The sequence below is a fragment of the Eubacterium sp. AF16-48 genome (assembly GCF_003479405.1).
Lineage (GTDB): Bacteria > Bacillota > Clostridia > Lachnospirales > Lachnospiraceae > Eubacterium_G > Eubacterium_G segne.
The window spans coordinates 1-57,671 of record NZ_QUHB01000011.1 but is presented as its reverse complement, the minus strand read 5'-3'; the positions used below and the strand labels follow the sequence as shown (position 1 = coordinate 57,671).

57 protein-coding genes, 1 tRNA gene and 1 riboswitch are annotated in these 57,671 nt (G+C 34.7%); of the genes, 16 read left to right on the top strand and 42 right to left on the bottom strand.

What is annotated here, in order from left to right; translation table 11 throughout:
• Positions 1-152: 152 nt before the first annotated feature.
• Positions 153-350: a helix-turn-helix transcriptional regulator gene (locus tag DWW68_RS11330; RefSeq protein ID WP_243053109.1), complete on the bottom strand. Its 198-nt coding sequence runs from the start codon at positions 348-350 to the stop codon at positions 153-155.
• 245 nt (positions 351-595) lie between these two features.
• Between DWW68_RS11330 and DWW68_RS11325 the strand changes: the two genes are divergently transcribed.
• From DWW68_RS11325 to DWW68_RS11295, 7 genes are all read left to right on the top strand, one after another.
• A complete protein-coding gene (locus DWW68_RS11325) occupies positions 596-1,261 on the top strand; it encodes a response regulator transcription factor (RefSeq protein ID WP_118589850.1) in 666 nt (221 codons plus the stop codon).
• Complete coding sequence (locus DWW68_RS11320) at positions 1,258-2,640, top strand: HAMP domain-containing sensor histidine kinase (protein WP_118589849.1); 1,383 nt, start codon at positions 1,258-1,260, stop codon at positions 2,638-2,640. Before DWW68_RS11325 ends, DWW68_RS11320 begins: the two co-directional genes overlap by 4 nt.
• Positions 2,633-3,343, top strand: a complete 711-nt coding sequence (locus tag DWW68_RS11315; protein WP_118589848.1) for a hypothetical protein — start codon at positions 2,633-2,635, stop codon at positions 3,341-3,343. The genes DWW68_RS11320 and DWW68_RS11315 overlap by 8 nt, the downstream gene beginning before the upstream one ends.
• 92 nt (positions 3,344-3,435) lie before the next feature.
• A complete protein-coding gene (locus DWW68_RS11310) occupies positions 3,436-4,734 on the top strand; it encodes a hypothetical protein (RefSeq protein ID WP_118589847.1) in 1,299 nt (432 codons plus the stop codon).
• 7 nt (positions 4,735-4,741) lie between these two features.
• Positions 4,742-5,500 (top strand): hypothetical protein, encoded by a 759-nt coding sequence (locus tag DWW68_RS11305; RefSeq protein WP_118589846.1) that lies wholly within the window; start codon positions 4,742-4,744, stop codon positions 5,498-5,500.
• Positions 5,487-6,332, top strand: a complete 846-nt coding sequence (locus tag DWW68_RS11300) for a hypothetical protein (protein WP_118589845.1) — start codon at positions 5,487-5,489, stop codon at positions 6,330-6,332. The genes DWW68_RS11305 and DWW68_RS11300 overlap by 14 nt, the downstream gene beginning before the upstream one ends.
• A 16-nt stretch (positions 6,333-6,348) precedes the next feature.
• On the top strand, positions 6,349-7,002 hold the full coding sequence (locus DWW68_RS11295; protein WP_118589844.1) for an ATP-binding cassette domain-containing protein: 654 nt from the start codon (positions 6,349-6,351) through the stop codon (positions 7,000-7,002).
• 698 nt (positions 7,003-7,700) lie between these two features.
• On the opposite strand, the gene DWW68_RS11285 is transcribed toward DWW68_RS11295, so the two are convergent.
• The 9 genes from DWW68_RS11285 to manA all read right to left on the bottom strand — a co-directional run bounded on the left by DWW68_RS11285 (position 7,701) and on the right by manA (position 16,870).
• Positions 7,701-8,465 carry a DeoR/GlpR family DNA-binding transcription regulator gene (locus DWW68_RS11285; protein WP_118589842.1) on the bottom strand — a complete coding sequence of 255 codons (765 nt, stop codon included), beginning with the start codon at positions 8,463-8,465 and terminating at the stop codon, positions 7,701-7,703.
• A gap of 69 nt (positions 8,466-8,534) precedes the next feature.
• A complete protein-coding gene (locus DWW68_RS11280) occupies positions 8,535-9,371 on the bottom strand; it encodes an HAD family hydrolase (RefSeq protein WP_118589841.1) in 837 nt (278 codons plus the stop codon).
• Between the two features lie 54 nt (positions 9,372-9,425).
• Positions 9,426-11,117, bottom strand: coding sequence for a phosphoenolpyruvate--protein phosphotransferase (ptsP, locus tag DWW68_RS11275; protein ID WP_118589840.1), 1,692 nt, complete (start codon positions 11,115-11,117; stop codon positions 9,426-9,428).
• Between the two features lie 17 nt (positions 11,118-11,134).
• A complete protein-coding gene (locus DWW68_RS11270) occupies positions 11,135-11,398 on the bottom strand; it encodes an HPr family phosphocarrier protein (RefSeq protein ID WP_021953528.1) in 264 nt (87 codons plus the stop codon).
• A 184-nt stretch (positions 11,399-11,582) separates the two neighbouring features.
• Entirely contained in the window at positions 11,583-11,891 is a 309-nt protein-coding gene (locus DWW68_RS11265; protein WP_021953529.1) for a fructose PTS transporter subunit IIB, read from the bottom strand.
• 122 nt (positions 11,892-12,013) lie between these two features.
• A complete protein-coding gene (locus DWW68_RS11260; protein ID WP_118589839.1) occupies positions 12,014-13,249 on the bottom strand; it encodes a fructose-specific PTS transporter subunit EIIC in 1,236 nt (411 codons plus the stop codon).
• A gap of 44 nt (positions 13,250-13,293) precedes the next feature.
• On the bottom strand, positions 13,294-13,737 hold the full coding sequence (locus DWW68_RS11255; RefSeq protein WP_021953531.1) for a PTS sugar transporter subunit IIA: 444 nt from the start codon (positions 13,735-13,737) through the stop codon (positions 13,294-13,296).
• 194 nt (positions 13,738-13,931) lie between these two features.
• Positions 13,932-15,896, bottom strand: a complete 1,965-nt coding sequence (locus tag DWW68_RS11250) for a PTS sugar transporter subunit IIA (RefSeq protein ID WP_118589838.1) — start codon at positions 15,894-15,896, stop codon at positions 13,932-13,934.
• A gap of 26 nt (positions 15,897-15,922) precedes the next feature.
• Positions 15,923-16,870 carry a mannose-6-phosphate isomerase, class I gene (manA, locus tag DWW68_RS11245; protein ID WP_021953533.1) on the bottom strand — a complete coding sequence of 316 codons (948 nt, stop codon included), beginning with the start codon at positions 16,868-16,870 and terminating at the stop codon, positions 15,923-15,925.
• 152 nt (positions 16,871-17,022) lie between these two features.
• On the opposite strand from manA, the gene DWW68_RS11240 reads away from it, so the two are divergent.
• A complete protein-coding gene (locus DWW68_RS11240; protein ID WP_118589837.1) occupies positions 17,023-18,849 on the top strand; it encodes a DUF885 domain-containing protein in 1,827 nt (608 codons plus the stop codon).
• Between the two features lie 258 nt (positions 18,850-19,107).
• On the opposite strand, the gene DWW68_RS11235 is transcribed toward DWW68_RS11240, so the two are convergent.
• Positions 19,108-19,704 carry a LytTR family transcriptional regulator DNA-binding domain-containing protein gene (locus DWW68_RS11235; RefSeq protein ID WP_158576890.1) on the bottom strand — a complete coding sequence of 199 codons (597 nt, stop codon included), beginning with the start codon at positions 19,702-19,704 and terminating at the stop codon, positions 19,108-19,110.
• 113 nt (positions 19,705-19,817) lie between these two features.
• On the bottom strand, positions 19,818-20,144 hold the full coding sequence (locus tag DWW68_RS11230; protein ID WP_021953536.1) for a helix-turn-helix transcriptional regulator: 327 nt from the start codon (positions 20,142-20,144) through the stop codon (positions 19,818-19,820).
• A gap of 334 nt (positions 20,145-20,478) precedes the next feature.
• Between DWW68_RS11230 and DWW68_RS11225 the strand changes: the two genes are divergently transcribed.
• Positions 20,479-21,201: a helix-turn-helix transcriptional regulator gene (locus DWW68_RS11225; RefSeq protein ID WP_118589835.1), complete on the top strand. Its 723-nt coding sequence runs from the start codon at positions 20,479-20,481 to the stop codon at positions 21,199-21,201.
• A gap of 49 nt (positions 21,202-21,250) precedes the next feature.
• On the opposite strand, the gene pfkB is transcribed toward DWW68_RS11225, so the two are convergent.
• From pfkB to DWW68_RS11175, 10 genes are all read right to left on the bottom strand, one after another.
• Positions 21,251-22,159, bottom strand: coding sequence for a 1-phosphofructokinase (gene pfkB / locus DWW68_RS11220; RefSeq protein WP_021953538.1), 909 nt, complete (start codon positions 22,157-22,159; stop codon positions 21,251-21,253).
• A 45-nt stretch (positions 22,160-22,204) separates the two neighbouring features.
• The gene (locus DWW68_RS11215) at positions 22,205-22,729 is read right to left on the bottom strand and encodes a nucleoside recognition domain-containing protein (protein ID WP_021953539.1); all 525 of its coding nucleotides are present in this window, start codon (positions 22,727-22,729) and stop codon (positions 22,205-22,207) included.
• A gap of 93 nt (positions 22,730-22,822) precedes the next feature.
• Complete coding sequence (locus tag DWW68_RS11210) at positions 22,823-24,166, bottom strand: cation:proton antiporter (protein WP_021953540.1); 1,344 nt, start codon at positions 24,164-24,166, stop codon at positions 22,823-22,825.
• Positions 24,167-24,278: 112 nt separating this feature from the next.
• Entirely contained in the window at positions 24,279-24,953 is a 675-nt protein-coding gene (locus DWW68_RS11205) for an ECF transporter S component (protein ID WP_243053107.1), read from the bottom strand.
• A complete protein-coding gene (locus DWW68_RS11200; RefSeq protein ID WP_118589834.1) occupies positions 24,932-26,572 on the bottom strand; it encodes an ABC transporter ATP-binding protein in 1,641 nt (546 codons plus the stop codon). Before DWW68_RS11200 ends, DWW68_RS11205 begins: the two co-directional genes overlap by 22 nt.
• Entirely contained in the window at positions 26,545-27,414 is an 870-nt protein-coding gene (locus DWW68_RS11195; RefSeq protein WP_118589833.1) for an energy-coupling factor transporter transmembrane component T, read from the bottom strand. The genes DWW68_RS11200 and DWW68_RS11195 overlap by 28 nt, the downstream gene beginning before the upstream one ends.
• Positions 27,411-27,899: a DUF4430 domain-containing protein gene (locus DWW68_RS11190; RefSeq protein ID WP_118589832.1), complete on the bottom strand. Its 489-nt coding sequence runs from the start codon at positions 27,897-27,899 to the stop codon at positions 27,411-27,413. The genes DWW68_RS11195 and DWW68_RS11190 overlap by 4 nt, the downstream gene beginning before the upstream one ends.
• 117 nt (positions 27,900-28,016) lie before the next feature.
• Positions 28,017-29,114 carry a DUF4430 domain-containing protein gene (locus tag DWW68_RS11185; protein ID WP_118589831.1) on the bottom strand — a complete coding sequence of 366 codons (1,098 nt, stop codon included), beginning with the start codon at positions 29,112-29,114 and terminating at the stop codon, positions 28,017-28,019.
• Positions 29,115-29,143: 29 nt separating this feature from the next.
• A riboswitch (cobalamin riboswitch) is annotated at positions 29,144-29,329 on the bottom strand.
• Positions 29,330-29,388: 59 nt separating this feature from the next.
• Positions 29,389-30,003: a nucleoside recognition domain-containing protein gene (locus tag DWW68_RS11180; protein WP_021953546.1), complete on the bottom strand. Its 615-nt coding sequence runs from the start codon at positions 30,001-30,003 to the stop codon at positions 29,389-29,391.
• 128 nt (positions 30,004-30,131) lie between these two features.
• A complete protein-coding gene (locus DWW68_RS11175; protein ID WP_118589830.1) occupies positions 30,132-31,511 on the bottom strand; it encodes an exopolysaccharide biosynthesis polyprenyl glycosylphosphotransferase in 1,380 nt (459 codons plus the stop codon).
• Between the two features lie 298 nt (positions 31,512-31,809).
• On the opposite strand from DWW68_RS11175, the gene DWW68_RS11170 reads away from it, so the two are divergent.
• Both DWW68_RS11170 and DWW68_RS11165 read left to right on the top strand, forming a co-directional pair.
• A complete protein-coding gene (locus DWW68_RS11170) occupies positions 31,810-33,162 on the top strand; it encodes an LCP family protein (protein WP_118589829.1) in 1,353 nt (450 codons plus the stop codon).
• 20 nt (positions 33,163-33,182) lie between these two features.
• A complete protein-coding gene (locus DWW68_RS11165; protein ID WP_021953549.1) occupies positions 33,183-34,247 on the top strand; it encodes an undecaprenyldiphospho-muramoylpentapeptide beta-N-acetylglucosaminyltransferase in 1,065 nt (354 codons plus the stop codon).
• Positions 34,248-34,382: 135 nt separating this feature from the next.
• Here DWW68_RS11165 and DWW68_RS11160 read toward each other — a convergent pair whose 3' ends face one another.
• The 4 genes from DWW68_RS11160 to DWW68_RS11145 all read right to left on the bottom strand — a co-directional run bounded on the left by DWW68_RS11160 (position 34,383) and on the right by DWW68_RS11145 (position 36,742).
• On the bottom strand, positions 34,383-34,835 hold the full coding sequence (locus DWW68_RS11160) for a hypothetical protein (RefSeq protein WP_021953550.1): 453 nt from the start codon (positions 34,833-34,835) through the stop codon (positions 34,383-34,385).
• A gap of 94 nt (positions 34,836-34,929) precedes the next feature.
• The gene (locus tag DWW68_RS11155; RefSeq protein WP_021953551.1) at positions 34,930-35,658 is read right to left on the bottom strand and encodes a DUF4367 domain-containing protein; all 729 of its coding nucleotides are present in this window, start codon (positions 35,656-35,658) and stop codon (positions 34,930-34,932) included.
• A gap of 33 nt (positions 35,659-35,691) precedes the next feature.
• Positions 35,692-36,108, bottom strand: a complete 417-nt coding sequence (locus DWW68_RS11150) for an HIT family protein (protein ID WP_118589827.1) — start codon at positions 36,106-36,108, stop codon at positions 35,692-35,694.
• Entirely contained in the window at positions 36,101-36,742 is a 642-nt protein-coding gene (locus DWW68_RS11145; protein ID WP_118589826.1) for a rhomboid family intramembrane serine protease, read from the bottom strand. The genes DWW68_RS11150 and DWW68_RS11145 overlap by 8 nt, the downstream gene beginning before the upstream one ends.
• A gap of 307 nt (positions 36,743-37,049) precedes the next feature.
• On the opposite strand from DWW68_RS11145, the gene DWW68_RS11140 reads away from it, so the two are divergent.
• Entirely contained in the window at positions 37,050-37,511 is a 462-nt protein-coding gene (locus DWW68_RS11140) for a GtrA family protein (protein ID WP_118589825.1), read from the top strand.
• 28 nt (positions 37,512-37,539) lie between these two features.
• Here the strand turns inward: DWW68_RS11140 and DWW68_RS11135 are convergent, their stop codons facing one another.
• Genes DWW68_RS11135 through DWW68_RS11125 form a run of 3 tightly spaced genes read right to left on the bottom strand, consistent with a single transcriptional unit; the run spans position 37,540 to position 39,805 of the window.
• Entirely contained in the window at positions 37,540-38,100 is a 561-nt protein-coding gene (locus DWW68_RS11135) for a DUF5662 family protein (RefSeq protein ID WP_118589824.1), read from the bottom strand.
• 21 nt (positions 38,101-38,121) lie between these two features.
• Positions 38,122-38,916 (bottom strand): ATP-grasp domain-containing protein, encoded by a 795-nt coding sequence (locus tag DWW68_RS11130; protein ID WP_118589823.1) that lies wholly within the window; start codon positions 38,914-38,916, stop codon positions 38,122-38,124.
• Positions 38,917-38,926: 10 nt separating this feature from the next.
• Positions 38,927-39,805, bottom strand: coding sequence for a RimK family alpha-L-glutamate ligase (locus DWW68_RS11125; protein ID WP_118589854.1), 879 nt, complete (start codon positions 39,803-39,805; stop codon positions 38,927-38,929).
• 305 nt (positions 39,806-40,110) lie between these two features.
• Here DWW68_RS11125 and DWW68_RS11120 point away from each other — a divergent pair, with 305 nt between their 5' ends.
• The 3 genes from DWW68_RS11120 to DWW68_RS11110 are packed head-to-tail and all read left to right on the top strand — an operon-like array spanning position 40,111 to position 43,369.
• Positions 40,111-40,788, top strand: a complete 678-nt coding sequence (locus DWW68_RS11120) for a hypothetical protein (protein ID WP_118589822.1) — start codon at positions 40,111-40,113, stop codon at positions 40,786-40,788.
• Positions 40,789-40,837: 49 nt separating this feature from the next.
• Positions 40,838-42,739 (top strand): BMP family ABC transporter substrate-binding protein, encoded by a 1,902-nt coding sequence (locus DWW68_RS11115; protein WP_118589821.1) that lies wholly within the window; start codon positions 40,838-40,840, stop codon positions 42,737-42,739.
• Positions 42,740-42,766: 27 nt separating this feature from the next.
• Positions 42,767-43,369, top strand: a complete 603-nt coding sequence (locus tag DWW68_RS11110; protein ID WP_118589820.1) for a metallophosphoesterase — start codon at positions 42,767-42,769, stop codon at positions 43,367-43,369.
• 184 nt (positions 43,370-43,553) lie between these two features.
• Here DWW68_RS11110 and DWW68_RS11105 read toward each other — a convergent pair whose 3' ends face one another.
• From DWW68_RS11105 to DWW68_RS11045, 13 genes are all read right to left on the bottom strand, one after another.
• Positions 43,554-43,799: a hypothetical protein gene (locus tag DWW68_RS11105; protein WP_118589819.1), complete on the bottom strand. Its 246-nt coding sequence runs from the start codon at positions 43,797-43,799 to the stop codon at positions 43,554-43,556.
• Between the two features lie 364 nt (positions 43,800-44,163).
• A complete protein-coding gene (locus tag DWW68_RS11100; protein WP_118589818.1) occupies positions 44,164-45,999 on the bottom strand; it encodes an ABC transporter ATP-binding protein in 1,836 nt (611 codons plus the stop codon).
• A 1-nt stretch (position 46,000) separates the two neighbouring features.
• Positions 46,001-47,896 carry an ABC transporter ATP-binding protein gene (locus DWW68_RS11095; RefSeq protein WP_118589817.1) on the bottom strand — a complete coding sequence of 632 codons (1,896 nt, stop codon included), beginning with the start codon at positions 47,894-47,896 and terminating at the stop codon, positions 46,001-46,003.
• Between the two features lie 160 nt (positions 47,897-48,056).
• Positions 48,057-48,389 (bottom strand): DUF2007 domain-containing protein, encoded by a 333-nt coding sequence (locus DWW68_RS11090; protein ID WP_118589816.1) that lies wholly within the window; start codon positions 48,387-48,389, stop codon positions 48,057-48,059.
• Between the two features lie 135 nt (positions 48,390-48,524).
• Positions 48,525-49,277 carry a hypothetical protein gene (locus tag DWW68_RS11085; protein ID WP_118589815.1) on the bottom strand — a complete coding sequence of 251 codons (753 nt, stop codon included), beginning with the start codon at positions 49,275-49,277 and terminating at the stop codon, positions 48,525-48,527.
• The gene (locus tag DWW68_RS11080) at positions 49,264-49,995 is read right to left on the bottom strand and encodes a DUF6273 domain-containing protein (protein WP_118589814.1); all 732 of its coding nucleotides are present in this window, start codon (positions 49,993-49,995) and stop codon (positions 49,264-49,266) included. The genes DWW68_RS11085 and DWW68_RS11080 overlap by 14 nt, the downstream gene beginning before the upstream one ends.
• Positions 49,996-50,354: 359 nt before the next feature.
• Positions 50,355-50,750, bottom strand: a complete 396-nt coding sequence (locus DWW68_RS11075) for a hypothetical protein (RefSeq protein ID WP_118589813.1) — start codon at positions 50,748-50,750, stop codon at positions 50,355-50,357.
• A 112-nt stretch (positions 50,751-50,862) separates the two neighbouring features.
• Positions 50,863-52,439, bottom strand: a protein-coding gene (locus DWW68_RS11070) for an IS3 family transposase (protein ID WP_243053105.1) whose coding sequence is annotated in 2 segments (ribosomal slippage) — positions 50,863-51,980 and positions 51,980-52,439 — 1,578 coding nt in all. Because the reading frame shifts where the segments join, the coding sequence is not laid out codon by codon here.
• 85 nt (positions 52,440-52,524) lie between these two features.
• Positions 52,525-53,214, bottom strand: a complete 690-nt coding sequence (locus DWW68_RS11065) for a hypothetical protein (protein WP_118589812.1) — start codon at positions 53,212-53,214, stop codon at positions 52,525-52,527.
• Between the two features lie 32 nt (positions 53,215-53,246).
• Positions 53,247-54,068 (bottom strand): hypothetical protein, encoded by an 822-nt coding sequence (locus tag DWW68_RS11060; RefSeq protein ID WP_118589811.1) that lies wholly within the window; start codon positions 54,066-54,068, stop codon positions 53,247-53,249.
• A 300-nt stretch (positions 54,069-54,368) separates the two neighbouring features.
• A tRNA-Lys gene (locus DWW68_RS11055) sits at positions 54,369-54,441 on the bottom strand.
• A gap of 174 nt (positions 54,442-54,615) precedes the next feature.
• A complete protein-coding gene (locus DWW68_RS11050; protein WP_118589810.1) occupies positions 54,616-55,326 on the bottom strand; it encodes an SHOCT domain-containing protein in 711 nt (236 codons plus the stop codon).
• A 13-nt stretch (positions 55,327-55,339) separates the two neighbouring features.
• The gene (locus tag DWW68_RS11045) at positions 55,340-55,774 is read right to left on the bottom strand and encodes a zinc ribbon domain-containing protein (RefSeq protein WP_118589809.1); all 435 of its coding nucleotides are present in this window, start codon (positions 55,772-55,774) and stop codon (positions 55,340-55,342) included.
• 224 nt (positions 55,775-55,998) lie between these two features.
• Here DWW68_RS11045 and DWW68_RS11040 point away from each other — a divergent pair, with 224 nt between their 5' ends.
• Positions 55,999-57,276: an AI-2E family transporter gene (locus DWW68_RS11040; protein WP_118589808.1), complete on the top strand. Its 1,278-nt coding sequence runs from the start codon at positions 55,999-56,001 to the stop codon at positions 57,274-57,276.
• The last annotated feature ends 395 nt before the right edge of the window (positions 57,277-57,671 follow it).

The window sequence follows — 57,671 nt, the reverse complement described above, 5'->3', positions numbered from 1 at the left end:
TTTTTTTAGTTCATTAAATACCTTCGTACGCATTCTTGTACTGACAGGTATTTTCGACTTCCTCCCCATCTGCAAATTGTTCATACCGTACATTTTGTATGTTATAATTTTTTCTACATAGTTTTTCAATTTTATCTCTCATCTGCTCTTCATCAGATGGTTACAAGTTGAATGAACAATTCTAAACTTGGATATTGACCCTCGTTTTCAATAGCTTGTAGATGTCTTGGGTCGTAATCAACGATACGAGAAAGTTGTTCTCTTGTCATCCCCTGTGCAGTTCCTGCTCTCTTAATCGCTTGTCCTATAGGCATAAAATCGAAGTCGAAATCGTTGTTTCTATCGTCCATAAGCTCACCACCTTGCATTGATATAATAAATCTATTATATTTTACAGAAACGAGAACTCTTATTGAACGATTTGAAATCTCTTATAATAGGGTATTTCATATCTACATAGAAGCGATAAGAATTCAGGTTGTGAAAAATAAAATTGAAATCGTCTAATGTTAAACCAACCTTGAATCCTATTATAGAGGGCAAGATACAAAAAAAGATACAATTATATGTTATAATAAAATCAGAGGTGAACGAAGTGAATAAAATTTTAATTGTTGAAGATGCGCAGTCCATAGCCGAAATGGTTAAACTGTGTCTTTGTAAAAACGGATATATGTGTGAAATAGTGAATGATGGAATGGCTGCGACCCAAAAAATTGAAGAAAAAAGATATGATTTAATATTACTTGATATTATGTTGCCTGATATTGACGGATACGATCTAATAGAATATATCAAACAGTTTGATATACCTGTTATTTTTGTTACTGCCAAAACTTCCGTGCCTGATAGAGTAAAAGGGTTAAAACTTGGTGCTGAGGATTATATTTCAAAGCCGTTTGATTTAGAAGAATTATTGGCACGTGTAGCTACTGTACTCAGAAGATTTCATAAGACTGATAATATCCTTGAAGTTGGTAAAATCAAAATTGACACTCTGGAACGCACCGTTCTGCTAGACGGAGAACTTGTAGTTTTACCTGCCAAAGAATATGATTTATTATTGTACTTGGTACGGAATAAAAACATTGCATTATACAGAGAAACCATTTTTGAACAAGTGTGGCAAGAACCTTATCTTGGAAATACTCGTACAATAGATCTCCACATTCAAAGGTTGAAGAAAAAACTTGATTTAGGCGATGCCATTGAAACAATATATAAGGTTGGATACAAATTTAGAGCGGAGAAATTAAAATGAAATTATCATATAATTTTTTTTGCATAGCATATATCATCGTTCTCCTTGCGACGGGTGTTGGCGGGATACTTGTTATCAATAATGTAAACAATACTCTTTGGAATACGCAAGTAGAACGTGTAAAGGCCACCGTAAACTATGTAGCAGACAGTTTTTTGGCTTTCGCAGATGTTTCTTACAGCGAAATACCCGGAACGCATAAAAACAATATAGTCCGTCAAATAAAGGATTCTTTAGATAATTCCGTGGTGGAGATTGAAATACATACATCACAAAATGCAACAAGTGAATATACGGAGATTGATGACAACAAGTGTGTATCTCAGTTTATTAAAAAAGATGACCTAATCCTTATGGAATCAGTATGCAAAATTGGCACCGAAGCAGATGTTTATTATCTCGTTGTTTACTCAGATTTCACGGAAATACAAAAACAATGTGGTTTGTTTTGGAACAGTTATGGCATTGTCGTTTTCATCATATCTGTTATAAGCGGATTGTTGATACTTGCCTCAGCGAAAAAAATAACAAAACCTTTGAGTTTACTTACCAAAGTTTCGGATGAGGTCGCATTGGGCAACTATGGAAAAAAAGTTGATGTTAAAAGCTCTGATTACGAAATCACTGCTTTATCCGAAAGTTTTAATTCTATGTCATTAGCTATTGAACAAAAAATTAAAGAGATCAGAGAAGAATCGGAAAAACGTAATATCTTTGTGGCTGATTTTACTCACGAAATGAAAACTCCAATGACGGCTATCATAGGATACGCTCAAATGTTACGTTCTTACGACCTGAATACAACGGAGAAAGACCAAGCAGCGGAAGCAATATATAATGAAGCAAAGCGTCTTGAAAAACTATCATTACAATTACTGGATTTATACGTGTTTCAAAATGAGCAGATAGAAATGGAAAAACTAAATCTTTTAACCATTGGAGAACAGTTAAAAGCCACTCTAAAACACTTATCCGAAAAGTACGATGTTTTATTTTCCATTGATTTTGATGATGAAACAATATGTGCAAATGGCGTGCTTTTGCTTTCACTTCTTTATAATTTAGTTGACAATGCTTTTAAGGCATCAGAACCTCAAACTACTGTTAAAATTTATAGCAAATCATCAAATGATATTGTTCGAGTTTTTGTTGAGGACAAAGGCAGAGGTATTGCAAAGGAAAATATTAAACTTTTAACCGAACCATTTTACCGTGAGGATAAATCTCGTTCAAGAAAATTTGGTGGTGCAGGTCTTGGATTATCCTTGTGCAAAGAGATTGCAACACTCCACGGTACGGAGCTTTCTTTTGAAAGTGAAAAAGGTAATGGCACTACCGTTTCCTTTACCTTAAAAAAAGGCGGTGAAGAAGATGAATAAAGTAAAGAAAATAAGTGTGTTTTTATTATTGTTAATTATGACTGTTTGTATTGTATTCTTACCGCAGCTTATGAATGAGCAAAATGAAGAAAGATTACTGAATAAAAAAATTTACTGGGATTACAATATGCGAAACACCACGAAAATAACAAGTAATCAGGTCGCTGAACTTTATTATAATCGTGAGATAGGTATTGGTGCATATAATGATATATCTTTAGATAGAGACAATTATGAACCATCCTATATGCAAAAAAAATCATTTGAGTTATTTGAAACTTTTTTTGAAAGCGATGAATCTATTTGCGAACACATAAAAATGATAATTTCAGATGGAATAGCGAATTATTCTCAAAACAGCACTTTAGTCAAGATAGATAATCAACCTACGGCACTAAATTTTATAAATGTGGTTATAACATTGGGCGATTTCGTGCTTGAATTCAATTATGAGGAAAAAACAAAAACATTAATATCCCTTTCTTGCCCTTCTTCATCTTACTACCTAAATTATGGACAGGAAGATCCATCATTTATAAATTCATTAGAGTTAGCGGTAAAAAACTATTATGAGAATCAATTAGGACTTGACATAAATGAGTATTATTATTTAGAGGAATGGGCATGTAAGAAAGATGATATAAAAGAATATTATACAGAGTTTGGAATTTTACAGTGTCCAATCGATGTAAAAGAAAAATAAAGATGATTACAGAATATACAATTTAGATACAGATTGATACAATTTACGATACAAGCCTCCCGTATGATTTAGTTATAGATCATACGGGAGGCTTGATTTATGGAAAAATTACGATTCTATATCAAAATATAAGATTAAACCTCAAGATATTAATTGTAAAAAGAAAGGTAAGGTATGTTATGAGAATTTATATTAAAAAAATAATTAGCGTATGTATGTTGGTTATATTGGTGTCTGCTATGATGACAGGATGTTTTCCTACAACAGAAAATAAGCAAAACTCTAATTCTTCCTTATCGGGAGATAACTCATCAGGAGCAAATAATGAAAATGATGTAAGCGAATTTCCAACTTACATTGAGGATAGGGATGTTGAGAAGCTTACAATTAAAGCCAATGTAAATATTCCGGCTGATTTTGACATGAATCAAAAAGTGTCAATAGCTTCTGCAAAACCAGTGACTTGGGACAAAGAAAGCATTGTTTCCGGTATTTCAGATGGACGTCAAATTGTGGATGAATTTTCAGACGAAATGACTGGACCGGATGACCTCTTTTATTCCTATATTTTTGATGACGAATCTGATTTAACATTTTCTTTAGGGACTGTATCTTATCGCACAAAAATGGAGATTGAATACAATTACACATATTATTTCGATAATTATAAAAACTTCAAGGAAAAAGATACGCTTAAGAAAATTTTCAATAATAAAAACATAGATGGAATTGAAAAAAGCAATGCTTTAGACAATGCTAATCAAGTTATATCCTTGCTTGATATTGATGACATTCTTGGAGAAGCACAAGTCTATTCAATGGATGCTGCTACAGTAAATCAACTACAGGATGAATATGATACAAGAGATAAATATGGTGAAAAAGTTAGTAAATGGGATTACGAACAGGATGCATATCTCCTGATATATCCTGTTCTTTATCAAAATATTCCTTCGCTAAGTATTATGAACGCTACTGGTGAAAACGAATTTATATCCTCATCAAGGGTTTATTTCATTTATGGTAGAAATGGATTGATTGCATTTGAAGTGTCTGGTGTTTTTGATGTAAAAAGCACAATTCAAGATTCATATATTTGCTCTACATTAGATGTTGTTCAAAGTATTAAAAAATCTTTTGAAAATATTATTTTAGATAATGAAATCGAAATTACAATGATCAAGCTTGGATATATAGCAAGATACGATTTTGATAATATTAAAGAATGGAGAATTGAGCCTGTATGGTTTATCGACGGAAAATATGGAAAATGTAAAAACTCGTTATCTGATATCATAGATATAAAAGAGAATTTAGAAGGCCAAAATTATACCACAATAATTAGTGCGGTAAGCGGTGAAGTTATCCCTTTGGTTTCAATAGGAGGATAGTGGTTATATGAAGAGTTTGTTTGTGTCAAGCCTAAAAAGGGCATTTGTGTCAAAATGGTATATCGCTTCAATTATCACCACGGTATTCATGTGTTATGTAAGTTCTCGTGAATATATTGATGGAATTGGAACAAATTCAGTGTATACCATTGATTTGATGATTCATCTGGGAATGTTCAAAAAAGTAATGGTTTTCTTTTCTTCTATTCCTTTTGTCACAGTTTATTGTCAAGATTGCAATTCGGGTTATATAAAATCGATTATTGTGCGCAGTGGCGAAAGAAACTATGCATGGTCAAATGTAGTAGTATGTGCACTTTCCGGATTCACTTCAATATTTGTGGGAATTATGACTTATTTTGGTATGGTTTCGTTTTTCTGTCCACCACAGCCATACGAAACCCCGGATGTTTATAGCTATATAGCGTTAAACAGTCCTATTTTATATGTATTTCTAATTGTCAGTGTGTTTTCATTATACGCCACAATGTGGACAATTGTAGGACTAACCTTTTCATCGGTTCTTCCGGACAATTATGTTGCACTGGGTTCACCTTTGATTTTTGGTTATCTTTTAGAAGAAATGACACTTGGTTTACCTCCGTATTTAAATTTATATAATCTGAGCCATTGTTTTGCCGTGTTTGATAAATCACCTCTGTTGAATTGCTTTTATACAATAGGCGTATTTATTTTAATAATGGCAATATCAGGTTGTATTTTTTCACATTTTGTAAAAAGGAGGAGTAGAAATGAAATGGTTTAAATCTATTTTTTCCATAGTATTACAGAATTTTAGAAAATGGAAATACGACTGTCGAATATGGATAGCTCTATTCATTGTGTTAATTTTCATTCATTCTCTTACAAAAGGGCTTTCTGATATTTGCGATTACACAGGTGTAAAATCATCGCCGTGGATATTTCCTTTTTTATATATGCAATATTATAACAAAATGTTGTTTTTCTTCCCTTTGATTTTGATTTTCAGCAACGCTCCGTTTATTGATAAAAATCAGCTCTATGTACTTATCAGAACAGGTAGAAATAAATGGTGCATTGGTCAAATGCTTTATATTGTGGTTGCATCTGCTCTGTACTTTGCCTTTGTTATGGTGTTCTCTATTGTATTAAATTTAGATTGTATAGAGTTCACAGGAGAATGGGGCAAATTGCTCAATACACTCGCTAATACAACTATGGGGACTAAATTCCAGTTAGGATTCAGTCCTGAAAGAAATGTTATTAATATGTTCTCTCCGATTAGTGCGATGTGGTTTACATTTTTACATTCTTGGATTTCCGGAGTGATACTTGGTTTTGTAATATTTCTGTTCAATATGAAAATAAAAGGTAGCGGAACTTTTTTGGCATCATTTTTGCTTGTGTTTAGTGCGGTGGCAGCAAAACAAACTTCATTAGTAAAAATGTCTCCGGTGTCTTGGAGTACCTTGAATTATATACAATTAAAACCTAATGATGGGCTACCAAGCTATGGATATATAACTGCATTCTATATGATTATGCTGTTAGTGTTGTTTGTAATAATTCTGTACTCTTCAAAAAGATACAACTTTGATAAAGAACTAAAAAGATAATGGAGGTGGCATTATTATGTGCGTTGCAATAAAAATTGAAAATGTCAATAAATCATTTGGAGAAACAGTTGTCCTTTCAAATGTAAATATTGAGTTCGAGAAAGGTAAAGTTCACGGACTGATAGGTAGAAATGGTAGTGGTAAAACTATGCTGATGAAATGTATTTGTGGTTTTGTACCACTATCATCCGGACAGATTATGATAAATGGAAAAACATTAAAGAAAGATTTTGATATGCCGAAAGACATTGGTGTTATTATTGAAACCCCTGGTTTTTTGCCCTCATATAATGCATATAAAAATCTAAAATTTTTAGCAGACATACAAAGTAAAATATCGAAGCAAGAAATATATGACTCAATTAGCAGAGTTGGTCTTGACCCTAAAAGTAAAAAACACGTTGGAAAATATTCGCTTGGTATGCGTCAGCGTCTTGGTCTTGCACAGGCTATAATGGAAGACCCTGATATTCTTATCCTTGATGAGCCTATGAATGGTTTGGATAAAGATGGCGTTGCAGATATGAGAAATTATTTACTCGACTTAAAAGCGAGTGGAAAGACAATTTTGATAGCTTCACATTCAGCAGAAGATATTGATGTGTTGTGTGACACAGTTCACGAGATGGATAAAGGTGTGCTTACTACCATAAGGTCAGGAAAAGAATAAGATTTGATGTTTGGCAGAGAAACTTAACAATTTAATCTTGGATAGGAATGCACAGAACGCTTGGTTATAGTCACACATACCTACAATCATTCAACTTCCTCCCCCACGTCTTTCTGGTAAAACCATAGTTATGCAAACAAAAACATTTTTCAAGTGATATGTTTCGTAATTTTACGCCCTCTTTTGTGATTTTCTGGTATAAAAACAAATGGAAAACATAATGATCTGAAGTACAATTTCATATGCCACTAAACAAATTGTTATTGGTAAAGCTTCATTAATAGAACCGTTAGCGTATATCCAAATTATACATATGCACAGCAATGTGGTAATTGGATTCAATATGACTGCATACTTTCTGTACTTCATCCTGAAATGCACCGTCAAAATACAGGATATTAACTTTAATATAACAAAGATTAAAAAAATGTATTCCATATAACCACACTCTCCTTAACTAGAATTTCACTCAAGCGTAAAGAAAATATCATCATTTACAAAATATGTCAATACTTTATAATATTTTTTTTATTTCTTTTAATTTATTTTTATAATTTTTTACTGCCACATAAAATCAGGGACACCCCGAAATGTAATCCAACTTTCTAACTTATTGAACTACACCCGGGATGCCCCTTTTGAAAGATAAATTATGACACACCCATCAAAAAACAATATTTTTGTTTATCTAATCTATTTTAATAGAACAATTCCACGTTGTACTGTTGCAAGTCCTTCAGTGCTTTTTCCTCCGGTTTACTATCCATTACAATTCCTGCAAAATCACTAATATTTGCATATTTATAATTACCTTCACGGGCAAGCTTTCTCGTTTCCAACATAACGTAGGACTTGTTGCTGACATCCATTATCATCTTTTTAGTTAATGCGTCATCTGTAGCATATGTATAGACTTTATCCCTGTCAGTATCTACACCTACCGCGCCCATAAAAGCTTTATCAAAATTAAATTCCTGCACCTGCTTGTTTGTATATGAGCCAATGAAGCCATCTCTTCCCCTGTTCATCTTTCCACCAACAAACACAAAATTTGTATCTGAAGGTTGCACAAAAGAAAGCATAACATCTATCATATTACTTACAACGGTTATCTTCAGATTGGCTTCAATAATTAATTTAATCAGTTCTATATTACTGGTAGAAATATCAAGAAAAATCATATCCCCTTCTTCTATCAGTTCAAACGCCTTTTGCGCTATAAGCTGCTTTTCTTTTACATTCTTTCCCTTTCGCTGGGAAACATATATTTCATGGGTATTCACACGATTCTTAATGGCACCGCCATAAGTCTTTTTTAACAGCCCTTTTTTCTCTAACGCAGATAAATCTTTTCGAATACTGTCTTCTGTAACTTTAAATAACTCGCTTAATTCCTTAACTAATACGGAACCTTCTCTGTTTACAATTTCGACGATTTTATTTTGTCTTTCTCTTGCCAGCATAAATCCTCCTTAGTAAAATTTATACCTACTATTGTGTACCATTATTTAATTTATGTCAAATAAGTGTTCTTATATTTTTTCGCTTTTTAACCATTCCTCAATGGTAATTCCTACACCCCCATCAGCATTACCTTCTGTTGTAATAAACTTTGCTTTCTCCTTTGCCAAATCATTTCCCGTCTTTAATGCATAGGAATATCCGGCATACTCAAGCATTGTGGCATCGTTTCCTGAATCTCCGAATGCCATAATATTTTCACTATTTATTCCAAGAAAATCTGCTAACCATTTAAGTCCATTCCCCTTGTCAGCTCCCACAGCAGTTATCTCCATATTTCCTTTATATCCTGCCGAATAAACCAAATCAGGAATTTCACTTAAATCCTTCATCAAAGGTTCAATACATTCATCAGGAATATGTGAAACATTAAACTTTTCAACATTTTTAGTCCTTATAATATCCCACGGGCTGTCACATCTCTCCATTATTTTTCTGTATTCAGTTAAAAAGACTTCAGGAAGACCTTTAGCTTCAAAATAATGTTCATATGTATAATCCGTAATATAACCTGCACCATCTGCATAAATCTCATATACCAACGGATATTTTTCAAAAACACTTAATATTCTCTCTAGGGATTTAAAAGGAAGGTAGCAGCTGCAGAGAACCTTTGCGCTGTGCATGTCCACCACAGCTGCTCCGTTTGATAGTATCAAATAGTCTACGCAACCTAACAAATCGCATTCCCTTTTTGTTAATGAATATGGTCTTCCGGTGCTTACGGCTATTAATGCACCGTTTTCTTTAGCCTTTCTAAACGCATTAATATTAATTGGGGGGATTGTTAAGTGGTCATCTGCAACGAGAGTACCATCTACGTCAGTGGCTATAAGTTTGATATTCATTTTGGGCTCCAATCCATTAAATATTGTAATACTATTTGCATTTTGCAAATTAAATTATAATAACTTTAAGACTTCCTCCTCAGTAATGCACTGCATAACCTTTTCGGCTAATTCCTTACATGCCGCAACATCGCAATCAGAAATAATCTTTCTTGTTTTCAAAACACTTGTGGCACTTACGCTGAATTCATCCAGACCAAAAGCCAAAAGTAATGGTATTAACTTTGGATCAGCTGCTGCTTCACCACACATACCAACCATGATTCCTTCTTTTCTTCCGCACTCAATTATTCTCTTAATAGCACGGAGAACCGCAGGGTTATATGTGGAATACAGATATGCTACCTTTGCATTACCTCTGTCAACTGCCATAGTATATCCTGTTAAATCATTTGTACCTATACTAAAGAATGCAGCTTCCTTTGCCAACGCATCTGCCATCATACATGCTGCCGGTGTTTCCATCATAACACCAATTTCTGTGTTTTTGTTATACGGAACGTCTTTTTCGTCAAACTCTTTCATAATGTCAGCTACCATAGTCTTAACCTGACGAAGCTCATCTACTCCTGTAACCAATGGAACCATTATCTTTATTTTACCATATGCACTGGCTTTTACAAGTGCTTTTAACTGTGTTTTGTAAATATCTTGTCTCTGAAGGCAAAACCTTATTGCTCTAAATCCTAAAAAAGGATTTTCTTCCTTTTCAAGTCCAAGATACGGTACATCTTTGTCGCCTCCTATATCAAGGGTTCTTATAATTACCGGCTTACCTTTCATTGTTTCGGCAACCGCTTTATATGCTTCAAACTGTTCATCTTCCGTAGGAATGCTGTCTCTGTCCATAAACAAAAATTCAGTTCTGAATAATCCGATACCTTCTCCGTCACATTCAACAGCTTTCTTTGCATCTTCCGGCTTTCCAATATTGCATACTAATTCTACCTTTGTTCCATCTTTTGTAACAGACGGCTTTCCGGCATATGCCTTAAGAAGAGCCTTATCCTTTGCAAACTGTTCACGTTTATCTTCAAATTCCTTAACAGCATCCTCTTCCGGATTAACTAATGCCTCACCACTTGTTCCGTCTAGAACAACAGTGTCACCATTCTTTACAATATCACATATTCCTTCAATACTTAAAACCGCCGGAATTTCCATTGCTCTTGCCAATATAGCTGAATGAGATGTTTTTCCACCCATCTCTGTAAGAATACCTTCAATATTTTCAGGCTTGATTCCTGCTGTCATAGATGGAGTCAAATCTTTTGCCACTAAAACAGTTCCTGCCGGTACCTGGGAAATATCAACATCTTCAATTCCCATAAGTAACTTAATCATTCTTGCTTTAATGTCTCTAAAGTCTGTAGCTCTCTGCTGTAATAATTCATCAGGTATCTGTGAAAACATTTCTGCTGTCTGCTCTAACACCTGATCAACTGCCATTTCAGCAGTAATCTTTTCAGCTACAATAAGTGAGGAAATCTGTTCCTCAATCATTGGATCCTGAAGCATTTGTATATGACCTCTTAAAATGTCTGCGTCCTTTTTACCAACAGTTTCATCCATTTTATCAGCCATCTTATTTGTAATTTCCACAAACTTTTCAATTGCCTCCTGTAATCTGGCAATCTCTGAGTCTGTTTCCGGAACATGCTTTGTTTCAATAGTAATGTCGTGGTCTTCAATTATAACAACTTTTCCTATTCCGATACCTTCGGAACCTGCAATACCTTTGTACATAATCTTACCTCTTATTATTATTCACCAAAATTCTGACTTTCAAGTTCAACAATCTTTGCCATTGCTGCTTCTTCGTCCTCACCATCACACTCAAAAGTTACTTCTGCACCTGTTTTGATACATGCTGAAATGATGTTTATAAGACTCTTTGCGTTTATTCTCTTTTCACCAAATACAATTGTTATGTCGCATGCGAATTTACCCATTTCCTTTGCGATAACTCCTGCCGGTCTCATGTGTAATCCTTCCGGATTGTTTACTGTTAATGTCTTGCTTACCATATTTTCGTCCTCCTTCTTATTCGATACTTTATTTAAATTGCTTTCGCAACAGTTTTCTAATTTAATGTTTTACTCTACGATTCTCCCTTAATTTTATATATCCGGGCAGGCATACCCTTCGCCCGCCCGGATAAATTTGGTTTAATAATTTTAATTTAAGTTTGGCTTAAACAGCTACCTGCTATTATTTAAGCATTCCAACCATCTTAGCTACGATGGCATCTGCCTGCTTAATTGCCTGACCTGTAGTTATTTTAACTTTCTTTAAGTTATCAAAACGACCTGCATTCTTAATAGGCATATCTGTTGTTAATATTACTGCATCTGCTGTAGCAATATCTTCTGCTGTAATAGCGTTTTCAATACCTATAGAACCCTGTGTTTCAACTTTGCACTCAATTCCTGCTTTTTTGCAAGCCTGCTGAATAGCCTCTGCTGACATATAAGTATGTGCAACCCCTGAAGGGCATGCTGTAACTGCTAAAAATTTCATATCATTCACTCTCTTTCTTGTTAATTTAAATCCGACTTATCAGTTTATTTTATACAAGTTATATTTTCCTGACTTAAATCCGACTTATCAGTTTATTATACAAATTATATTTCTTATATGATTTATTCAAATGAGATATCAACATCTCCTAAATCCTCCGGTTCAGGTGCAACATAATCTTTCTTTAATAATGCACACAAACCAACGTAAATTGCTACACCAACTAAAATACAGATTACGTAAAGTGGCCAACCTGACATAAAGCTTTCACCCTGAATAACAGGAGCTACAATTAAACCACCCCAGCAAGCTGACATCTTAGCACCAACTCCAAGGAATCCTGCAAGACCACCTGCAATTGCTGATGCAATCATGTTAATAGGAATCATTCTTGTCGGATCAGCAGCTGTATATGAAATAGCACCTTCTGTAATACCACAGCAACCCATCGCTATAGCACCGATGCCTGCATTCTGTTCTTCCGGTGAGAACTTCTTTCTTAAAACTAATGAAGCAACACCACATCCGATTGGAGGAATACAAATAGCAATACCAACAGGAGCTGCGAATGTGTAAATACCTGTACCTACAAATGCTACCATTAAAATTGAGTAAGCAACTTTGTTTACAGGACCACCAAGGTCAAATGCTATCATAAGTGATGCCAAAGCACTAATTCCTGCAAGGGCAAGACTTCCATGATTTCCATGTGCCATATCTGTCATTACACCTTCAAGCCATGTCATAAATGATGCAATTGGTGCTCCGCATAAGAACATTATAGCACCTACAATTAACACACCAACTACAGGGATAATGATAATCGATTTAAGTGACTGCATTGACTTTGGAAGAGGAATCTTCTTTAAGTAATGCGCTACAATACCTGCAATTAAACCTGCAATAGCTGCTCCTATAAATCCGGCTGAAGCTGTCTGTACTGCTCTTGTTGAATTAACATAATACTGAACATTGTCAATTGTTGTTAAAACTGCTCCATCAGGAACTGTAACACCCTTAGTAATTTCTACCAAAGTCTGAACAGGTGCTCCTAAACCTGTAGGAATATTCAGTGCCATAAATCCGCCTGCCATACCTACTGCAATTCCGGGTCTGTCTGCAATTGAGTAAGCAATATATGCTGCAAATACAGGACACATTAATCCAAGAGCATCAGCTCCGATTGTCCATAACCAATAAGGAAGACCTGAACCCCATCCCGGAGCTGCTCCTTCACCTGTTAATAATACTGCGATGGCCATTAAGATACCACCACCAACAACAACAGGAATCATATATGACACACCATTCATAAGGTGCTGTTTGGTGTTTTTTAAGATATCTACCAATTCTTTCATAACTTTTCTCCTTTTCAAAACGTATTTTATCCTGACCTCAGGATTTAAACTGTGCCAATAAGTTCAATAACTTCATCGGCATTTTTTGCATTCTTTAATTGTTCTCTAAAGTCTTCATGCATAACCTTTCTGAACAATCCTGCAAGAATTTCTAAGTGTCTGTCACCCTGTCCCGGTGAAGGAACACCGATTTGGAATATCATGTCAACGCTTTCCGTATCATCCCATTTAACAGGATGCGCAAGACGTACAAAAGCAAGTGATGGTTCCTTAACATGTACTGACTTTGAATGTGGTGTAGCAACTGAGAAACCAACTGCCGTACTTGAACTTGCTTCTCTTGCCATAACATCTGCTACATAACCTTCTTTGTCAATAAGTCTGTCGTCCTTGTCCATCGCATCAGCTATTAATCTGATAATCCCTTCTGCATTCTCTGCCTTAACGTCAAACATAACAATCTCTTTGCTCATTAGTTCTTTAGCCAAACCTTTGTCCTCCTTTTCTTAAAATTATTACCACCATTGTGTAATTTCATTCTAAGGGCTTTATTACTTTTTTTCAATTCTCGCAAAAAAAGAAAATTGCACTAAAGTTAGTGCAATTTTTCTCAAACTTAGTATTTTTCTTGCATTGAAACGTTTTGAAAAATCAAAAGCTTTTCATTATTTTTTATTAATTTTTATTGTTTATAATGCAATTCTCTTTTGAATATGTCCCCTATCTCCTCCGGAGTCTGACATTTACGTATTTTTCCTATTCTGGTTTCTGAACCTACCAATCTGGTAAATGCCATGAAAAATGACTTAGTAGTTTCAATGTTGTTAAAGTTAAGGGCTAAAAGGAATATTGTGCTAACCATTTTTCCTCCCCAGTTTACCGGATACTCAAGTTTAACCACAAAAACTTTTGGTTTTATAACATTTTCCGGCATTCCATGAGGAATGGCAACTTCATTTCCAATAGCTGTTGATTCTATTTTTTCTCTTGTTATTACATCATCGTAAAATTCTTTTTTTACATATCCACCTTCGCAAAGACGCTTGCAAACCTCTTTAAGAATGGCCTCACGCTCCACTTTTTCCCTGACAATCAGTATATGATCCTTATCAACTATTTCATCAAACTTTTCGCTTCCAAACCGTGGATTTGACAATGCCTCAAAGCATGCATCCTTAATTTTCTGTTCATCATCCCTGCTGACAATAGGCGATATATGTACTACCTTGTCCTCATATTCAAAGTTTGGCAGTAACGACAGGATAATATCAGAATCATAGTCCTCTATATTCTCTATTTTTTGGGAGGATAATATGGCAACTATCTTTACATCATCAATTTTGTTTTCTATTTTTCTTGCCACAATATTAGCTGCGGCAATTCCGCTGGTACCAATTAACACCGCTTTGACGTTTTTCACATTTCTGTGAAGTGCACCTCCTAAAAACAGTGCGATAAAAGAAATTTCATGGTCTGTAGGTATCTCTCCTGTATATTCTTCGTAGAATTTTCCCAATGTAAAGCATGTGGCAAAAATTCCCGAATACATTTCCCTTATATCTCCTAAGAAAGGATTGCTAACCTCAAAACCATACTGTGTTCTAATAAATGACGGTGGAATAAACGCTTCTAAGCTGGTTCTTAAAAGTTCATTTCCCTCTAAATCCGCATTTAAAATTTCAGAAAGATATTTTAAAATTTCAGCGCATATTTCCTGATTTTTGCTGTCAAATCTGCTATTGTTTACCAGTTGTGTACGATTTTTCTTAAGCTGCACTGCTGCCGCTGCAAATAGTATGTCTATATATTGCTTCTCATATTCATTAATCTGCACTTTTCCCAGCTGCTCATACATCTGACACACTTTTCCAACAATTTCAGGATTGCTTAATTTTCCTTCTTCTTTGACAATATTCTTCTCTATAACATTTCCCATTCTGATTCTAAATAACTGGATGCTAAGATATTCTGCCAACATTCTAAAGGAATAGTCTGTATAGGCAACATCAAATTCCTTCTCTATTGCCCCTATTACTTCAATGGCCTTCTCATAATTATCCCTTCCAAAGTTATTTATCCACAAATACTCTTCTTCATAATTAACCCTGTAATCGTGTACATTGTCCACCTTATTATTTCCAATGGCATATCTGCAATAACTTTTCATTGCCTTTCTTATGGAAAATTCCTCACCGGAAATAAACACACCATGTCCTGCAACCCTGTTAATATGAATATTATATTTTTCAAGCTCCTTTGATATGGTGTTAATGTCATCGCCAATCATTTTCTTGCTAACATTTAATTCCTCTGAAAACAATGACAGAGTATAAGTGTCCCATCCGCTTAAAAGAATGTACATTATATAACCCATTCTCTGTTTTTTGGACATTACCATTTTTTTGTCACGTTTCATGGCACTAACCTGCTCAATCTGGTTTTCAGAAAAGTCTGCCACAAAACCTATTCCCGGCTTTCTTTCCAAGGTCATTCCCTGCTCCTTACAAAAATCCGAGACCTCCTTAATATAGGTTTTTACACTTCTTTCTGATACGCCAAGATACAGTGCCAGAGTCTTTGACGTAATAGGTGTACGGTTATTGTCAATTAATTTTTCTAATATCTGAAGACTTCTTTCTGATAACATATCTCTTTCAACTTTCTTAATATCTTTTAGCAGTATGATATCATTACTGTTAATTTTCCCTCAATGTTACATTGTTTTAATGTAGCAGGAATAATAAAATGTTCACCCTTTCCTATCTTCTGTCCGTTTATCATTCCGCTTCCATCTATAACACTTGCATTAATAAATGGTTTATCATTTTCAAAACTGTATTTTCCGTCTATTTCCCATCTCTCTAATGTGTAGAAAGGACATTTTACTAACCTTTCACTGCTCATTCCCGGATAGTTATTAACAATTCTCTCCTGGTTGTAATCAACGTGAGGAGCTTCAATACAGTCTATACTTTGTTTTAAATGCAACTGTCTTGGTTTTCCGTTCTGCAGTCTGTCATAATCATAAACTCTATATGTTATGTCACTGCTTTGCTGTGTTTCTATGAGCAATGTTCCGCCTTTAATTGCATGAAGACATCCGGGGTTTATCTGGAAAAAATCACCTTTTTTAATTGGAACAACTCTTATTAATTCATTCCATCGTCCCTGATTTATCATATCTGCAAGTTCTTTTTTATCCTTTGCATTATGACCTATGACAATACTGGCATCTTCCTTGCAGTCAAGAATGTACCAGCATTCCGTTTTCCCTAATGAACCATTTTCATGTTCTGCCGCATAGGCATCATTAGGGTGTACCTGAATGCTTAAATCCTGCTGCGCCCCTATTATTTTTACAAGAAGTGGGAACACGTCGTTTTCAATATTTCCAAATAACTCTCTGTGATTTTCATAGCACCATGACAATTTTTCTCCGGCAAATTCTCCGTTTAAAATTGTGCAGTCACCACTTTTGTGTGCACTTATTCCCCAACATTCACCTGCATTGTCTCCAGCCTGCTCATATCCAAAATTTTTCAGTAAATCTCCACCCCAGATTGCGTCCTTAAATACCGGCTGCAAAAGAATAACTTCATTTGAGTAACTTTGTCTTTCCATGTTAAATACCTCTTTTTCGTTTTTTCTCAGTAGCTAATTTCAACAATCCTCTTTCCAATCTAACTTTGATTGTAACATATTTTACAAAAATATCATACATTTTAATATTTTTTTATATTTTATTATAAAAGGACTTTGGAGTCACTACAAAAATGACGTTAAAATTAACTACTTTTTCTGATTTTTTCAAAAGAAATCTCTTTTCATCGATTATTATTGGCATTTTTATTATCTTTTTATGTGCCATTACTGTTTTCCCTCTTTTGTCCGAAAAAAAAGAAAATTCCTTTGAAAACAGTACACAGCAAAACTTTAATATCTACGCAGACAAACTTTTAACAGACCAGCTCTCTTCCGACACTCTCAGTTTGCATTTTTATTTATCTGATACTTCAAAATACGGACTGGATAACATTACCCCCACTTTGGGAAACTATACATATGAGTCTATGACTTCATCCCAAAACCACTTTATAAACGAAATTAATCTTTTAAAAAACTTTAATTATAAAGACCTTTCCACGGAGCAGCAGATAACCTATGATGTTTTAATGGAGTATTTTAAAGATCAGCTGGATTTTTCCGACTTATGCCTTTGTTCTCAGGTATTAAGTCCTACTACGGGGCTTCAGGCTCAGCTTCCTGTTCTTTTATGTGAATATTCTTTTTCCTCCCAAAAGGATATTGAAAATTATCTTTCTATTTTGTCTCTCATAAAGGATTATTATGGACAAATATGTGAATTTCAAAAATTAAAGGCTGAAAATAATTCTTTTATAAGTAAATTTGCCTGCGACAAAATAATTGCCCAGTGTAAGGAATTTATTGGCAACAAAAATACCTGTGAAAATCTTTTGCATACATCATTTTTAAACAGATTATCCGGTGTTACATTTTTAACTGACCAGGAAAAAAATAATTATATAACAAGGGATATTAATGTAATTGAGGAAAGCATTTACCCTGCCTACGAAAATATCGCCAATACTTTGTGGTCATTGCAAAAAAAGGGAGCCTGTAAAAACAAAAACGGTCTTTTCTACCTGAAAAACGGCAGGGATTACTATGAATATCTTGTAAAAAATTATACGGGAAGTTCTAAATCTGTCAGTGATTTAAAGGCTGAAATTCAGCTTAATCTCACAGGGTATGTGCAGGCAATTTATTCTATTCTCACAAAAGACCCTGAACTGGAGAAAAAGTTTTATGGTAAAACAGAATCCGACTTAAAGCCCAATGACATTATATCTTCACTGTCAAAGAAAATTTCCAATAATTTTCCTACAACAGTGGGAGACAACCGGCTTTCCGAAATTTCATACACCCTAAAATATGTGGATAAAAGTCTTGAGGATTTTTTAAGTCCTGCTTTTTATTTAACTCCTCCTATAGATAATCCACAACATAACATTATTTATATAAACGGTAGCGAAAGTATGAAAAATCAGGATATTTATGCCACAATTGCCCATGAAGGAATACCGGGGCATATGTACCAGTCATGGTTCTTTTCATCTACTAATCCCCACCCTGTAAGGCACATTATTAACTACGGCGGCTATACTGAAGGGTGGGCAACTTATGTGGAATTTATGTCTTATCAGTATCGCTATAAAGACCAAAATCTTGCCAAAGCCTTTGCCTGTAGCTCCGCATATTCTCTGGCTCTTTATTCTATTTGTGATATTGGAATTAACTATGACGGATGGACCTTTAAAGACACAGCTAAGTATCTGGCAGATTATAATATCACTGACAAAAAGGTTTGTGAATCCATTTTTCAGTCTGTTATAGAAGAGCCTGCCAATTATCTTCAATATTATGTAGGCTTTATGGAAATTACCCGGCTTAAGGATTCTCTTAAAAAGAAGCTGGGAGATTCCTTTAACTTAAAAGATTTTCACAAGGCTTTTTTGGCTGTGGGACCTGCGCCTTTTGATGTGGTAAATAAGTGGATAATGTACGAATATGCCAAATAATTTCTAAATTCAACAAAGCCGGATATTCTGCCTGTATATCCGGTTTTGTTTTAGGTATTAATATTTTATCTACAGCCCTTTTCAACTGTATATTATGATGTGAGTGACAAACTCGCGTAGCAACGAAATAACCCCATTACATTATTGGATGTCACAATCTGTTTTGTGCACTCACATCACAATATAATTATAACAACACTACTTAATAATTTACATTTTTGTACTGAAATGTACTTTTTCTGTATTGAACGGCGGTTTTTAACTGCTAAACTTACTTTTCATACTTTTTATCATTGATGGTCCGATATCTATTTCCTCTTTAGTTCCTGTAATTGTTATAATTCGGTTTACATAATCTATACTTTTAATGTGTCTTTTATTTACCACGTAAAATCTGCTGCACCTTACAAAATCCCCTGAACTTATTTCTTCAATGATATTTTCAAGAGTTCTGTTTTTTACGGTAAAAGCTTCCTTTTTCGTGTATATGTAAAGTCGTCTTCTTTCACTTTTTATGTACAATATATCCTGTATTTTCATAGAATATATTATGCCCTCATCTTTAATATAAAGATTCCTTTTTTTTATTTGAGGTTTGGGAAATTCTAATGCAGTTTCTACAACTTTTATAAGTTCACTTCTATCGTAAGGCTTTTCCATAAATGCATAGCAGTGTAACTGCTCGTACATAAATAACTTGGGATCTTCTAAATATGACAAAAAAATAATAGGTGTAAAACAATATTGTTGCACCCTACGTATTGCCTCTGCAAAACGTATGCCCCCTACACTGTCTCCGTCACTGTCAGTTGCCACGGTATCTATAATAAAAAGGTCAATATAATCATGTAACATTATTCCACATGCCTCCTGAAAGTTATCTGACCTATAAATTTTTATTTTGTGATTTTTAAATTCCGGTAAATTCAATACTCCCTTTTTACTATCATTTAATAATAGAATTTTTTTCATTCTTCATTCTTATCCTTTGTTTTTCCATAAATATTATCTAATTTTAAAAGCAATAACATTTTATCATGCTCAGAATACTTTCTTATATCTTTTTTCCCCTTTTTATCAAATAGAATTTCGTCCGCCGAAATATTATATGCCTGGTTTAACTTACACAAACATCCCGTAGATAAATTTCTCTCTCCGTTTTCTATTTTTCTGTATGTTGAGTATGACATTCTAATATCCTCAGCAACCCTTTCCTGAGATAAACCTATCTTTCTTCTGAGTTTTATTACACGTTTAGAATATTTCAACATTTCATCTCTTGTATATCTTTTCATATTTCACTCTCATAATGTATAAGTTAGTAAAAATGCTATTCTTTTTTATTTATTAACACCAGTCACTATTACTGTACCAAAGGGACATAATTTTGCAGAACCGGCCTTCTAATGTATTTGGGATTACCTATATTATTATTCAATAAAGTTTCATTATCACTTTAAATTGTTACTTTTTCCTTTTATTATTATATTCTTATAACTTTTTTAAAAAATAATTTTCTTTTTTACACATACACCGTTATTGTTGCACTAAATATGTTATAATTATAAGTATTGTTTTCTTTTATCATATTTCACACACATCTTATTTGCTAAAAGGAGAATTATTTTCATGAATAACAAAGATGAATTCCTTTATTATTACAAAACCGTAATTATAAACAATATCTATAGAAAACTGTACTTTTATAACTGGTCTCTCAGGCAATTATCGGAAGAAGCAGGTCTTCCCTATGAAACCATTAAGAAATTAACAGGTGGAAAAATAAATAATCCATCTATATATAATTTGATAAAGATTTCTGAAGCTTTTCAATGTAGTGTTGACGAGCTTATTTCAGATACTGCTTCTGTGCAAAATAACAGTCCCTCTTTGTCAAACAGATGCTTCAGTTTTTTATCCGAATTATGTGATCTTGAAGATCATCTTTTAGAACATAATCAAAAATTTGACACTGATTATATTGCTATTGTTAATGCACATGGCTTCTATTCCCGTGGTTTTTCATGCACAAACTTAAGCTCTGATATTTACAATTTTGCTAAATACAGAAAAAAGTATGGTGATTTAGATATTTTAGGGATAACCATTTATGACTCATCCCCTGACCGTTTATTTTACAAAGATGAACTTATTCTGATATGTAAAGACAGATATCCTTTTTACGGAGACTGTGGAATATTTATGTATAAAGATAAGATTTATATTAGAAGATATGTCCCTGACAGGTATTTTTGCCTTGAGGCATTACGTGGTTTTGACAAGCCCCTCATTCTTAAACATATTGACGAATGTCTTTTCTTAGGAAGAATCATTGGTATTATTAAAAAATAAAACAGAGCAGGCTTAAACCCACTCTGCTTATAATAAAAACACTTATAAATTACATTTCAAATGTTTTTCCTAAATTTTCAACTTCTTCTTTTGTGGCAAGATTATCGCTGAAAGCACTGGCACTTCCTGTAAGTAAGCCGTTTCTAAGTGCCTCTTTGTAATCCCCTGATTTTAGGTATCCTGCAATAAATCCCGCTACCATGGAATCTCCGGCACCAACGGAATTTTTCACCTTGCCTTCAGGGCATTTGCTCTTATATACTTCACCGTTTTCCGCCACTAAAACAGCTCCTTCTCCTGCCATGGAAACTAAAACATTTCTGGCACCTTCCTGCTGCATCTTCTTTGCATAAGGAACAACATCCTCTCTTGTTTTAAGCTCTACGCCATATATTTCTCCCAATTCATGATTGTTAGGCTTAACAAAAAATGGTTTATATTTAAGAACATTTAAAAGCAAATCCTTTGTGGCATCCACAACTATCTTTACATCCTTATCTTTTAAGTGTTCCATTATGTCACTATACATTGTTTCAGGCATTACTGATGGAATACTTCCTGCAAGAACCAAAATATCTCCGTCCTTTATTTTGTCTAACTTCTTGTACAATTCCTTAATGTCTTCGTCCTTTATTGCCGGTCCCATACCGTTTATTTCGCTTTCTTCCTGAGCACGAATTTTAACATTAATTCTTGTTATTCCATCTTTAACCCTGATAAAATCAGCATTTACTCCGTTTTCTTCCAACATTTTCTGAACATTGTCACCGGTAAAACCTGCCAAAAAACCAAGGGCTGTATTTTCTATTCCAAGATTACTAAGAACCATGGAAACATTTATTCCCTTACCTCCCGGAAACATAAGCTCCTCAGATGTTCTGTTTACACTTCCTAACTTTAAGTCATCCACTGAAACAATATAATCAATAGATGGATTAAATGTAACTGTATATATCATTTCGTACCTCCGCATTTTCACTTCTTAATTCAAAATATATATTATTTAAATTACATTTGCAAGCATTACACTGGCAATTGTCCCTGAAATTGTTGTCAAAATTGCACCAGCTAAAGTCCATCTTGTTCGCGTTACTTTTGCAGTTATATAATACACGGACATTGTGTAAAACACAGTTTCCGTACAGCTCATCATTAACGATGTTACCTTTCCCATGTATGAATCCGGACCATATTCCTTAAATATATCAAGAACCATTCCCGTAGCTGCTGATGATGAAAATATTTTGACAATTGTAACCGGCATTAGTTCTCCCGGAAAACCTATGGGATTGGTAACCTTTCCAAGCAATTTTCCCAACACTTCCATAAATCCTGATTCTCTTAAAACGGCCACTGCCACCATTAAACCAATAAGGGTGGGCATTACTTTTATAACTGTTTTAAGTCCTCCCGTGGCGCCGGTTACAAAATCATCATATACATTTTGCTTTTTTATTATGCCATATAAAACTATAAATAACATAATTCCCGGAATAATAAAGGATGATATTGACACTATTACTGACATACAAATAACCCGAAAACAATTCTATTCACATATATTTTATGGCAAAAAATAAGAACCTATGACTTTGTGCCATAGGTTCTTACGTTAAATTCTTTATTTCTTTACTCCGGTAACCATTTCAGTTCTCTCTTCAACATTTTCTACTAACTTACTTGTAGCAACCACATCTGCATTTGGTCCCTTTTTCATAAATACAGGTTTTAATATAATCGGTGTAATAATTGTAGTTACAATTACCACTATAATAACCGGTGCTACAACGCTTGAACTCATTAGTCCTGCCTCAATACCTTTGTTTGCAACTATAAGGGCAACTTCACCTCTTGAAATCATTCCCACACCGATTCTCAAACACTGGTAATCCTTGTATCCGCACGCCTTAGCTCCAAGCCCGCATCCTATAATCTTTGTAAGGATGGCAATAATTGCAAGACCTACAGCATACAGTGCAATAACCGGTCCCATATGCATAACTGCGTTTCCATCTACCTTAAGACCTATACTTGCAAAAAATACAGGGCTTAAAAACATATATGCCACAACATCAAATTTTGATGCAATAAACTGATCTTTCTGTGTCATGGAGATAATTACACCGGCAAAGAATGCTCCTGTAATATCTGCAACGCCAAAGAAATATTCTGCACAAAACGCCATAATCAGACATATAACAAATGCTATAATTGCGTGTCTGTGCATTCCTTTTCCAGCGTGCTCGTACCATTTCTTGTATAATTTGTAAATAATAAATCCAAATACACCTACAAATACGAAGAATAATAAAATCTTCAAAAGCACTATTCCCAGTGATTCTGAATTACCTGATGCACCAGAACCACCTGTTCCAAGACTTATAACCACTGTAAGGGCTATAATTCCCAATATATCATCGATAATTGCAGCTCCTAAAATTGCATTTCCTGAAGCTGTCTTTAATTTTCCCATTTCCTGAAGGGTTTCAACGGTAATGCTAACAGATGTTGCCGTTAAAATAACACCTACAAACACCGCCTGTACAAACACTGTACTTCCCTGCGCCGGTTCAATCCAGCCTTCTTTTAAGAACCAGAACGTAAATGCTCCGCCACCAATAAGGGGTACTATTACACCACAAAGTGCAATTATAAAGGATGCCAGTCCGCATTTTTTCAGTTCGTTAATATCTGTTTCAAGACCTGCACAGAACATAAGAACAATAACACCTATTTCCGCAAGATGGTCAATAAACGCTGTCTGGTGAAGTGTTAATGCCTCTAAATGATGTCCTCCTACAACTACTCCTGACAATAAGTTACCTAAAACTGCCGGTCCTAAAATCAGTCCTGCTAAAAGTGCGCCTACAACCTGTGGCATATTAAAACGCTTAGTTACAAGTCCCAAAATCTTTGTACTTGCAAGTATTAATGCAAGCTGCCACAAATAACCGTATTCTTCCATGATTTTTCCTCTTTTCAATTGCTAACATATTCTTTTATCAAATTTCACACCGTATCATAATAACACCTTATTATTGTTTATTCAACTTTTTTCGTCTTTTTTTTACCAGACCTTAACTAAACATTTTATACTTAATTTTCAACCGCTCCAGCTTCTTTATGGTGGCATTTGAAATTAAAAATAATACCACAAAAGTGGAAGCTGCATGAATTAAATTAAACCCAATTCCGCTTAAATATGTTGCCACAAAAGTTTCTGTTTTAGGGGTATCAGTATACATAAAAACCGTGGCTGTATCCAGTATAAATCCGTATATAACAAAGGTTGCCAGAAAACCGTATATGGAAATTATCCACTTATTGTAAGCATACTTTATGTTCTTTTTTGAAAATAAAACTCCTGATAAAAAGCCGATTATGCCAAAGGCTATCATCTGCCACGGTGTCCACGGGCCCTGCCCAAAGAAAAATCCTGATACAAAAGCCGTAAGGGCTCCACATAAGAATCCTGACTGCCTTCCTAACATGACCCCCGTTATTATAATAATGGCTGCACAGGGCTTTACCTGAGGTGTCATAAAAAACGCCAGCCTTCCCACCACAGCTAATGCCGTCATAACTGCCAGTGTCACTATTTCTCTGGTTTTTGGTTTTCTTTTTTCAAATGACCACAGGAATATAAATATGGATATGACAATAATGCACATTGACGTGAAATAATACCCTCTCATCATTAATCCATATATATCTATTGAGGCAGTATGCATTATACATTTTTCAGATAACATACAATATCCTCCATTTTCACTGCACCTTTAATGGTGCTTCTTGACATTTTTGCCACTGTAGTAGTGTAGAAATTGTTTGATGTAAAAAAATCTCTGCTATTATTTACTGCTATTAATTTTCCATCGGCAAACATTCCGCATCTGTCTGCGTACTCACCACAAAAATCCAAGTCATGACTTACAATAATAATTGTTTTGCCGTCAGCACTTAATTTTCTTAACAAGTTTCCCAGTTCTTCTTTATAAACTTCATCTATTGCCTTGGTAGGCTCGTCTAACAAAAGTATATCAGGATTTCCCATTAAAATCTTTGCCAGCGCCACCTTTTGCTGCTGCCCTCCACTTATATCATAGGGATGCCTGTTTAATATATCCTGAATTTCCATTTCTTCTATTAGACTGTTCTCACAACCTTCAAGTTCCTTAGAAACCTTGTCCCTGCTAAAGAGGTTTTGCACGCTTTGAGGAAGCAATGCCACCTTTCCCTTTTTGGCAATTTTTCCGCGATAAGGCTTTTTCACCCCGGATAAAAGCCACATTGTTGTACTTTTCCCCGTTCCGTTTCCTCCTAGAATAGCAAATATTTCACCTCTTTTTACGGAAAAATACAGGCCCTTTATTATATCTCTTTCATATTTTTCGTACCTAAACCACAGATTTTTACAGGTAATTGCCATCTCTTTTTTATTAATATCTGCTTGTTTATGATTTTCCTGAATGAATTTTCCCTTTGACGAATCCCCCTTCCTGTCTGACCGGTCAGTGGGGGGTTCTTTATCCTGTAATTCCCTTTCAAGCCATTTTCTTCCATCTTTTATGGAAACAGGGGGAGTACCTTTTTTGCCACATTCATAATAAACTCTCGTAGCATAAGGCATAAGCTTAGAAATCTTCTGATTTTTGATTTTATCTGCAATTTCTAAAGGATTTCCCCATTCCATGATTTTTCCATTATTCATAACCACCAGTTTATCCGCCATATCCAAAACATAACTTAACCGATGTTCCGACATAATAATGGTTACACCTAAATCTTCATTGATTTTTTTTAACATACTTACAAACTTTTCCGTTGCAATGGGGTCTAACTGGGAAGTTGGCTCATCTAACAATAAAATTTCCGGATTCATGGTCATTACTGCTGCTAAATTAAGCAGTTGCTTCTGTCCTCCTGATAATTTATCAGGCTTTAAATAATACAAATCCGTCAATTCAAAGTATTCTGCTATTTCTGCGGTTTTCTGTCTTATTTCTTCAGATTTAAGGCCAAGATTTTCCAAACCGAAAGCCAGCTCGTGCCACACCTTATCTGTCACAATCTGATTATCAGGATTTTGCATAACAAATCCTATTTTTTCTGCCTGCTGCCTCTCCTTTAAATCCTTTATATTGATGCCATTATACAAAACATTTCCCGTTATTTTTCCATTAGGACATATAGTAGGCTTTATGGTTCTCAAAAGTGTACTTTTTCCACACCCTGTCTGACCGCATATAACCATAAACTCCCCTCTATGTATCTCCAGATTAATATTACATAAAGCAGGATTTTCCAAATATTCTCCCTTTTCCATATCCGGGTAGAAAAATGTTAAATTTTTGATTTCAATCTGCGCCATCTTATGCCCTCCAAAATATTTACCGCCATAGGGGTAACACACAAAAGTATATATGCCACGTAAACCATAATTTGCCCTTTTGTCCTAACAAAAGGATAATAATAGGTGTACAAATCTCCTGCTACCCACCGACTTATAACCACCCCAAATAATATTATCATCCACAGGCTTAATAAAATATCTCTTTTTTCTATTCTATAATTATTGTAATTAGTTCTTTTAGCACATCCATATCCTCTTGCCGTCATCGAATCTGCCGTATCCACGGAATTTTCCAACGCCCATGTTATGGTAATGGAAAAAATATGAAGGCTTGACTTTATTTTATTAAAGAACCCTTCCGGTTCCCCTTTAAGAGCCCTGTGGGTCATGGAAATTTCCTTAATTTTCTTTGTAAATTTTGACACAAACCTGAAAATCATAGTTAAAAGCAACGCCACCGATGGCATTATCGCTCCTATTAATGCCAGAATTTTATCCTCAGTCATTATTTCATTAAAGGTGGAAAGCCAGAAAATCATGGCTACTATTACCAAAGCTGCGAAAACTCCGTATACTATAGATTCCAGGGTTACGGGATTTCCCGTAAACATATAAAACAACAATGTTGCCCCTTTATGGGAAAAAAGCGGATTTATTACTGCCGAGGCCGTAAAAATAAAAAATGCCATAATACAAAACTTTACACTTTTTTGTTTTTTTAAATATATGTGGTAAATTATGGCACACACTGTGGAAATAATCACCATTACCTGCTGCATTTGAAACATTGTGATTATTAAAACCACCATATAAAAGATTATGTTCACCACCGGGTGAAATCTTGAAAATTCATCTGTCAATTTTTTAAATCCTCTCCTAAATCACAGGTGTAATGCCACTCAATGTTGTCTCCATCCTTTATTTTGTAATCGCTACACCCCACATTTGGGTATTCTCCATTTACGCAATACATCCATCCTGACAGCTCCCCACAGGAAAATTCGTAAATATTATTAATTCCCTCTATATATGCAGTTCCTGTGGTAAAAGATGCTTCCATTAATATATTTTCATTTTTAAGTTCTCTTTTTAAAACGTCATAAACATTTTCCCCTTCATTAAAACTAACTTCTTTTTTCTTTAAAATAATTCCATCTTTTGGAATATAATCCTTAACTGCCTTATCAAGCTTGTCCTGATTATCAAAAATTTTGGAACATTCCACCATTATTGTGCATTTCTTTCCACTGTTATCCGGGGTTTCTTTTTTTCCACACCCTATAATAATTAAACTTAATACAGCAATTAAAACAAACAATATTGCCTTTTTTAAATAATATTTCATCTTTTCACCTTGGTTTACATAATTTTATGAATTTAGTTTCATAATAAAGTTTATCGGAAGGAACTTTATTAAACTTCCTTCCGATATTTAAGTCTGATTCTAATATGTTTTTATAATTTATTTTTTGATTTTAACAGCTTTAACCTTGCTCCATCTTCCATAGTATTTAATACCATTAACCTTCTTGTAAGCACGAACTGTTACATAACATTTCTGATTCTTTTTAAATTTCTTAGTTGTTAAGGTGTTCTTCTTTGTAGACTTAACTACCGCCTTTTTGAATTTCTTATTGTTAGAATATTTGTACTGGTATCCTGTAACACCTTTGATTTTCTTAACAGCTACTTTTGCCTTAAGTCCCTTAACATTCTTAATTCCCTTAACAGAAGCCTTTGTAACAGTTGTTTTCTTTACAAAATCCTTCTGAACATTCTTAAGCTTTATTAATTCATTCTTAACCTCTGTCTCTGAAGGATTGTACTTTTCAAGAACTTTAATTGCATTGTTATATTCTACCTTTACATTAGCATCCTTCATCATTGTCTTGTTATTTACAAGAGTTGCTGCTTCCTTTATAAGTTCATCCTTGTTAGCAAAGGTTACTTTCTTAATTCCTGTATAGCTTTCTGTGTCGCTTCCAATATCTGCACCGTAACCATATACTGAGAACTGCCATCTGATAACGTCACCGTCTTTAACAGGTGTTGAAGCTGCTCCTTCATTAGAAAATACATTATTTATGGTAAACATCCAGCCTGCCATTGTATGATATGAAGAACTTCCAAGGCCTTTGTTTGCGTATGAGTTTCCATCATTTGCTGTGTTAGTTGGTGCTTTAACAGGATTTGGATTGCCCCAAACTGTTGTGTCAGGCATTGCAGATATTTCTGCCGGAATGTTTATCTTGCCTGTATCTGCATTTTCAATGCTTGCAAGGTATCCATTGTCATCGTACTTAAATCCCTTTGCATCCATAACTCTCTTAAATACAGTATCTACTGTATCTCCATTCTGGATTTCTACCTGAACCGGTCTTACAAGATATCCCTGACCTATGGTAATTCGCTCAACAGTCATTGTTACAGTTCCTGTTTTTGCAACATTCTCAGCAGCAATAACAGCATTATCTGTTGTTTTAGCCGGCGTTGCCACTCCTGCCACTACCAACATACATGAAAGTAAAATGGCCAAAAATTTCCTTGTTATCTTATTCATTTGTTCCTCCTTCTTCGCCTTGCCTGCGAAATCCGGACAACTGTGTTGACGTATCCTGACTTTAGTTCAACCTACTAAAAGCGCCTTCCGGTTTTATCCGTGGCATAATGCTTTTTTCGTCCCTATTACAGTAGAGAAAGACTGTGCCGGATTTTCACCGGACTTCCCTTAAACTGAAAATTTTCCCTTACATAATCTATATTGGATTTTCTTCAGACCACAGTTATTCCATGTATTTTTTACGTTCCTATTCTATAACACCCCCTATTTCCTGTCAATTTACTTTTCCCTTTAAGGTACATTTACACATTATTTTACAAAAAATAATTCCCACCACTGTGCTTATGGTTGTGGCGAGTATTGCCGGTGCTACAATTGATGCAGGATTAGCAGAGCCGTATTGGCTTCTGTATGCAATCATATTTACGGGAATTAATTGAAGTGATGATATGTTAAGTACCAGAAATGTACACATTTCATTTGTGGAAATGTGACCGGGAATTATCCGCCCCTTTTGAGGTACCGGGTCTGCTGCAAGTTCCTCCATTGCCTTAAGACCTGCCGGGGTTGCTGCCCACCCCAGTCCAAGAATATTTGCTATTATATTGGTTGTAATGTGGGTCCGTGCTTTGTGATTAACGGGAAGTTCCGGAAACATCCACTTTATTGCCGGCTCTAACATTTTTTCAGCCTTTGCTATAAGTCCGCTTTTTTGTGCCACTTCCATAAATCCCATCCACATGCTCATTATCCCCAGCATTGTAATACACAGTTTAACCGATTCCTCCGCTGACTCAATGGCACCGTTTCCCACCTGTTCTATGTTTCCTGTCAAAAGTCCATATACCACACCAATAATAATCATAAATGCCCATATATAATTAAGCATAAATTTACCTCTTAAATGGTTGTTAATTAATAATATGATGGAATATTGGTGATTTATGTTACAGGCTTTATAGTATACAAAAACAAGAGCCATCCCATTAATTTCTAAGGGAATAGCTCTTGTATATTTTAATCTTTATGATTTTTTTCTTTTTCATGAATGCTGGCTGTTTTCTGATTTTCATCAACACCTTCTGTATTGTCCTTCATGAACATAATCTTGAAAGTCATTAAAATCAGCTGTATATCCATCCACATTTTGTAATGCTGAATATAATACATGTCAAGCTTTAGCTTGTCATATGGTGTAGTATTATACTTACCATAAACCTGTGCATATCCGGTAAGACCGGCCTTTACCTTTAATCTGAATCTAAATTCAGGAATTTCTTCTTCGTATTCAGCAGCAATCTCCGGTCTCTCCGGTCTTGGGCCCACAACTGACATCTGACCTACCAGAATGTTAAACACCTGAGGTAATTCATCTAAATGTGTAGCACGAAGAACCTTTCCTACCTTTGTTATGCGGTTGTCGTTCTTTGCTGCAAGTCTGGCGCCATCCTTTTCAGAATCAACCTTCATGCTTCTGAACTTTAATATTTTAAACACCTTACCATCCTTTGTAAGTCTTGGCTGTGTATAGAAAATCGGGCCTCTGTCCCAAATCAGATTGCCTATGGCAACAAGTATTGTAACCAATATGGTTGGTGGACAAAGAATAAGTGCGATAATTATATCCACAATTCTCTTTACAAAATCCTGCTCCCACTTAAGTCCCTTAACTTTAGTAACCAAAAGCGGTGAGTCAAATAATGTATTCTGACCTGCTCCCGTAATGATAATATCTGACAGTTTAGGAGTAATATATGCTCTCTTATCATATAAATAACAATCCTTGACTATTTTATTTCTCTTAGCACTTGGAATGTCACACAACAAAACTGCCTGATGGCTTTTTATTGCCTTCTGCAATTTTTCCGAATCCTCATCACAATGGATAGAGTCTTTTATGATATATTTATCTTTTCGCGTTTCTATTTTATTCACCAGATTATCAGGATCCCTGTCACTATATATAAGTAATATGTCCTTAGGCGGATACATCCATTTGTAAATTCCCATTGCCAATCCACACCATACAAGACAACATAAAACATTGTCAAAACACATTCCTATAATTGGTGCAGGATTTACCATTTTCATTGAAAGTAATGAAATCTGTAAGTAAATAATGAAGTTTGTAAACAGCAATGCAAGCAGCTGGGAGAACACCAGATTTGAATACTGGAGACTTCCTAATTTGAACGCCCCGTATACGTTACTGAATATAGTAAACATTAACGCATACACAAAAAGAAGTACCATGTGTCCTTTACGGAAGAATTCCTGCATCATTCCACTGCTATAATAATGGTCCCAAAAGTACCAAAATATAGCTGTTTGGGATGCAATTACCGTTGCAAGAAGCAACAAATAGATAATTCTTCTAAATGCTCTTGAATTTCTCATTTCTTCTCCTATTAAACTAATAAGCTGGCTTGTACCATATTTCCAATACAACTCCAGCTCCAAAGATAACATTATTCTACCAAAGCATACATTATTTGTCAATTAATGCTATGTCCTATGCCTTAGCCATTATGTTGTATCTTTGTTTTTTTTTAATTATGTAGTATAATGAGCACACACTTATTATGTACATAGTTTGTTCATTAATTTGTGTTTTAATTACTTTTGCAACAATTTGATATATCTTACGATAAAACAGATTTGTAACCAATCTGTAGCTTTAAAATTGGAGGTTTTTATGAGCAAAAAGCAAAACAGAGTTTCTGAAGCCAAAACCGGTGATTACGGTTACCGCTCCGAAACAAGGAATTTATCCAAGTCATCTTCTAAAAAACGTAAATCCGGTGGTGGAAAAGCCCTGGGCGTTATTTTAGTTATGATACAACTTATTTTATCTATTGTATTTACAGGACTTATTGTGTATAAGAAGCTTGCCTTTTTAACAGCTCCGGTACTTGCGGGAGTTATAGGGGTTCTTATTGTTTTTCTTGGTCTTGTATTTTTCCTTTTGCAGAAATCAGGCAAAGCTCCTGTTTTTGGAAAGGTCATCTCGGTAATTGTTATTATTATATTGTCACTGCTTATTTATTTAGTAGCGCCGATTCCTCAGATGTCCGGTTCAAAGGTGTCAAAGGATCCTTTTATTGTTGTAATTTCTGCAGCAGATACTTTTGGTGAATTGAATTCAAAAGAAAATACAAGAACTGATACTAATATTTTGGCTGTTGTTAATCCTAAGACTTATTCAGTTTTAATGATTTCAACACCTAGAGATTACTATGTTCCTGTTCAGGCAAAAAGTGTCGCTCCTGAGTCCTATGATAAGCTGACCCACGTTACCCTCTATGGAAACGGAATTGCCCACAAGGACGGCAAGGACCTGACATCCAGCGACTGGCAGTGGGCATATGAAGTACAGTGGCATCCGGGACAGGACGCTTTGATGGATACCTTAAAGTATTTATACAAATATGATATTAAAAAATCTGATTATCATTACGCAAAAGTAAACTTTACAGGTTTCGCTGACTTAATTGATGCTTTGGGGGGAGTTACGGTAAATGTTGAAATTCCTTTTTCAACTGAAGCTTATGCATCATATGACGCAAAGCATGAAGGAAGTAAGATTTATACTTACAAAAAAGGAAACATGGAAATGGATGGTGCCACAGCCTTAACTTATGCCCGTGAGCGTCACTCCTTTGCCAACGGTGATATGCAGCGTAACAGAAACCAGGTAGCAGTTTTAAAAGCTCTTGAGAAAAAATTATTAAGCGGCACAATGCTTATTAATTATAACAAGATTCTTGATGCCATTAAGGGAAGTTTTTCAACAGACCTTGATATTTCATCCCTTGCTAATATGCAGCTTTCTCTTTCTACAAAGAAGGATTACAATGGTTGGAATATTATGTCCTACAGCGTAACAGGTCAGACTTCCTGGCAGACATTAACATACACAGGTTCTTCAAAATCCGTTGTATTACAGGATGAACAATCAGTAAGCAACGCCACAAACCTTATTAATATGGTATTAAACGGTGACGATGCTTCTGCCATAAAAAAACAGATAAAAAAATATAATAAATAGATGTTTAATGGAGTAAGACAATGAAAAAAATTATATTAACAGGTGGCGGTACAGCCGGCCATGTCACACCAAATATCGCATTACTTCCTAAGCTTAAGGAATCCGGTTTTGAGATTAAATACATTGGTTCTAAAGGTGGCATGGAACAGAAATTAGTGGAAGATGCAGGTCTTGATTATTACGGAATATCTTCAGGTAAACTTAGAAGATATTTCAGTTTTAAGAACTTTACAGACCCTTTCAGAGTTATTAAGGGATACTTTGAAGCTAAAAAGATTATTAGGAAATTCAAACCCGATATTGTTTTTTCAAAGGGTGGTTTTGTAACGGTTCCTGTGGTTTTTGCTGCAAACAGATACAAAGTACCTGTTATTATACATGAATCAGATATGACACCGGGACTTGCCAACAAGCTTGCCATTAAAAAGGCAACTAAGGTTTGCCATAATTTTCCGGAAACAGCTAAATATCTTGGAGCTAAGGCAGTTCATACCGGTTCTCCTATTCGTGCGGAACTATTTACGGGAGACAAAATTGCAGCTCTTGACAAATGTGGCTTTACTGCCAACAAACCTGTAATTATGGTTACCGGCGGAAGCCTTGGTGCTGAAAATGTCAACAGGCTTGTAAGAGAAGCCCTTCCTGAACTTTTACCTGATTTCCAGATTGCCCACCTTTGCGGCAAGGGTAAATTAGATGAATCATTAGTAGGAACTTCAGGTTATGCCCAGTTTGAATATATTAGTGATGAAATGAAGGATTTCTTTGCAATGGCTGACTTAATTATTTCCAGAGCCGGTGCTAATTCCATATGCGAGATTTCTGCACTGAAAAAACCTAACATTCTTATTCCTCTTTCTGCAAGGGTAAGTCGTGGTGACCAGATTTTAAATGCCCGTTCCTATGCGAAGCAGGGATTTAGTGAGGTTTTAGATGAAGATGTGGCAACAAAAGATGATCTTATTGCCATGGTACATAAAGTCTTTGATAACAAATCACATTACATTGAATCCATGGAAAAATCAGCCGGAACCGGCGGAGTTGATAAAATTATAGGCTTAATTAATGAGATAACTGATAAATAAAATTATACACAAAAAGAAAGCGTGACCTGTCATAAACAGTAGCCACGTTTTCTTTTTGCTTTTATTTCAGGTATATACCTGTATTTTCTCTTTCTAATAGTATAGTCTGTATTTTCTTTTGTTTTTATATCCAACCTAGTATGTAACCGTTTTTGAGTAGCATGCAGCAGCTTCCGTAACTTTTGAACCGGAATATACCTTTACTACCACTCTTAACCTGTAGTCATAACCTTTTGTAACAGTAGGTTTCTTCTCTAATAAAAAGCTACCTGTTCCACTACAACTCTTTGTCCACTCTTTGTAAGTTGAAAAACTATCATCTTTAGATGTTGACCTGCGCTGAAGTGTTAATACCAATTCAGACTTAAGGTTTTTCTTCATAACATGTCTTCCGGTGCATATTGCCGTGCCACTGCTTAATATGGCTAAATCTGACGTTATGCTTGAAATATTGGTATACCGTAATTCCACATCACCGGGATTTGTAGTAGTTGTACCTGATTCCCCTATGCCTTCATCTGCATATACATTGCCTGAAAACAACAATGTCAAGGTTAATAGCATACATAACAATTTCTTTATTCTCATAACTTACCTCCTTTCGCTACATCCTTATAATTAACAACGTACGAAAAGGCAAATCGGAACAAAAAAATTTTACTTTTGTATATTTGCACAATTTTTAATTACATTTTTTAGTACTTTTTGCTATTTTAATTACAGTATCTTTGTCAATTTCATTTGCGGAAAGTTCAAAGAAGTATTCATCCTCTTTCCATGTTATGACTATATAATTATCTTCTTCTGATACTAATGCTTTATTTCCATTGATGTCTACATATTCCACCTTTGCGCCTTCTGTATCTACCTGTAATGTGGAATCTTCTGACATTTGGCTGAATATAAAACTCTTATCTCCACAGCTGTACTCATAATCCTTAATTCTTGTTGTACTCTGTGATTTTGTTAAAGTGAATCCCTCCGGAATATATGAAATTTCATATGTATTGTCTGTTCCTATGGAATATTCACTATTTTCTTCATTGTATATTGAACCTTTACTGTCATCACTAACAATTTTGGTATTAGTTGCAGATGATGACATTTTAAAATTCAATATTATCTCTCTAAGTCCCGGTACTGTAACAATTGAAATATTAATGAGAATCAAAATAACGGCAACTGCTGTAACAACCTTATATGGGAAGGCTTTTATGCCATTTCTAAGCCATATTTTTTTAAATTCTCTGTTACATATTTTTCTAAAGCCTTTAACCTGTTCCTCATCAGGATATGCAAAGCCATCATTAACATCATAATGCTCTTTATCAAGAATCTCCTGTCCCTTTATATTCATATATCCTGACAAAGCTTTTCTTAAAGTATCTTCCGTAATTTTTTCATCTTTCAATTTCAGTACCTCGTAACCTATGTATAAAATCAGCTATTTGCTTAAAATTTCTTTAACCTTACCTGCTAACTCGTTTAAATAGTCACTATCTGCTGTTCCCTGTTCCCACTTAATATTGGCAGTATCACCTTCATAACGGGGAATAACATGAATGTGGAAATGAAAAACTGACTGGCCTGCCATTTCCCCATTATTCTGTAAAATGTTAATTCCCTCACATCCGGTTGTTTCCTTAAGTGCCTGGGCAATTTTCTTTGCCACTGAGTATGCTTTTCCTAATAAATCATCAGGTATCTCAAAAACATTTGCCACATGTGCCTTTGGTATAACAAGGGCATGTCCCTTAGTTGCCGGCCCTATGTCAAAAATAACTCTTACATCATCATCCTCATACAAAGTAGTTGATGGGATTTCTCCTGCTGCTATTTTACAAAAAATACAATTATCCATAATAAATTTCCTCCTGTTTTCTTTTTTTAGGTCTGTATAAAATAAAAGCCAATAGCACACCAATCAGGGCTCCCCCTAAATGTGCCATCCAGTCTACGCCTTCTTCCATGTTTCCAAATACCATAAGGACAAACAATATAATTAATCTGATTGCAGTTCCGTTACCGTCTAATCTTCTGTTTTTGAAAATTATCACAAGCAGTACCCCGAAGATTCCAAATATGGCACCTGACGCACCAATGCTTACAGGGGCATCATTTAACTTCATTTCAATAAGTGATGAAAATACTGCTCCACCTACTCCACTAACCATATACGTTATAAAGTATTTAACAGCTCCATATTCCTTTTCCATCTGGTAGCCTAAAATCCCCAACATAAACATATTGTTTAATAAATGCTCCGGACCTGAATGAATAAACATATGGGTAATAAGTCTGTACCACTGTTCCCCTTCATATACACTAGGCCAGTACATTGCACCATGCTGATAAAGGTACATGGAATCCTCAGTGTCCCCAATCAGCTCCATCCCCAGAAATATTACCACGTTTATCACTATAAGCGCTATTGTCACATATGGCAGACTTCTGTTTACTAATTTACCGTTTTTATTGTAATAATATCTATCCATGCTGTGCGTCCTTTTCCACTTTATTCTGCATTTAATATAGCATATTTTATTATACTTTACAAAAATAATTTATGGTATTATTATGGGGTATGTGCCTTTAAAACGCACTACATTGATTTGAGGAGGAAACTAAATAAACGAAGTTTATTTATTAAGATGTTTCCGACGACTTGCCGCCGACCTAAGGAGGGGGCGTTACATTGACTTTGGGAGGAAACTAAATAAACGAAGTTTATTTATTAAGATGTTTCCGACGACTTGCCGCCGACCTAAGGAGGGGGCGCTACATTAACTAGGGAGGAAACCAATGAAGACTATTAAAAATCTTTATTATCAATATAAGGAAATTATTATGTATTTAATTATGGGAGTTTTAACAACTCTGGTGAACTGGGTTGTATATGCCGTTACTGTCAGGGCACTTCCCATAAGCGGTGAGGTTACAAAAGTTGCCGTTGCTAACGTTATAGCCTGGATTGCAGGTGTAATCTTTGCATATTTCACCAATAAAATCTGGGTTTTTGAAAGCTATAGCTGGAAACTGAAGTTTGTACTTAAAGAAATGTCCATGTTTGTAGGTGCCCGTCTTATAACCGGCTGCATCGAATGGCTTGGAGTACCGGCGCTGGTTAAATTAGGACTTAACCAGAAATTCCTTGGAATTGACGGAATGTTCAGTAAAGTTTTAGTAAGCATAATTGTTGTTATTTTAAATTATGTATTTAGTAAGCTGTTGATTTTCAAGAATAAAGAAAATCAGGCAGATTAAAAATAAAAGGTAGTTGGAGAATTTCCGACTACCTTTTATTTTTTCGTTGTTTTTCCTCTTTAACCCTTTTTCTTATATATTCAAAGGTTTCTTTTTCTCCCTTTTCATAATTCATAACAAGAAGTTTTGACAATTCCTCCTTTGTTTTGGGATTGATGCTTCTATGAGGTGTTCTGTAGTTAAAATAATCCAGTGGGGATTTATCCGTGTAATTTTTCCCGTTATAGATTTTACTTGCAGCTAATCTGTCGCAAAACATTTCTGCCACATAATTATATGGCATTTCCACCGGTTCATTTCTCTTTGTTTCCAAATTATAATCCACCCAGTATTCGTAATGATGCCTGTTTCTTCCTTTATGGTGCATCCACGCCTTGGAATATCCGTATTCTTCCCTTTCGCCTTCGTTAGGACTTCGCTTTCCGGTATAATATTTCACTCCCGGCACAAACTCAGTAGGTGTATACTTTGACAAATCATGTCTAAGTCCCTGCCACAAAATTCCTGCTTTTGCACAGTTTGCTATAACCTTATGTCTATGTTTCGTTATTGTTCTAAAATGCCCAAACAGCCTTTTCCAAAAATTCATCTGTCACTCCTGATTTCAAATTTATTTTCTAACTTCCCTTGCAATATACTCTGCAAATAGTTTTACGATATGAATGTCAGTATTTTCATAAATCATTCTGGCTCCTACGGCATCCTCTATTTCATTAAAAACTGCCTTGCCTTTATGAAAAATAAAGTCAATTCCGGCGTAATCCATTGGCAAAACATTAAGTATTTTTTTAACCATTGAGATTTCATAATCCTTTAATGTATAGGGTTCTGCCTTTCCCCCTAAGCTATAATTGCTTTTGAAACTTTCAGCAGAAGTCCGCTCCATTGCCTGTACAATTTCATTTCCAATAACATACACCCGTACATCTCTTCCTAAATCTGAACAACATTTCTGGAAAATAAAATCATTTCCCTTCATTTCATTTATAGCTTCATTCTTCTGCTGGAAGTTTTCAACCATAAAAACCTGGGTTCCACCGTGACCATTGCAGCTCTTTATAATATAAGGCTTTCCTGAACTTTCTGCTTCCTCTTCACTCATGAGAGGCATAAAGGGAACAATTCCTTCTAAATATTCATAACTTTTTCTTTTATCATTGGCGATTTCCGTTATTTTTCCACTATTAAAGACTCTTATGTTTTTTCCCTCAAAATATCTTGAAACATCAGCATTCCTGCTACGGTTTATAACAAAATCAGGATTTTCAGTTTCCGCTAATTTCATCCTTTCAGTAATAACCAGTTCCACATCTATATTATATTCATTTAATGTTTCTGTGATAAATTTAATAAATCTTTGATTCTTAGCCAAGTCCTCTGTATTGTAAATAATATACCCTTTCATTGCAACTCCATTAATTAATTTTCTTTAAAATATAATCAATAATTTTTTCTGCCACATTTACACCTGTGCAGTCATAAATGTTTTTAAAATGGGCATTGGAATTTACTTCGCACAAAACCGGTTCTCCATTTTTTCCGAACATTATGTCAACTCCCGCGAAATCCAATCCTAATTTTTCGCATACTTTAAGTGCCATTTCGCATTGTTCTTTAGTTGGCTGATACTTTTCCATTGAACCCCCGTTAGTTATATTAACCCGAAAATCATTCTTATTAACACGTTTCATTGCCGTAACAATCTCATTTCCCACTACATGTATTCTTACGTCCTGACCTTTAGAGCTTTCTATATACTCCTGCATAATAAAATCACAGCCACCGATTTTCTTTATTTGCTCCACAGCCTCATAGTAATCTTCCACCTTATACACCTGCTCCCCGAAAGAGCCTTTATTTTCCTTGATAATCATAGGATATCCCAGACTTCCCTCTACCTGAAGTACAAAGGTGTAATCAGAATATTCTTTTTCAAAGGTCATTGGTGCACAGTAGGTTTTCGGCATTTTTATATCTGTGTTTTTTAGTTTTATAAAGGTAAGTGATTTATCATCACAGATTTCTATGGCATCTGCACTGTTAAAAACCCTAAAGCCTTCTGCCTCAAGAAGCCTTGCCAGTTTCACATCCTTATCCCAGAAAATAACGAAATCAGGTTTTTCCCGCCAGTTTACCTTTGAAGAATCTGCCGGAAGTATGGAATCTAACCTGTCATTTTCCAATATTCTCAGTTCACATCCTGCTTCCTCTGCCGCCTTTAAAAGCCATGCATATATTTCATCAAACTTTTTGCTCTTAAGATAACCGTTTACTATAAGCCATCCTTTTTTCATGTATGTTCCTCTTTTCTCTATACTAAATGTTTTGTAATTATTTCCCCATAACATCAAAGAACGGTTAAGGCCCCCTTGCCATTAACCGTTCCGGACTGAAAAATATGTTAGTATACTTATGAGTCTTAGGAGAGACTCTCCCGACAGATAAAAATCTGCCTGGGAAATAAGTATTAGGTACTACATTGCTATTATAACAAAATAAAATTAATATTCAACATTATTTTTGTTTAACCTGCCTTTAATTATATAGTTTTTTATGGTATCATTTGTTAATAAATATGGATTTTGGAGGAATATACTTAATGAGTAGCCGTACATCTGTTAATAAAAACACAAATCAGGAACAAAAAAACACTAAAAACAGTGCACCTTACATAATTATTGCATCTTTGTGCATTATTGTTGTCTTTGTGGTAGTAATATTCGCACTGAAATTTGGAGATTTCAATAAATCTGCACCTTCCAACCAGACAGCTGAAAGTCAGACGGCAAAAACCATTTCCGTTGTTGCGGAATCCGGTGCCCAGGATGGAACATGTAACGCTAAAATCACCAGCGAAAGAAAGATTAAATTTTCTGATTCCTACAAAGAAATAAAAAAATACGAAGATAAACAGTATGATACTGTAGATGGAGATTATAAGGAATCCACAGACGGTTACGGATATCTTACTTACAAATTTGATATTGCCAACACCGCTTCATTCTTTGGAATGTCTGTGGCACCGTCAGACCCCAATGCCCTTTTACAGTATGTTTTTTTTAATGATAAATTATTGGAAATCCGTATACAATACGGTTCTTTAGGAGAAACTTCCTATGAAACCATTTTATCAAATATTACGAAAAAATATGGTGACGCTACATATTCAAGAGAATATTCTAATGGAAATAAAGAGAGTTGGTGGAAAACCAAGTCTATAACCATTACGGCTTATTACCAAAATGAGGGAGTAAGTGTATACTATCGTAAGAACTAATTTTTAGGAAGGATTGTGATAATCTTAACCGGTTATCCTGTTAAATTTTATGTCATATAATGATTACATTCGTGCCTCAAAAATGGGGCAAAAGGATTATCAGTCAAAACTTATTGCAGGTGAAATTCCTACTTTAGAAGCCCTTGATGATATTTTACACGAAACACGAAATTATAGAGAGGTTTCTATTGGATTGGTACAAATTCCCTTAGACCAGATTGTCGGCACTAAAACCAGCGGAAGAAGTAATTCTTTTTCTAGCAATTTTATGCCTATTCTTGATGTGGACTCAGAATTTGCCTCCAAATGGATAAATCTTAGCATAAGTCAGGTTAATGAAGGAATTAATTCGCCTATTATTGCCTATGAATACATGAACAGATTTTATGTTTTAGAAGGTAATAAACGTGTCAGTGTTTTAAAGTACTTTAAGGCTACCTCTATAATGGGTGAAGTTACCCGTATTGTTCCAAGAAAAACTGACGATAAAAACATAAAAATCTACTATGAATATATGGATTTTTATGAACTTAGTCATATAAATTATATATATTTTTCAAGGCTTGGAAGCTTTGAAAAGCTTCAGGCAGCCGTAGGTAAAGGTCCTGATGAACATTGGTCTGACGATGAAATGGCAGACTTTCGTTCATTATATCTATTATTTAAAAGCGAATATATTTCCCATGGCGGAGATGAATTAAAGCATATAACTCCGGGAGATTCATTTTTATCATTTATTACTTTATATGGATATAAAGAGCTTTTAGCTAAAAGTGATAGTGAAATTAAGAAGCTGATTTCCCTTAATTACACGGAATTTGAATTAATGTCCAAAAAACAGGTTGATTTGAGAATGACTGCTTCCATGAAAAAGCCTTCAGTTTTAACTAAATTACTGACACCTTCACAAAATTCCCTGAAGGTTGGCTTTATATATGAAAAAACCTCTGCCTCATCTTCGTGGACTTACTCTCATGAATTAGGCAGGGCTCATTTAGAAGAGAGTTTAAAGGACGAAATAACTACGGTATATTATGACAATGTTACCGTAAACACCATAGAATCCACTTTAGCCAAGGCAATTGCAGAAAACTGCGATGTTATATTTACAACTTCACCTGCTTTTTCCCAGGCAAGTCTTAAATATGCCATTGCCCACCCTAAAATTCATATAGTAAACTGTTCTCTTCATGCTGCTCACAGTCATATGCGTACTTACTATGCACGTATGTATGAGGCGAAATTTATTATGGGTGCCATTGCCGGTGCCATGTCTGAGCATGACAAAATCGCTTATATTGCTGATTACCCTATTTATGGAACCATTGCCAATATAAATGCTTTTGCCCTTGGTGCTAAAATGACCAATCCCCGTGCCCAGATACACCTTTTGTGGCGCTGTCTTAAGGATTTTGATTTTGACAGACAGCTTTCGGATTTACAACCGGATTGCGTTTCAGACCATGATTTGTCTGTTCCCGAAGCCGGTAGCCGCTATTATGGTTTATATAAAATGTACAGTGACAGTGTCTGGAATCTTGCCATTCCCGTGTACCACTGGGGACCTTTTTACACCCAGTTAGTGCGTTCCATATTAGACGGCACATGGAAATCCGGTGAAGGCAAAGATGCCACAGCCATTAATTACTGGTGGGGAATGTCCCAAAAAGCCATAGACATTATTAGCTCTCCATGGCTTCCTGAAGGCATAAAACGTCTTCTGGGACTTTTAAAGAAAACTATCTGTTCCGGTGAATTTAACCCATTTTCCGGTGTTATTTATTCTCAGGACAGAACTATTAGAAACAGCGAAAATCAGACATTGTCTGTAAATGATATTATTACAATGGATTGGCTTTCTGATAATATTATTGGAAAAATTCCGGTTATTGAGGAATTAACGGAGCATGCCAAGCCTGTTACCCTACAACAGGGATTACATGACAAATAACGGATTAATAAGATAAAGGACTTTAAAATGAAAATATTAGTAATTGCAGATGTAGAATCCCCTTATTATTGGGATTTCTACTCTGAGGACAAACTTAAGGGCATTGATTTGATTATATCCTGTGGTGATTTGGCACCTCAATATTTATCTTTTCTTGTAACCCTTTCTCATGTTCCTGTTTTGTATGTACACGGGAATCACGATGGATGCTACAAGGATACCCCTCCTGATGGATGTATTTGTATTGATGACCGCATATATGTACACGATGGATTGAGAATTATGGGACTTGGAGGTTCCATGAAATATCACACAGGTCCGTATCAATATACGGAAAAACAAATGCGAAGACGTTTTAAAAAGCTTATACCCAGGATTTTCCGGCATAAGGGAATTGATATTTTAGTCACTCATTCCCCTGCTCTTAAAATTAATGATGGTGAAGACCTTCCTCATAAGGGATTTGAAGTATTTCGGGAAATAATGGATAGGTATCACCCTAAATACTTTTTACACGGTCATGTACATAAATCATATACCAGCAAATTTAAACGCTATGATGAGTATCAGGGCACTATTATAGTCAACGGTTGCGAAAGATGTATTATAGAAGTGGAACAAAAAGACTGATTCGGAAAATTTCCGAGTCAGCCTTTTTGCGTAAAAAATCATTTTTTAATTTTCCACATACTCCACACTATATGTTGAGTCTCCTTCATTTATGATATTTATCACCATTTTATTTTTCACTTTTTTCTCCTCTACCAATGAAACTGCAACTTTAGATACCTTACTTTTTTATACTTTCATAAATCTATTCTTTATCATATTCCGGTGCGAATTTTTGTGCTACCTCACATATACTTCTTATATTATCAATATTTTCTTCCAGTTCATCTGCTATCTGTTCAACCGATTTGTTTTTACTTAGCTTCCTGCAAACCATCTCAATAAGTTTTATTTCTGTTCCTTTTTCCACCCCTGCCTGTTCGCCTTCTTCGTAGGAGTCCTCCCGTATGTGTGCCATGGTTTTTGCCTCATCATATTCCATTTTGAGCATATCCGTCACCTCCGATTTATGCTCCAGCAGGAACTCCTTTAAAATGTCATTACTTATACAATACTCAATTGCTTCTACAATTGCCTCTTTTAGCTCCTGAGCGTCCTGCCGAAACTCTCTTATTTTCCCAATCAGTATACCATATTCGCCTAAAATTGAACACTGTTCAAGTAATTTTTGATTATGCCCGTGATTAATATTTAATACTACAGCAGTCCACTCAAACTTTCCCTCTTTTACAGGAACCTGAAATGCATCAGATAATTTAAGTACTTCCCTTTCCGGTCTTTCTTCTTCCCCATTGTAAAATACATAAAAGAGCCATACTCTAATGATTAATCATCAAAGTATCAGCCCTTTCATTTTAATTATAATGTTTTGCCTGAGTATTATACATATTGAAATACAGGCCTCTGGTGTTTTTCATTAATTCCTCATGAGTTCCCTCTTCAACTACCAAGCCATTCTCAAGAACTATTATTCTGTCGCAGAATCTGCAAGATGATAGCCTGTGAGAAATGTATATTGCCGTTTTCCCATGAACTAGTCTGTCAAAGTTTTTGTAAACCTCATATTCAGAAATAGGATCAAGAGCTGCCGTAGGTTCGTCCAGTACGACTATTGGTGCATTCTTATATAATGCCCTTGCGATGGCAAGTTTCTGACCCTGCCCTCCTGATGGTTCAACACCATTTTCCACAAACATCTTGTAAATATGGGTTTCATCTTTATCTTCAAGGCTGCCAATCCATTCTTCAATTCCGGCAATTTTGTATATTTCTTCTAAATCGACATTTTTATCCTCAAAAACTGTTACGTTTTCCTTAATCGTAAAAGCAAAAAGTCTGAAATCCTGAAATACCACAGATAACAGCCTTACATATTCTATGAAACTGTACTCTCCGGCTTCCCTGCCGTTTATTAATATTTTTCCTTCGTAATTATCGTATAGATGACATAGTAATTTTATGAAGGTTGTCTTTCCGGCACCGTTTTGTCCTACAATGGCAATATGTTCCCCTGCCTTGATTTTTGCAGATACATTTTTAAGAATGTACTTTTCCGTGTTTGGATATTTAAAGCTTACATTCTTAAATTCAATTTCACACTTATTAATTTTTGCCAAAATATCTTCTGTTTCTTCCAATGTTATATTGTCTGACAATCCGTTTTCTACTGTTGTTTTATCAAATTCATTGTCTTCAACAGCTACACTTTCAACAAAATCAATATAGAACTTTAGAACTGAAGATGTGTAATTCATCTCCAAATATGAATTAATTATTTTTCTAATTGCATATCCAAACTCACCCGTTGCCTCAAACAAACTTGAAAACTCACCGATAGAAATATATTTTTTAAAAACATTTACCACCAGCAATATATAAATTGCCATATCACTTATAGCACAAAATATAATGTTTACATCCCAATATTTTAAAAATTTCATGTGATATTTTCTACTTATCCTGTATATTCTATCCACATACCCATCATACTTATTTTCAAATATTTCTGATGCATCATAAAGACGAATGTCCTTGGCATATCTGCTTTCCTGCAATTCAGTATTAAAATATGTACTGCCTCTTTCCACCGTGCTCATTTCTTTGAAGAATTTACGTCTGCCCTTGTTTACTTTCGATGTAGTATAGGAGTTTACTGCAAAGGAAATAATTACCGGAATCATCAGCCACGGAATCCTTGTACAAACAAGAACTACAACTCCCAATGCTACAAAGAAATTAGTAATTATGTTTGCCAGTGCTGTAATAAGACCGTTAACCTGCCCTGTTTCGTTTAATGCTCTCTCCGCATTTTTAATAATATCTAAAACATCTGTGTCCTCTGTATTTTGAAACTTCATGTTAACGCAACTCATACACAAATTGGTTTTAAGTATTCTGTCAAACTTTTCGCAAATCTTAGAGATGTTTTCTCCTGTCCACTTCTTCACATTTGCACAAATAAAGTTTCCGCCACAAATAAAGGCTACCCAGAACACAATCCACCCCATGTTTCTTTTAGATGCATCTGCAATTTCATCAATAAGGTACTGGGTTCCTAAAATTGTAATAAAAGGAGACACGGAATTAATAATAATGTTTACTATAAGAAACATATAATACATTTTATCATTTTCCCATGCGAATTTTCCAAAAAACTTAAAGCATCGGATACTTTCTTTACTATTTTTCATACTACTGTCCTCCTTCCATTTCAACTTTCAATGCTTTTGCATCCCCATTATTATTTGTTTTGGTACTTTCCGCATTATCGCTATTTTTTTGTTTTTCCTCATAATACTGGGACTGAATGCCAAACATATATGCATATTTTCCATTCTTTGCCATTAATTCCTCATGAGTTCCCTCTTCCACAATCACTCCGTCTTCAAACATTGCAATCTTGTCACAAAATCTTGTACTTCCTAATCTATGAGATATGAAAACTGCCGTCTTACCCTTTATCATGTTTTCAAATTCACGATACATTCTGTCTTCTGCTAACGCATCAAGTGCTGCTGTAGGTTCGTCCAAAATAACAACTTTTCCATCTTTGTACAAAGCCCTTGCCATAGCAAGTCGCTGTTTTTCACCACCTGATAAATCAATTCCCTCTTTATCAAATATTTTTAATAAATTGGTATGTACACCTTTTTCATAAGAGTTGATTTTTTCACTTAATCCACTTTGCTCTAATACCTTATGTATCTTATTCATATCTGTTTTGTCTTCCTCGGCAAAGGAAATATTCTGATAAATCGGCATTGCAAAGCTTTCCACATTTTGAAATACAGGTGAAAACAGTTTAAAATATTCCTCTCTGTTATATTCTTTTATATCAATGCCATTTAAAAGGATTCTGCCTTCACTTGGTTCATATAACTTCATCATAAGTTTTATGAAAGTAGTTTTCCCGGCACCGTTGACACCAACTACCGCCAGTTTTGCTCCATCCTTAATGGTTAGATTAACATTCTTTAACACATAATTATCGTGTCCCGGATATTTAAAACTTACATTTTCAAATCTAAATTCAAACTTATTAAGATTTATATCTGTAATATGACCGTCCTTTTCATCCGATGTTTCTTTATCCTCTTTCCAGTCTACAAAATTTCTGTAATCATTAATCATAAGACAATTGCCTCTTATACTTGAATAAATCCAGTTAACATATCCCACTGAATTATGAAAAGTTGTTACCAATCCCACATAAAGGACAAAATCCGATATTTGGTACGCACCTGTAACAACATTATAAACAAGCCATGTATACATAAGAACCTTCTGAATAAGTAATATCAGTTCCATATCAACATTACACACAATCCATCTGTTATGATGTTCCTTGTTTTTAACATTGTAAACGTTATTTACGTCATCTAATTTTCTTTGGAAAATATTTGACATGTTAAAAAGTCTGATATCCTTCGCAAAATCAAAATTCTTAGTGGTTGACTCTAAGTAAGTCATTTTACGCCATGTAGGCGCCATGGCATCAGAAAATTTTTCCTTATCAAGCTTCGTGAAATAGGTTAATATTTTTGCCGTTCCAAATGATATTATAATAAAACATACCATCATCAGTAAATTTTGAATACCGATTAACACGGCTGACAAAATCATCAATGTCCCCTGAGCTATAAAATTTCTGCTTTCATATAACACTCCATGAAATCCACTTCCTCTGGTAACTGCTGTTTTCGCTCTTTGGACATAATCAAGAAAATCCGGGGATTCCATATTTTTAAAATCAGTGTGAAATAGCTTGTCCATTCTCTTCTTTTCAACATAGCCCTCTGTCTTCCGGTATTCAAACTCAAAGCTGTTGTAACAGGAAGTGCTGATAATATCAAAAATCAACATTATCAGGCAAATAACTATTGTATAAATAATTATTGTTTTAAGGGGCAAATCATTCTCAATAAATGACAACACATATTTAGGAGCATATGAATTTAACAAAGTTCCCACTATGTCTCCTATAGGCTTAATTAATGTGATTGCCAGCAATCTTAAATTGCTTTTTCTCTCAATATTCAGGGCATATATAAAATTATTTAAAAACCCGTATGTCTTCTGTTTTTCCATAAATCTCCTTATTATTAAATTCTTTTACTTATACCAATTCTAACAAATGTAACGTTTTTATACAAGGTGGATTATGATTTAGAAGAACTTCTTTTTAATGCAAAAATAAAAGGCACAAGCTGACCTGTGCCTCAAATAATCATATACGTTTTTTATAATTTTATAAATAATCTGCCACGGCCATGTAAACATTTACCAGAAAAATTGCAACGAATATAACCAGCAAAATCCGACCTAACCAGACTTCTCCTTTTCCTCTTTTTACCGTTTGTTTCTTTTTTTCAAATCCATTATCTTTTGCTATTTTTACTGCTTTTTCCCAGTCCTCATCACGAACCAGAACGCTCTTGTATATCATTACATCTGAGCCTTTTACCCTGAAGTAATCCCCGGCTCCTCCTGCACGAACATTTGTCTGAATGTTGCAACTCTCTAACAAGCCTACGAGCATCTGTAATTCCACTTCATTATTTGTTGAATATACTTCTTTCATTTCTTCCCTCCGTTAAGTATTTCTAAAATTTTATATGTAAGTTGTTTTTGCTAATACAAATTTTAGCAGATACCAGGTGTTAGTGCAAGTAGGGGTTGATTGGATTTACTTATAACGATTTACTTATAAATCTGTTTAATATTTTACAACTACCGACACGGCTTTGTTTTCATCGTTTATGATACTTATGCATTCCCTGATTTCTAATTTTTCCACCTCTCTTTTAGTAATTCCAACAGTTTTCTTTGTCTTTATATCATATGCAAATGCATCTTCTGCCATAGCGTATACCTCTTTGTTTTCTGCATCGTCCCAAAATGTATCTCCCTTAGTAATTGTATAACCATCACTGCTTTTGCCCTCAGGATAAACCACTTTGAAATCCAGGCCGTTCAGTACCTCTGACCATTCCATTAATGTAAGTTTAGAAACCACCTGAACCCCATCATTTATGGTAGGTTTATCATTAAAATTCAGAACTATCTTTTTATCTGATTTTTTAGAATACCCACACAAAGTAACAGAATTTTCATTTTCCCCTGATACTGATATCCAATGCTTACTATTTTCACAATATGCATTTATTGACACTAACGAACTATTATCCAAAACTTTATTTCCGTCGCATAAAATTATAATTTCTGATGGATAACATTTACATTGATCCATTTCTTTAATAGTAGTTGCTGCCGTTTTCAACACTGATGGTACATTCCTGGTATGTACTTCAACCTCTTTCTCCATAGTACCCCCTTCATTTCCTGATATCATTAATTCTGATATTTTATCATTATAAGAAAATGTGAAAACACACATTCCCACTATAAGCATTAGCGAAATAATACACCCCATAATTGACAGAAACTTTTTCTTTTTACTTAACAACAAATCTCTTTCCTCCACTATATTTTTCATACACTATTTTTGTTGATGAATCTATGCAGAACGCCGGTCTTACTCCTGCACTGTCAAATGCATTTTGTGCTGTTAACCTATTTTCTCCCGTATAAACGTAATTTAAAGATACTGCATAATTATCCGGTGTTCTTAGCATCCACGTGATTGGTTTTCCATCTAACAAACATAATCTATTATGATAGTTCTCAAAATATTTTATTTCTTCACCCTCTATGACATCATACTCTCCACTTAAACATAGTTCTTCAAGTGAAAGTAAAAATACTTTTCTGTTAATTTGATTACAAATATTTTCACATTTAACTAGTGCTTCCTTAGCAGCTATTATAATGTCAACTGATTCTACCTTATCACTCATTTCATCTAAATACGTTATGTATTCATTGCCTAAGAACTGATCAATTTCACTGTCCTCATAATACGAACTGTAATCATTAAATCTACGTACTTCCGGCAAACATTCCTTTCGTAGCAACAAAGTTTTACCATCTTGATAATCGCTCTGCAATACAAGAAATGGCACATACTTACCGTTTTCTTTAACATATACTTCGTATTCATCTTTATTATTATCATAGGAAATATCTGATATGGTTGCGTTATTTTTATCAAAACCACAAGAAGATAAGATAAACATCATAAGACAAGTTAAAATGCTTAGATAAGATACTTGAAATATTTTCTTCATTTTCTCTTTCCTCCATTTGAGCAAAACTATTCCAACAATTTGCAGTTGCTTATTTATGTATTGGTACAATAATGCATATTATAAATAATTAATTCAATAATACAATACTTGAGTTTTATTTTATTCTATGTTACCGAAAACGTATCTCGTAAGTAAAACAGGTGTACAAATTTCAATTTTGTACACCTGCCGTCTGCAAGACTTCCGTCCAAAGGGACTGCTATCCACATAGGATCTACCTCTGAGAAAGAGTACACAATAAGATTTGTTCATGTTTACTAGGAATTACAGGCAATGCCATATACTTTATTTATATTTTGAAGATGTAACATTTTACTCTACTCACCATTTAAAATATTTTATTTTGAAAATTTATTAACGATGTTCATTATTTTTTCTCCTTGCTCTGAATCTATATCATAAAAATATCCAGACAAGATTATTTTTGTAGGTGTGTTAATGACTAACTCCTCTGCATTATTATCACCACATATAACTATTTTTTTATTCCAGCCCGTACTGTCAACTTTCATTTTATTACTTAATTTCAAACTATCTATTGCTTCATACATTTCACCAAAATAATTCTCTTCAACGTCTGTAATATTTCCTGTATTTCCATCAACAATATAAATACGAGTTACATCTTCACGAGAAATATGTAATACCTTTGTATCGGTCATTTTTGAACAAAATATCATTCCCAATACAATAAGTATGGCAATAGAACCTATTAATAAACCTACTCTTTTCATATATGCTCCTACTTTGATAATTCTACATATACGTAATTCCAACTTCCTTTACAGCCTCCCCAGAATTTTTTCGGGTGGTTGTCACCCTACCCGATTTTCCTTTCTTTTAATTTCACGAGACTTTTGTCTCTTTTTTCGTTTCTGCTTCCTGTCTTGGATTTAGCCATTCTTCTTCTGAAAAACTCCAGTCTCTGGTTTCTCTTGCCCATCTTTCTAGATGTCTTTCTTTCGCTTTTTCGTAAACCTCTTTTCGCTTCCTTAAAATTTCCTGATCCAATCCCATATGTCTCTGTGATGGTGTCACATAGTTTATCCCACTGTGACGATGTTCATTATCGTACCATTCCACAAATCGCTTTACCCACAATCTCGCTTCCGTCAGTGTGGCAAAACCTTGAGGCTGAAAATTCGGCACATATTTTAATTTCTTAAACAAACTCTCTGCATATGGATTATCATTACTTACCCGAGGTCTGCTTTTCGATGGTGTAATTCCCAGTGCATACAATGTTTCCAACATTGTTGCTCCCTTCATCGGACTTCCATTATCAGAATGTAGCACCAATGACTCTTTCTGCATATTTCTGATATATATCTTTTCATCCCGATAAATTCGTTTCACCAATTCACTTGCATGCTTTGCGTCTTCACTTTCCCAAACTTCCCAACCAACAATCTTTCTGCTGTATAAATCCGAAAACATATACAGATAATAATGCTTTCCTTTGATTGGTCCATTTAAGTATGTGATATCCCACATCCAAACCTGATTGGCTCCCGTTGCCTTGTGGATTGATATTGGTCTCTTATGTTTCCGTTGCTCCCGTCCTCTATGAGTCAACTGTTTTGCTTCCTTTAACACTTTGTAAAATGTACTTTCGCTTGCTATATAGCTTCCTCTGTCTGCAAGTATTGGAACAATCTCACTTGGTGTTTTTGATGCAAACTCTTCAGAATTACATACATCTAATATCTTCTCTTTTTCTTCCATAGTCAGTTTATTCGCCGGCTCTGGTCTTGCACATATCGTGCGTTTGTCTATATAATCACTGTCTGTATTCTTCCAGCGGTTATATGTTCGTTTACTGATTCCAAGCTCTGCGCATGCTTTACACAATGCTGCTCCTGAATCTACTGTTTCTTTGATCAACTCTACTGCTTGTCTGCGATCTGAAGCGTTGATCATTCGTCCTCTTCGTCCGTTCCCCAAATCGCATCTGCTTTTTTTCGTAGCACTAATAATGCAGCTGCTCCAGCCAATGCCTTTTCTTTTCTGGCAAGCTCTTTTTCTAACTTTTCCTTTTCTTTACGTTCTGCGCGGAGTTCTTTGCCTGCCTGTGTGCCTTTTTCCCTTGCGTTATCATTTGCGTTTATACAAGCCTCTTTCCATTCTTTAACCTGCTCCGGATCAACACCTTTTTCACGGCAATGCTCCGAAAACTCTATCTCTGTTAAATTTGCAGTTTCAAGAACAACCATGAACTTATCCTGACTGCTCCATTTATCTGCATTCTTATATTTTGTTGTTGCTGATAAGCCCTTTTGATGCTTAGCCTGATCTCTCCATCTGTACAAAGTATTGATCCCTACTCCTGTATCTCGCTGGATGTCTGTTACGGTTTCATCACCTTCAAGCATTCTTGCTATTATGGCTTCCTTCATTTCCTTTGGATATTTGTTATAACTCATAGCAATCACCTGTCCTTCTGATACTTATCATATCAGTTTGGGAGGTGGGTGACAACTACCCTACGCTAGAGGGTTCTTAACAATTTTAACTTATAACTACTCCGTTAAATTCAATTTTATCTATCTTTTCAATGTCGAATATTTTTTTGAATACGACCTGATACATATTATAATAACCTTTATCCTTAGTATATCTATGAATTTCCCCTAAACCTTCGGTTTCTAATCCTGTTGTGGTGTTAAAAACTTCTTTTTTTCTGCCATCTTTCAGATAAAAAACAATCTTTATTTTTGGTTCACTTAAACTATTTGAACTACCATGTTTCTCATTGTTCTCTATTGCCATTCCTAAAGGTGAAATAATGATTTTATTATTACTATAATTATATTCCTTTACATTTGTTGTTTCTTTTAATTCAAAAGAATATTTTTTTGCACAATCTTCATAATCTCCATTTTTTCTATCGAATATATATATTTTGCAATCATCCTGCTTACTAATATCAACAGTATACGATATGTATGCATAAAGACTATTCCCTATATACTCATATTTTCTATTTCCAGATGACGTATTCTCGATGCTAAACCTGTCATTTTCACCAAATCCCAATCCTATGCATTGTCCAAACTTGTTTAATTTAATCTCCGGTTTTGAATCTTTCTTTGTAATTTCAAAAACCAAATAGCCAATTCCTGTTTTTTTATCCCATAACGTTTGTCTTAGCAAAATGGTATAATCATCGATTAAAATCTTTTGATTATTATAATCCATTAAGCTATTTGCCTCATAGTTTTGTAGTAAACTTATTTAATTTCTACAAGCTCTTCTTCATTAATGTAAACATTTCTTATCATACCTAAATCGATTAAATCATCAAATTGATTAGTGTATTGAACTTTGGTTGTACCGTTAAATTTACAACCGGATTTACTAAACATATTATCATTATTGCTAAGACTTTTGATAATGTTATCATTTTCGCCCTTTATAACAACATTCAAATCAGTCATTTCATTGTTTGTTAGAAGTCTTAATCCTAAAGGTGAAACATATAAAATATTATCATTATATTTATATTTTCTACAATTATCACTAAATTTTAAATCGAAAGTATATTGTCTATATTCGTTATTAACCTTTTCTTTTGTATCAATTATTTTAATACAATTATTTAAATCTATATTTTCTGAATCATTTGTGCTAATGTCAAATGATGCATAAACAAATAATTTATTATTTGCATATTCTGCATACTTATTAAAAGTCCCCGATGCTTCATATTCAAATATAAATCGTCCGTCTTTTCCAAATGATTTTATGGTCTTATTATAGTCATTTATATTAGATTCAACTTTGTTACCATTTTTATCGCAAATTGAGAATACTAAATACCCCAATTGTGTATTCTTTTCGCATAAGCTTTCTTCTAGAGAAATAATATAATTATCAATTTCTATTTTCTGATTTCCCTGTGTTAATATTTTTTTAACAATACTTTCCTGATTTTCATTATTTGAAAAGAAAAACTGAAATAAACTTTTATTTAAATGAGTATGTATGACTATATTTGACGCCAAAATTAAAAGTATTATTGTAACTAAAGCAATCACTATCTTTTTCTTCATTGTTTGAAACTCTTTCTTATTACTTTTATGAGTCACACTCAGCTCGATTTCGCTTCGCTTCATCTTGCTGATGCGGCATTCGCCGCTTCCTACCCACTACTTTTATGAGTCACATTCAGCTCGATTTCGCTTCGCTTCATCTCGCTGATGCGGCATTCGCCGCATCAAAAACATCATATATAACGTCTTGTATGCAAGCATACAGGCCGTTATATATGATGTTTTTTTATGTGACTCATTGCTAACGCACAAAAAAAGTACCACCCCAGGCAATTTAATGTCCGAAACGGTACCCGCAAGTGCGCCTCCAGGGGCTCGAACCCTGCACACCCTGATTAAGAGTCAGGTGCTCTACCAAATGAGCTAGAGGCGCAAAACCTATGTCTTTGTTCTTTAACGGAACGAATGCTATTATATAACAGTTTTTTAATAATTTCAAGTAATTTTTTACATTTTCTTCATTTTATTTTCTTTTTTGTGATTTGCCACAAAAAATCACTGTTATTTTCTCATTTAGCAGTTATTATTTCCAATTTTTTAACGGTTATTACAGCTTTTTCAACAATTCCTTCTTCTTGCTATTAAATTCTTCATCACTTAATATCCCCTTTTCTTTTAATTCAGATAATTTTTCTATCTGCCCTAGTACATCCACCTGTGCTTCCGTGGTATTTTGGGTTGTTTCCTTTATGAATTTGTCCGGAATGTCGTTTTGCCTTAGCACGTCCATAAATTCCACGCATTTTCCAGCCTGTCCGTATATACTTACTCCCGTTAGCATTTCCAAACGTATTAACTGATTCTTGTTATCGCTGTCTATGTAGGATATTTCAATGTTATTTTTTTGCTCCATGGCTTTCATATCAGAACGTGAACTACTTAAAAGCCATTCTGCATTGCTTATTTTTCTTTCTACTATTTCAAGTTTTTTTATTTTTTCGTATGGAATTGCCATTTCCTCAAACCACTCCACCGTTGTCATTGTAGGTTTCAAATAAAAACAGTCCTCCAAAACATTTAACCCTATCTCCCCTGACTGAGCCTTAGGATATTTTGCCAAACCTCCATTATATGTAACACCATAGCGGATTATTGCTCCCTCCACAGGTGCCTTCATGTTTTTACTCTCTGCATTATGCTGTTTCATCTGCTCCGAGGATTCCGCAAAGGCTTTCTTTGTTTTGTCGGTAGTGTCTTTTAATGTTTCCTTGGCTTTTTCAAACATTCCATCTATTTTGTCATTTCCAAACAATCCCATTTTTTCACCTTCCCTACATTATCAAATCTGTTATATGCTGTGCTGTTCTTACGGAATCCAATATAATCCATCCGTAAATTCCATAAGCTACTACCAATGGCATTATTACAACCACTATTGCAGGGATTCCTTTTTTCAGAATGTTCTGTTTTTTAAAACTTTTTTTTGCAAAATCTCCGAAATTCTTATCTGAAAAATCCTTGTCTTTTTTAATTTCTGATAATGCCATCCCAAAGCCCACAAAATACACCAACGCTCCTAAAAGTGACCATACATTTGCTATCAGGTAAATGCCTGCTATGGCTAAAACCCCCGTGATAACGCCGTAAGCCGGAGTTGTCTCCTTCTTTTCCACCTTGACTTTGCTTTCTGTTATTTTTGCTCCGCAAGCTGTACACACGTTAATGTTATCCATTACTTCCTTTCCGCATTTTGGACATTTTTTCATTATTTCTTTCCTCCTTTGATTTTATGCCCTAATTATATTCCTTCATAGGTACACACGTGTGTCTCCTTAAAAATTAATCGTCTTACTTTTACGGATTTTTTAAGTTTTTTTATTTCTTTACAAATATTTCTTCCTATAATTATTGTTTTTTATTTTTATACTATTTATAATGTTCAAATAGATACTTACAATTATGAATTTATGCTTTTAGGAGAAAAAGTTTTATGGACAATAAAAAAAATAAATTTGAAGTCAACAGCAGATATTTTACCATTGCAATTTACTGCATCGTATCTGTATTTATTATGGCGGTTTTAGTGCGCGCCGTTTTCTTTTGGGAGTCAACTTCAGCCACTCTCAACGCATTCTTATCTGCCATGTCACCTTTTTTAATAGGAATACTTATTGCTTTCCTTATTAATCCGTTAGTTTCCTGGATGCGAAAAAAGGTATTCAAAAAGTTTTTCCATATAAAAAATGATGCTTTAAACAGAATGTTGGCAATTTTTGTATCTTATGGCATTGTTTTAAGCGCAACAGCTTTGGGACTTACTGTTCTTATTCCTGAATTAATTGACAGTTTGAACCAGCTTTTGGAGAAAATGCCTTCATGGGCTAATTCCATTATGGACTTTTTAAACAGACTATCGGAAAAGTACCCGGATTTGGATCTTAAATATATACAGGATACCATAACCAGTGCCGATTCAACTCTGCAAAGTTTTCTTAGTGATTTTATAAAAAATATCACCACTACCATTGTTGTAACCGGTGTTACTGTTATTAAATTTGTATTTAATCTTATTGTTGCAATTATCGTTTCCTGCTATCTTCTTATTGATAAGAAAATGCAGATACGTGGAATTAAACGTATTGTTTTTGCTACTTTTAAATATGAGCGTGCCAACAAGATATGGAATATTATTAAAAGGTCTCTAAGAATTTTCATGGACTTTTTTGATGGCAAAATGATTGATTCCCTTATTATCGGGATTTTAACTTTTATTAGCATGATAATAATCAGCCTTTTTAATGTTTCCGGTTTTGCCGAGTGTGCCCTTTTAGTAAGTATCATTGTGTGCATTACCAATATGATTCCATACTTTGGCCCTTTCCTTGGGGGAATTCCAAGTGCCCTTCTTTTGTGCATTTACTCTCTTCAAAGTGGTCTCATATTTGGCATACTGATTATTGTTATTCAGCAGCTTGACGGAAATGTTATTGGTCCAAAAATTCTGGGAGATTCCACAGGTATGCGTCCGCTGTGGATAATATTTGCCATTACTTTAGGTGGATGGCTTGCAGGTGTTCCCGGTATGTTGCTTGGTGTTCCTTGTGTTGCCGTTATTACCGGATTAATGGAAGACCATGTAAACGAGAAACTTGCCGAGAAAAATATTAATTTGCCGGTTATTAAAAATGAAAAGGTCCGCAAAGGGAAGGATAAGGATAAGAACAAGAATAAGAATAGTAATAAGGAAGAAACTAAATCGGAAGATTAAAATACAGATAATGATACAAGAAGCCGGGGGATGTAAGAATTGGTAGATTGTGAATTGGTAGATTGTGAACTTGTAGATTGTGAACTTGTAGATTGTGAACTTGTAGATTGTGGCAGTTGGATTGTAATTTTTTTACAATTCAACTGCCTTTTTTCATATAGCCGATGAAGGCATATTTCCTACCGGGAATTTCTTATGAAATCAATCTTTTCCCGGTTTATTTCATCTCTTTCAGCCGGTGAAGGTATAATTCCTACCGGGAATTTCTTATGAAATCAATCTTTTCCTGGTTTATTTCATCTCTTTCAGCCGATGAAGGCATATTTCCTACCGGGAATTCCCTATGAAATCAATCTTTTCCTGGTTTATTTCATCTCCTTCAGCCGATGAAGGCA

Excerpts from the sequence above, each read along its gene's own strand:
- DWW68_RS11235 (WP_158576890.1), bottom strand. The coding sequence starts at position 19,704 with ATGTTACATGATTATATTGACCTTTTTATTATAGATACCGTGGCAACT.
- pfkB (WP_021953538.1), bottom strand. The coding sequence starts at position 22,159 with ATGATATATACAGTTACATTTAATCCATCTATTGATTATATTGTTTCA.
- DWW68_RS11230 (WP_021953536.1), bottom strand. The coding sequence starts at position 20,144 with ATGAAAAGATATACAAGAGATGAAATGTTGAAATATTCTAAACGTGTA.
- DWW68_RS11100 (WP_118589818.1), bottom strand. The coding sequence starts at position 45,999 with ATGAAAAATAGTAAAGAAAGTATCCGATGCTTTAAGTTTTTTGGAAAA.
- DWW68_RS11200 (WP_118589834.1), bottom strand. The coding sequence starts at position 26,572 with ATGGCGCAGATTGAAATCAAAAATTTAACATTTTTCTACCCGGATATG.
- DWW68_RS11080 (WP_118589814.1), bottom strand. The coding sequence starts at position 49,995 with ATGAAGAAAATATTTCAAGTATCTTATCTAAGCATTTTAACTTGTCTT.
- DWW68_RS11065 (WP_118589812.1), bottom strand. The coding sequence starts at position 53,214 with ATGGATTATAATAATCAAAAGATTTTAATCGATGATTATACCATTTTG.
- DWW68_RS11040 (WP_118589808.1), top strand. The coding sequence starts at position 55,999 with ATGGACAATAAAAAAAATAAATTTGAAGTCAACAGCAGATATTTTACC.
- DWW68_RS11075 (WP_118589813.1), bottom strand. The coding sequence starts at position 50,750 with ATGAAAAGAGTAGGTTTATTAATAGGTTCTATTGCCATACTTATTGTA.
- DWW68_RS11145 (WP_118589826.1), bottom strand. The coding sequence starts at position 36,742 with ATGGATAGATATTATTACAATAAAAACGGTAAATTAGTAAACAGAAGT.
- DWW68_RS11120 (WP_118589822.1), top strand. The coding sequence starts at position 40,111 with ATGAGTAGCCGTACATCTGTTAATAAAAACACAAATCAGGAACAAAAA.
- ptsP (WP_118589840.1), bottom strand. The coding sequence starts at position 11,117 with ATGTACAAAGGTATTGCAGGTTCCGAAGGTATCGGAATAGGAAAAGTT.
- DWW68_RS11105 (WP_118589819.1), bottom strand. The coding sequence starts at position 43,799 with ATGCTCAAAATGGAATATGATGAGGCAAAAACCATGGCACACATACGG.
- DWW68_RS11270 (WP_021953528.1), bottom strand. The coding sequence starts at position 11,398 with ATGGTAAGCAAGACATTAACAGTAAACAATCCGGAAGGATTACACATG.
- DWW68_RS11250 (WP_118589838.1), bottom strand. The coding sequence starts at position 15,896 with ATGTTATCAGAAAGAAGTCTTCAGATATTAGAAAAATTAATTGACAAT.
- DWW68_RS11295 (WP_118589844.1), top strand. The coding sequence starts at position 6,349 with ATGTGCGTTGCAATAAAAATTGAAAATGTCAATAAATCATTTGGAGAA.
- DWW68_RS11140 (WP_118589825.1), top strand. The coding sequence starts at position 37,050 with ATGAAGACTATTAAAAATCTTTATTATCAATATAAGGAAATTATTATG.
- DWW68_RS11115 (WP_118589821.1), top strand. The coding sequence starts at position 40,838 with ATGTCATATAATGATTACATTCGTGCCTCAAAAATGGGGCAAAAGGAT.
- DWW68_RS11260 (WP_118589839.1), bottom strand. The coding sequence starts at position 13,249 with ATGAAAGAATTGGTAGATATCTTAAAAAACACCAAACAGCACCTTATG.
- DWW68_RS11265 (WP_021953529.1), bottom strand. The coding sequence starts at position 11,891 with ATGAAATTTTTAGCAGTTACAGCATGCCCTTCAGGGGTTGCACATACT.
- DWW68_RS11090 (WP_118589816.1), bottom strand. The coding sequence starts at position 48,389 with ATGAAAGAAGTATATTCAACAAATAATGAAGTGGAATTACAGATGCTC.
- DWW68_RS11240 (WP_118589837.1), top strand. The coding sequence starts at position 17,023 with ATGACGTTAAAATTAACTACTTTTTCTGATTTTTTCAAAAGAAATCTC.
- DWW68_RS11330 (WP_243053109.1), bottom strand. The coding sequence starts at position 350 with ATGGACGATAGAAACAACGATTTCGACTTCGATTTTATGCCTATAGGA.
- DWW68_RS11050 (WP_118589810.1), bottom strand. The coding sequence starts at position 55,326 with ATGGGATTGTTTGGAAATGACAAAATAGATGGAATGTTTGAAAAAGCC.
- DWW68_RS11175 (WP_118589830.1), bottom strand. The coding sequence starts at position 31,511 with ATGAGAAATTCAAGAGCATTTAGAAGAATTATCTATTTGTTGCTTCTT.
- DWW68_RS11045 (WP_118589809.1), bottom strand. The coding sequence starts at position 55,774 with ATGAAAAAATGTCCAAAATGCGGAAAGGAAGTAATGGATAACATTAAC.
- DWW68_RS11135 (WP_118589824.1), bottom strand. The coding sequence starts at position 38,100 with ATGAATTTTTGGAAAAGGCTGTTTGGGCATTTTAGAACAATAACGAAA.
- manA (WP_021953533.1), bottom strand. The coding sequence starts at position 16,870 with ATGGAAAGACAAAGTTACTCAAATGAAGTTATTCTTTTGCAGCCGGTA.
- DWW68_RS11320 (WP_118589849.1), top strand. The coding sequence starts at position 1,258 with ATGAAATTATCATATAATTTTTTTTGCATAGCATATATCATCGTTCTC.
- DWW68_RS11225 (WP_118589835.1), top strand. The coding sequence starts at position 20,479 with ATGAATAACAAAGATGAATTCCTTTATTATTACAAAACCGTAATTATA.
- DWW68_RS11285 (WP_118589842.1), bottom strand. The coding sequence starts at position 8,465 with ATGCTGGCAAGAGAAAGACAAAATAAAATCGTCGAAATTGTAAACAGA.
- DWW68_RS11210 (WP_021953540.1), bottom strand. The coding sequence starts at position 24,166 with ATGGAAGAATACGGTTATTTGTGGCAGCTTGCATTAATACTTGCAAGT.
- DWW68_RS11165 (WP_021953549.1), top strand. The coding sequence starts at position 33,183 with ATGAAAAAAATTATATTAACAGGTGGCGGTACAGCCGGCCATGTCACA.
- DWW68_RS11185 (WP_118589831.1), bottom strand. The coding sequence starts at position 29,114 with ATGAATAAGATAACAAGGAAATTTTTGGCCATTTTACTTTCATGTATG.
- DWW68_RS11180 (WP_021953546.1), bottom strand. The coding sequence starts at position 30,003 with ATGCTTAATTATATATGGGCATTTATGATTATTATTGGTGTGGTATAT.
- DWW68_RS11150 (WP_118589827.1), bottom strand. The coding sequence starts at position 36,108 with ATGGATAATTGTATTTTTTGTAAAATAGCAGCAGGAGAAATCCCATCA.
- DWW68_RS11130 (WP_118589823.1), bottom strand. The coding sequence starts at position 38,916 with ATGAAAGGGTATATTATTTACAATACAGAGGACTTGGCTAAGAATCAA.
- DWW68_RS11315 (WP_118589848.1), top strand. The coding sequence starts at position 2,633 with ATGAATAAAGTAAAGAAAATAAGTGTGTTTTTATTATTGTTAATTATG.
- DWW68_RS11060 (WP_118589811.1), bottom strand. The coding sequence starts at position 54,068 with ATGAAGAAAAAGATAGTGATTGCTTTAGTTACAATAATACTTTTAATT.
- DWW68_RS11305 (WP_118589846.1), top strand. The coding sequence starts at position 4,742 with ATGAAGAGTTTGTTTGTGTCAAGCCTAAAAAGGGCATTTGTGTCAAAA.
- DWW68_RS11300 (WP_118589845.1), top strand. The coding sequence starts at position 5,487 with ATGAAATGGTTTAAATCTATTTTTTCCATAGTATTACAGAATTTTAGA.
- DWW68_RS11110 (WP_118589820.1), top strand. The coding sequence starts at position 42,767 with ATGAAAATATTAGTAATTGCAGATGTAGAATCCCCTTATTATTGGGAT.
- DWW68_RS11205 (WP_243053107.1), bottom strand. The coding sequence starts at position 24,953 with ATGTTATCTGAAAAATGTATAATGCATACTGCCTCAATAGATATATAT.
- DWW68_RS11190 (WP_118589832.1), bottom strand. The coding sequence starts at position 27,899 with ATGAAATATTATTTAAAAAAGGCAATATTGTTTGTTTTAATTGCTGTA.
- DWW68_RS11095 (WP_118589817.1), bottom strand. The coding sequence starts at position 47,896 with ATGGAAAAACAGAAGACATACGGGTTTTTAAATAATTTTATATATGCC.
- DWW68_RS11160 (WP_021953550.1), bottom strand. The coding sequence starts at position 34,835 with ATGAGAATAAAGAAATTGTTATGTATGCTATTAACCTTGACATTGTTG.
- DWW68_RS11280 (WP_118589841.1), bottom strand. The coding sequence starts at position 9,371 with ATGAATATCAAACTTATAGCCACTGACGTAGATGGTACTCTCGTTGCA.
- DWW68_RS11215 (WP_021953539.1), bottom strand. The coding sequence starts at position 22,729 with ATGTCAGTAATAGTGTCAATATCATCCTTTATTATTCCGGGAATTATG.
- DWW68_RS11170 (WP_118589829.1), top strand. The coding sequence starts at position 31,810 with ATGAGCAAAAAGCAAAACAGAGTTTCTGAAGCCAAAACCGGTGATTAC.
- DWW68_RS11125 (WP_118589854.1), bottom strand. The coding sequence starts at position 39,805 with ATGAAAAAAGGATGGCTTATAGTAAACGGTTATCTTAAGAGCAAAAAG.